This is a genomic window from Burkholderia sp. S-53, assembly GCF_025560745.1.
In the GTDB taxonomy this organism is placed as follows: domain Bacteria; phylum Pseudomonadota; class Gammaproteobacteria; order Burkholderiales; family Burkholderiaceae; genus Burkholderia; species Burkholderia pyrrocinia.
In genome coordinates this window covers 1761962-1818782 of record NZ_CP090484.1, presented here as the reverse complement: position 1 = coordinate 1818782, position 56821 = coordinate 1761962, and the positions used below count along the sequence as shown (strand labels likewise).

Sequence of the window (56821 nt, the reverse complement as noted above, 5' to 3'; positions counted from 1 at the left end):
AAAATCCGCGCGGCCCGAGCCGGCCGCATCCCGGCCGAGCCGTAAAGAAGCAGAAGACGCCGTGCGCGTGCTGTTGCGCTGGGCAGGCGACGATCCCGCACGCGAAGGCCTGCTCGATACGCCCGCACGGGTCGTGCGCGCGTACGAACAGTTCTTCGCCGGTTATGCGGTGGAGCCGCGCGACATCCTCGCGCGCACGTTCAGCGAAGTCGACGGCTACGACGAGATGATCGTGCTGAAGGACATCCGCTTCGAGAGCTACTGCGAGCACCACATGGTGCCGATCATCGGCCGCGCGCACGTCGCGTATCTGCCGAACCATCGCGTGGTCGGCATCTCGAAGCTCGCGCGCCTCGTCGACGCGTTCGCGAAGCGCCTGCAGATCCAGGAAAAGATGACCGTACAGATCGCCGATACGCTGTTCGACGTGCTGCAGCCGAAAGGCGTCGGCGTGATCCTCGAAGCCGCGCACCAGTGCATCTCGACGCGCGGCGTGCACAAGCCGGGCGTCGAGATGGTCACGTCGCGCATGCTCGGCACGTTCCGCACCGATCCGTCGACGCGGCGCGAATTCCTGTCGATCGTCGCCAATCCTTCTTCAGTCAACCTGACGAATACGTAATGGAGTCGACGAAGCAAACGGCGCACGCGCCCGTCGTGCTCGTGACCGGCGCCGCGCGCCGGGCCGGGCGCGCGTTCGCCGAGTATTTCGCCGCGCACGGCTATCGCACCGCGGTGCACTACGACCGTTCGGCAGATGCCGCACAGGCAGCGGCCCGCGCGATCGCCGAACGCGGGCACGATTCGGTCGCGCTGCAGGCCGACCTGTCGGATGCCGCGCAGATCAACGCGTTGATCGACCAGGTGTATGCGCGCTTCGGGCGCCTCGACGTGCTCGTCAACAACGCGTCGGTGTTCTGGCAGGACCATTTCCCGAGCTTCGATCTCGCGGCGTTCGACCAGGCGTGGGCCGTCAACTGCCGCGCGCCGATCCTGCTCACGCGTGCGTTCTACGAACGGGCGCGCGCGGCCGGCACGCAGGGGGTCGTCGTGAACGTGGTCGACCAGAAGATCAAGGAAAACTTTCACCGCGACCATTTCAGCTACACGGTCGCGAAGGCCGCGCTCGGCAACCTCACGCAGATGCTCGCGCTGTCGTCCGCACCGGTGCTGCGCGTGAATGCGGTGTTCCCGGGGCTGATGCTGCCGAGCGACGACCAGACGCAGGCCGACTTCGAACACGCAAGCCGCGCATCGACGCCGCTCGCGCGCATCGCGGGCCCCGACGACGTCGCGAGCGCGATCCTGCTGCTGACGGGCAACGCATACAACGGCGTGGATTTCGTCGTCGATGCGGGGCAGAACCTGATCCGCGTCGACCAGGACGTGCTGTACAAGCACCGCTCGCCCGCCGGCAAGCACTGACGCACCTGCGGCCGCGCGCCGCGTTACGGCTTCTCGCCGCTACCGCCTTCGCGGGCCTTGCTCTGCGCGACGCTCGTGCCGGGCGGCACGCTGTGCGTGAGCCACACGTTGCCGCCGATCACCGAGCCGCGCCCGATCGTCACGCGGCCGAGAATCGTCGCACCCGCGTAGATCACCACGTCGTCCTCGACGATCGGGTGCCGTGCGTTGCCCTTGACCAGCGCGCCGTCGCCATCGGCAGGGAAACTCTTCGCGCCGAGCGTGACGGCCTGGTACAGGCGCACACGCTCACCGATGATCGCCGTCTCGCCGATCACGACACCGGTGCCGTGGTCGATGAAGAAGCTCGGGCCGATCCGCGCACCGGGGTGGATGTCGATACCGGTGGCCGAGTGCGCGATTTCATTGATGAAACGTGCGAGCAGCGGCACGCCGAGTTGGTGCAGCGCGTGTGCGAGCCGATGGTGCATCATCGCCAGCACGCCGGGATAGCACAGCAGGATCTCGGTGATGTGCTGCGCGGCCGGATCGCCCGCGTATGCGGCCTGGATGTCGCTGACGAGCAGCGCGCGGACTGCCGGCAACTGCCGGCCGAATTCGCGCGCGATCTCGAACGCGCGCTCGTCGAGCTCGGCGAACGGCGTGTCCGCATATTCGGGCAGGAACGGCAGCGCGCGGCGAATCTGTTCGGACAGGATGCGCAGCGTGCTCTCGAGCGTGTGGCCGACGTAGTAGTCGACGCTTTCGTCGGTGAGATCCGGCGCGCCGTAATGCGTCGGAAACATCGACGCGCGCAGGCCGGTCACGATCTTGCAGATCGCGTCGCGGGACGGCAGTTCGCGGATGCCGCGCGGATGGCGCGTGCGATGGAGTTCCTCGCGCGACTCGCGCAAGCCGGCAACGATTTCTTCGAGGCCCCACTGACGGACGGGTGATGTCGACATATGCCAATGCAGGCGGCCGCGCTCGATCGCACGGCCGCTAATAAAGTGACGGGTTCCGCAAGATTACCGCGTTTTTTGTCCGGAAGCGGCGCACCGGGGATCGGCCGGACGGCCGACGTGCCGAAGCGCCACGGCATCACATCGTGATGCTGCTCGCGTCGATCCAGCGCACGGCCCAGTCGCGCGCGTGCGCGATCGCGTCGCCTTCGTCGTTGAACTGGAGCTCGATCGGGAAAAAACGGTTCGCAACGAGTTCCCCGTCGCTCGATCGGGAGATCACGACGTAGGGTTTGAACGAACCGTCACTGGCGCGCGCGGGCGCGCAATTCAACAGATAACCGCGGTGCGTGAAGGCAGTAGTCGCTTGCATGAATCCGCCACCTCTAGTCCCTTGTTTGTTGTTCACTACCCGTCTTTAAGGGTGCTGCGGCGCCCGTCGCGGGCAGAGGCGGCGAAATTGCATCCCCCTGTCGCCGCTCCGCAGGAAAAGAATCATACTCTGTAGAAAACGCGTCTTCTAGCTGAAATAAATCATGACAAATCAGTGCGCGTCACACGACCGCGGCGATCGCCCGCGCGCCTTTTCCCGTCATGCCCGGAACGGGATTTGCTTCGATCCGGACCGCTTCGCCGTCAGGAGAGCCGCGATGGAATCATCCGGTCGAACAGGTCATTTGCATCCGCACAGCGTCGAGCTCGACAACGACGAAACCCACGACAGCACCGTCGACACCGACGGCAAGAACCGCGAGGCGTGGCTTCTCGCCGGCGGCGGGCCGATCTCGCCCGACCAGATCACGGGCAGCAACGCGTCGCTCGTCAATTCGATGCCCGAAGCCGGCGACGGCATCGCCGGTTTCGACAGCCGCCACGGCGGCAACCATCCGGCGTTCGCGCTGCGCGCGGGCTACGCGGTGATCGAGAAAGGCTTCGCCGCGCCGTCGCCCGCGAGCGATGCGCAGTTCGGTCCCGTCCACCGGATGTACGGCAGCGCGTACTGGCCCGGCCACGGACGGCGACCGGAACGCGTGATCGAACTGACGGCCGTGCCGAGGTAACCGGCACGACGTTTGAATCGATCGTTCGTTTGCGGACCGACGTCGGTCGAAGACCGATGCCGGCGGATTCGCGCACGCGACGGGTGCTCGAGCAAACGATTCCGCGCACCGGCATCGGCAATGTCATGCATGTCGCGCATCGCTCGAACGCACATGCGTTGATCGAAGTCATATCGAAACGGCGCGGTTGCGATTGAATGACGATGCGTGCAGTTCACCGGCGCGGCATGTCGCACCGTGTCGGTGCAGGATGCTCGCGCCGCGATACGTGCGCCGGTGCAACGCGCGATTCCGATGCCCGCGCATCCGTTCCCGGCGGCGATGCGGTTTTCACCATCATCACTCCGGAGCCGGCAGTCTCGAACCGCCCCACGACCACGCGAACGACGGATGCGACGCAGCCATGCGGCACGCGACACGCATCGCGCAGTGCGGCATGCATCGCGTGCATGACCGTGCGCCGCAGCGCCGAACGCGTCGCGGCCGCGCGGTGTGACGGGCACCGCACTGCAAAGTCCCCGCCATTGGTTTACTCTGCCTCGCAGCATTGCTCAGACTGATCGGCCATCCGGCCGACTTCGTTTCAACCCGCCCCTCGGAGACACTATGTACAAGCGTATTCTGGTAGCCGTCGACGGCAGCGACACGTCCCGCCACGCGTTCGATGCGGCACTGGCGCTCGCGAAAGCGCACGGCGCCGAGCTGCAACCGTTCTACGTCGTCGAGAACGCCGCGATCTACTACAACGTGCCCGGCTATGATCCGTCCGTGCTGCGCGATCAGCTCGTCGCGCAAGGCAACGAACTCGCGAAGGAATTCACGAAGCTGATGCAGGCAGCGGGCGTGACAGGCGAGACGCGGCTGACCGAAGCGACGTCGCTCGTCGATGTGTCGTCGTTGATCCTCGAAGGCGCGAAGGCGTTCGGCGCGGATCTGCTCGTGCTCGGCACGCACGGCCGCCGCGGGTTCCGCCGTCTCGTGCTCGGCAGCATCGCCGAACAATGCGTGCGGCACGCGACGCTGCCCGTGCTGCTGATTCCGGCCGCCGCCAACGTGGACGAACAAGCCGCGTGAACGGCAATCGGCATGCGCGGCCGGTCGCGACGTTTTGTCGCCCGACAGCGGCAACTTGCGGTGGGACAATGATTCCGTCGATTCAACGCCGGAGTAAACGATCATGCTGACGCCCGTCGCCACACGTCCCGCCGCCACGCCTCATGCCGGCAGCTGGGCTCCTCGCCAGGCCGCGCACTGCTCGTCATGCGCAATGCGGCACCTGTGCATGCCGCAGGGCCTGGCGCCCGAAGCGCTCAGCCGCCTCGAGTCGGTCATCTGCGCGGCGCGCCCCGTCAAGCGCGGCGAAGCGCTGTTCCGCGAAGGGGACGCATTCGACAACCTGTACGCGGTGCGCTCGGGTTCGCTGAAAACCGTCGCCACGCGCCACGACGGCCGCGAACAGGTCACGGGCCTGCATCTCGCGGGCGAAGCGCTCGGCCTCGACGGCATCTGCGACGACACGCATCCGCGCACCGCGGTCGCGCTCGAAGACAGCTCCGTCTGTGTGATTCCGTACAGCGCGCTCAAGACGCTGTGCTCGGAAGCCGGCTCGATGCAGTTGCGCATGCACAAGCTGATGAGCGAGCAGATCGTGCGCGAAACGTCGCAAACGATGCTGCTCGGTTCGCTGAATGCCGAAGAACGTGTCGCCGCGTTCCTGCTCGACGTGTCGTCGCGCTACCTGAAGCGCGGTTACTCGCCGTCGGAATTCAACCTGCGAATGACGCGCGAGGACATCGGCAGCTACCTCGGCATGACGCTCGAAACGGTCAGCCGCACGCTGTCCAAATTCCAGAAGCGCGGCCTGATCGAAATGCAGGGCCGCCACGTGCAGATCGTCGATTTCGACGGCCTGCATCACGTCTGATCCCGCGCGGCGCACGCATCTCGCGCGCCGCCCGCATGACGTTACCGATCAATCGAGAAACAGCGCGGCGCGCGCCTTCAGCGCCGCGCTGAAATCGTCGAGCCAGCCGATCGACAGGCGCCAGCTCTGCCAGTAAAGATCGATGTCGACGGTACGCCCGCGCGACATGTCGACCAGTTCGCCCGCTGCCAGCTGGCGGTCGACCATCCGGTCCGGGCACATCCCCCATCCCAATCCCGTTTCGCAGGCGCGCAGGTAACCCGCGACGTGCGGTATCCAGTGCTGCGGCGGATCGAGATCCGCGCGCGTCACGCGCCGGATGAAACGCGCCTGCAGCCCGTCCTTTGGATTGAACATCACGCACGGCGCGCGACGCAGCGCATCGCGCGTAATGCCCGCGCCGAAGTAACGTTCGTAAAATGCCGGCGAGCACACCGCGCGATAGCGAATACGCCCGAGCCGCTCCGACCGGCATCCCTGGATCGGCTCGGCCTGCGCGGTCACGGCGCCCTGCACGCTGCCGTCGCGGATGCGCGCGGCCGTGTAGTCCTGGTCGTCGATCACGAGGTCGAGCAACGTTTCGCGCTCCGTGCAGAACGGCCCGACCGCGTCGATGAACCACGTCGCGACGCTGTCGTCGTTGACGGCCACGCGCAACATCGGCCATGCGCTCGCGATCTGGCCCGGCAACGCCGGCATCCGGCCGCCCAGCTCGGCCTCGAGCAGTTGCACGCGCTCGGTATGCCGGCACAGCAGCGCGCCCGACGTCGTCGCGACGCACGGCTGCCCGCGCTTGACGAGCACGCTGCCGACGCGCTCCTCCAGCAGTTTCACGCGCTGCGACACGGCCGACGGCGTGACGTTCAGCTCCTTGGCCGCGCGCTCGAACGAGCCGTACCGGATCACCGCCGCGAGCGCATCGAGCAGGGCGTAGTCGAGCATTAGATTTCCTTAATCCGCATTAGGTGAATTAGCTTCTCTTATTCTCATGCCGACCGCAGACTAGCGCTACCCGATTCATCCGTCTACTGCTTCCTCTGCTGTCACCCATCATGAACTGGCTCGCTTTTTCCCACGGCGCCGCACTGTGCGCGTCGCTCATCGTCACCATCGGCGCGCAGAACGCGTTCGTGCTCCGGCAAGGCATCATGCGCGCGCATGTCGGCAAGATCGTGCTGCTGTGCGCGCTGTCCGACATGATCCTGATCGGCGCGGGCGTCGGCGGCGCATCGGTGCTCGTCGAGCGTTATCCGACTTTCGTCCATGCGGTGCTGTACGTCGGCCTCGCGTATCTCGCTTGGTTCGGCATCAACGCGCTGCGCCGCGCGCTCAAGCCGGGCCACGCAACGCTCGACGTGCGCGGCGACGCGGTCGCGCCGCCGCCGCAGAGCGGGCTCGCGATCGTGCTGATGACGCTCGCGTTCACGTGGCTCAACCCGCACGTGTATCTCGACACGTTCCTGCTGATCGGCACGGCCGGCGCGCGCGAGCCGGAAGGCGCGCGGCTCGCGTTCGCGATCGGCGCGATGACGGTCAGCGTCGTGTGGTTCCTCGGGCTCGGCTACGGTGCGCGATTGCTCGCGCCGTGGTTCCGCAAGGCCGTCGCGTGGCGCGTGCTGGACGGCGCGATCGGCAGCATGGTGCTGTTTCTCGCGGCGGTGCAGTTGCGCTGACCGACTCGCCATCGCACGGGCGGCTGCGTGCCGCCCGTCTGCCGATCCGCTCCGGCGCAACGTCGGTGCATCTTTCCGTCCCGCCCGATTCCGGCGACACGCCGTCCCGCTTCCCGTCGCGCATCGCCGCCGCAATAAATCAGCTCCGGATCGAACGCAGCGGTACGATCGGGCTGTTTGACAGACGATGCGTCCGTCATCTGTCGCAAGCCGTCCATCATCGCGTCGGCGCGCCGACTGCACGAATCCGATCGATCGGCGAGAATGTCCGGTGTCCTGCGACAACGGCGGAACCGCACCGCGCACCCCGTCGTCTCGTCGCGCTCGACCTGACCCATCGCGCAGTTCAATCCCGTCCCACCGATATCGGAGCAGAACATGGCACTACGCACCCTCGGCACGTCCAGCATCCAGGTTTCGCCGCTCGCCTTCGGCGGCAACGTCTTCGGCTGGACCGTCGACGAGAACGCATCGTTTGCGCTGCTCGACGCGCTCGCCGACACCGGCATCAACTTTATCGACACGGCCGACGTCTATTCGGCCTGGGCGCCCGGCAACAGCGGCGGCGAATCGGAAACGATCATCGGCAAGTGGCTCAAGCGTTCCGGCAAGCGCGAGCAGGTCGTGATCGCGACCAAGGTCGGCCTGCTCTCGGCACGCGCCGGCCTGACGAAGGACAACATCCTGAAGGCCGCCGACGATTCGCTGCGCCGCCTGCAGACCGATTACATCGACCTGTATTTCTCGCACCGCGACCTCGCCGACACGGCCCCGCTCGAGGAAACGCTCGGCGCGTACCAGACGCTGATCGACGCGGGCAAGGTGCGCATCATCGGCGCATCGAACTACAGCGGCGCACGCCTGCGCGAAGCCGCCGACATCAGCAAGCGCGACGGCCTGCCCGCGTACCAGGTCATCCAGCCCGAATACAACCTGATCGACCGCGCCGACTACGAACGCGATCTCGAGCCGGTCGTGCGCGACCTGAAGCTCGGCGTCGTCAACTACTACGCGCTCGCGAGCGGCTTCCTGTCGGGCAAGTACCGCAGCGAGGCCGACCTGAAGAAGAGCGTGCGCGGCGACCGCGTCGCCGGCTATCTCGACGAACGCGGCCTGCGCATTCTCGCCGCGCTCGACGCCGTGTCGGCCAGGCACGGCACGCAGCCGGCCGCGATCGCGCTCGCATGGCAGATCGCTCGGCCGTCGATCACCGCGCCGATCGCGAGCGCGACGTCGCTCGCGCAACTCGAATTGCTCGGCGAAGCGATCCGCGTCCGGCTCGATCAGGACGACATCCGCCAGATCGACGAGGCCAGCGCGACCTGAAGTCGACGGCGGCAGGCCGGTGGGCGGAATCGCGCAGTCTCGCGGTTCCGCGATTGGCCTGCGTCATGTGCGTCCTGCTATCGCCGCAGTCGCGGATGCGGATGCGGATGCGGGAAAAATCGGGAATCTGCGCGAACGTCACCGACTTGCAGCGGGCCGGCCACGCGAGCGTCGAATTCCGCGACCACAAGATGGGATACGACAAGGACGTTTCGCTCGGGCTGCCGTCGTCTTCGGCGCAGCAAGCCTGCGGCACCTGTCGGCAGCGCGTAGCGATACGCGCGTCACCTAGCCGAGAATCGCGCTCGCGTCTTGACCCACACGGCCGCTTCCGTTGACTCAACCGGACATCGTTCGCACGTCCGGCCGCAGCGCCCCGCTGCAAGCGCGTCGCGCGCCGGCCCCGGGTCTTTCACGGATTGACCGCGGCATTCGACGTGCCCGAGACTGCGCCGCTCGGGCGGTCATTGGGAGAACGTCATGCCGGACACCAGCACGGAGATCGTCACGGTCTCGACGCGCGCCGTACGCGGCGCCGAGCGCGTCGATTTCTGGGTCGACCATGTCGCCCGCACGCTCGTGCGGATCGAATGCAGCGGCAAATCGTCCGAAGGCATCGACGCGTCGCTGCGCAAGCGCGATCTCGGACTGTTCGGCGCATGCGACATCGTCGCGAACCGGCATGCGGTGGTGCGCACGCCGCACAACATCCACGCGGACCAGCGCGACGCCGTGTTCATCTGCCTGATGCACGAAGGGCAAGGCTATACGTTCCAGGACGTCGACTGCATGCAGCACGCGCCGGGCGATATCGTCCTCTACGACACGTCGGTGCCGTACGGCCACGGCTTTCCCGCCGACATGGCGATGACCGTGCTCGACGTGCCGCGCGACGTGTTCGAAGCGCGTGTCGGGCCGTGGCGCTACCGCAGCCTCGTCAAGATCGATCGCGACGACGGCGTGACGTCGTGGGCCGTGCGACAGGTGTACGCGCTGCTCGCCGCGCCGCAGGAGCCGGCGCCCGACGCGCGCGAACGGCGCGCCGCCGCGATACTCGAACTCGTGCAGTCGATGCTGCGGCTGCGCGACGGCGATGCGTCGCCGACGAAGTCGACCGTCCACACGCTGTCGCGCGCGAAGACGTTCATCGACAGCCATCTCGCCGACGACGATCTCGACAGCCAGTCGGTGAGCCGCGCGATCAACCTGTCGCCGCGCCAGCTCGCACGCGTGTTCGAAATCGAAGGGATGCCTCTCACGCGTTACATCCTCGCGCGGCGGCTCGAACGCTGCCGCGCCGATCTGCGCGACCGGTCGCTGAAGCATCTGACGGTCAGCGAAATCGCGTTCCGCTGGGGCTTCAACAACAGCGCGCACTTCAGCCGCAGCTATCGCGCACGCTTCGGCGAGACGCCGAGCGACACGCGCGCGCCGCCCGACGCGCGATAAGCGGACACCGCAACACCCGCCACCCGCCGCCGTGTCCCTGCGAGGCAAGCACGGCGGCCATCCCGGTCAAATGGGGCCGCATAGCGGTCGCTAAGCTGGCTTCTTCCGCGGCGGCACACGTTCCGCCGCCCGACAGCAAGGAGAAGAAGCGGGATGGAGACGTACGACCATATCGTCGTCGGCGGCGGTTCGGCCGGCTGCACGGTCGCGCATCGGCTGGTGAAGGCCGGCAGGCGCGTGCTGCTGCTCGAGGACGGCCCGAAGGACGACAGCCTGTTCATCCGGATTCCGGCGACGTTCATCCGTGTGCTCGGCACGCAGCGCACGGTCACGTTCGAGAGCGAACCGCAGCCCGGTGCGGCGGGACGCAAGACCTACGTGCCGCAAGGCCGCACGCTCGGCGGCGGCAGCTCGGTCAACGCGATGCTGTACGTGCGCGGTACGCGCGACGACTACGACGACTGGGCCGCGCTCGGCTGCACCGGTTGGGGCTGGGACGACGTGCTGCCCGTGTTCAAGCGCGCCGAATCGCACCTGCGGCTCTCCGAGCCGTTCCACGGCACCGACGGGCCGTTGAAGGTCGGCGACACGCGCTTCCGGCATCCGCTGAGCCTCGCGTTCGTGAAGGCCGCGCAGGAAGCCGGGATCGCGTACAACGACGATTTCAACGGCGCCGCGCAGCACGGCGTCGGCTTCTATCACACGACGATCTTCGACGGGCAGCGCGGCAGCACCGCCGCCACCTATCTCGCCGACGCGATCCGAGATCCGAACCTGCGCGTGCTGACCGGCTGCCGCGTGACGCGCATCCGGTTCGACGGCCGCCGCGCGACCGGCGTCGAATGGCAAACCGAAAGCGGCACGACGGGTTCGGCCGCCGCGCGCGCCGACGTCGTGCTCGCGGCCGGCGCGCTGAGCACGCCGAAACTGCTGATGCTGTCGGGCATCGGGCCCGGCGCGCACCTGCACGCGCACGGCATCGACGTGCTGCACGACAGCCCCGACGTCGGCGCGAACTACCAGGATCACCTCGAAGTATCGATCTACGGCCATAGCCACGCGCCGGTCAGCCTGCTCGGCGAGGATCGCGGGCTGAAGGCGCTGCGGCACGGGCTGCAGTGGATGCTGTGCCGCACGGGCCTGCTGACGTCGAACGTCGTCGAATCCGGCGCGTTCGTCGATACGACGGGCAGCGGCCGGCCGGATATCCAGTTCCACGTGCTGCCGACGCTCGTCGGCGACGTCGATCGCGCGCCGCTGCCCGGCCACGGCCTGTCGATCAACCCGTGCCTGCTCAGGCCGCGCTCGCGCGGCTCCGTGCAACTGCGCGGCAACGATCCGGCCGCGCCGATCCGGTTCGACAGCGGCGCGCTGTCCGACCCGGCCGACGTCGACTGCCTCGTGCGCGGTGTCGCGCTCGCCCGGCAGATCATCCGCGCGCCGTCGCTCGCGCGCATCGTTCGCGAAGCCGAGACGCTGACCGAGGCGGCACTCGCCGACTACGTGCAGCGCCGCGCGAAAACCGTCTATCACCCGGCCGGCACCTGCCGCATGGGCCACGACGAGAACGCGGTCGTCACGCCGCGTCTCGCGGTGCAAGGCATCGACGGATTGCGGATCTGCGATGCGTCGGTGATGCCGCGCATCGTGTCCGGCAACACGAACGCGCCGACGATCATGATCGCGGAGCGTTGCGCCGAATTCATGCTGGCGGACTGACGCGGCGCGCGTGCGCTGTACCGCACTGCACTGCACTGCACTGAAAACAAAAACGGCGCGTAACACACGCGCCGCCGCTACGCCCGCTGCCCGGATCAGGACTCCGCCGCGCGTGCCGCATCGCGCAGCGCCATCGGCGACGCGCCGTAGCGCTCGCGAATCGCGCGGCTGAAGTGCGCCTGGCTCGAGAACCCCCAGCGAAACGCGATCTCGCCGACGCTCGTCTTGCGCAGCCGCGCATCGGTCAGCTCGCGATGCGCGTGCGACAGCCGTTCCGACCAGATGTGCTGCGTGATCGACTCGCCTTCGGCCGCAAACAGCCGGCCGAGATGGCGCAGCGACAGCCCGACCGCGTCGGCCACGGCCTGCGGCCCGAGCTCCGGCTCGCCGAGATGCGTCGCGATGTACTGCTTCGCGGTCAGCAGGTACGACAGCGACGCGCGCGATGCGCCCACGCCGTTCACTTCCGCGTCGATGAGTTCCGCGATCAGCGTGCGCGTGTGCTCGGCGAATCGCGCGGCATCGCGCTCGACCGGATCCTTCATGAACCGTTCGACGCTGGCGCGCAGCGTCGCGCCGAGCATCGCGCCCGCGCCCGGCTTCGGCGCGATCCGCAGCGGCAGCGCCGCCAGTTCCGCATCGAGCCGGTCGTCGAACGTCGTGATCGGGATATCGATCAGCAACTGCCGCATCGGCGTCAGGAATCCGAACAGATAAGGCACGCGCGTGTCGTAGACGACGACATCGCCGGCTTCCGCGAGCAGGCACCGGTCGCGCTGGATGAAATACGCGCGCCCGCTCAGGATCTGGCACGCGAACAGCGATTCCTTCGGCAACTGGCGCACCAAAGCGGGGCTGCGCTCGATCACGTGATCCTGGCCGCTGATGTCGGCGAGGCCGAGGCCCGGCAGCGCGATGTCGGTCTTCTCGACTTCGAGCCCGGCCGGCGACAGCGACGAGCAGCGCAGGCCAACCAGCGTCGCGGCATTGAACGCATCCCAGTACGCCATCCGGTCGCGCACCGGCACGTCGGCCGTCGAGCCTCGCGTGCGTGAAAAAACGGTCGAATTCGTCACGTCGCCTCCTGCTGGCGCCCGTCGTACGGGGCGGCATGCATCGCGGAATTGGGGGATGGATCGTTTAAACGTCGTGCGGTGCGATGTCCGGCCCGATCAAGCAATTCGTCCAGCCCAGTCAAGAGCGGCGCGCACCGGCTGGCTAAAGTCGAGCCCACGACACCCACACACAAGGAGACAAGCCGTGGTCGACCAAGCCGTAGCCGAATTCTGGCAAAACATCCCGCCGATTGCCAATCCGTTCAAGCCCGATGCGCTGCCCGAAGCCTACATCGCGAACGCGGCCACCGACGACGAGCGCCATTACGTTCCGTTCACCGAAACGGTTTCGTCGCGGCCGCTGTGGATCTCGCCGTCGCAGAACAAATGGTGCGACATCCTGATGGCGAAGGAAGCGGGGCTCGTGAACCGGCACTATCACCCGCACGAGGTGTTCGCGTACACGCTGTCCGGCAAATGGGGCTACCTGGAACACGAATGGACCGCGACGAAGGGCGATTTCGTGTACGAGACGCCAGGCGAAGGCCACACGCTCGTCGCGTTCGATCACCCCGAGCCGATGCGCGCGTTCTTCATCGTCAAGGGGCCGCTGATCTGGCTCGACGAAGAAGGCAACCCCGACGGCTATTTCGACGTGCATTCGTACATCGCGATGTGCAAGGCGCATTACGAGAAGGTCGGCCTCGGCGCGCAGGCGATCGAGAAGCTGTTCCGCTAAAGCGCGACGAGGCCCGCCATGACATCCCGCCCTTCCCCCAAGCTTGCATGGACGTACGAGAACAGGCTGCTGCTGATCCTGTTCATGACGTTCGGCTTCGTGTTCTTCGACCGCCTCGCGCTGTCGTTCCTGTTCCCGTTCATGTCCGCCGAACTGCACCTGACGAATGCGCAGCTCGGCATGGTGTCGTCCGCGCTCGCGCTCACGTGGGCGCTGTCCGGCGCCGCGACCGGCGCGTGGTCCGACGCGCGCGGCACGCGCAAGCCGCTGCTGATCGCGGCCGTGGTCGGCTTTTCCGTATGCTCGGCGCTGTCGGGGCTGGTCGGCGGCTTCGCGAGCCTGATCGCGTTCCGCGCGCTGATGGGTATCGCCGAAGGCCCCGTGCTGCCGCTGTCGCAGTCGCTGATGGTCGAGAGTTCGACGCCGAGCCGCCGCGGGCTGAACATGGGCCTGCTGCAGGGCTCGGCTGCCGGCCTGCTCGGCGCGATGATCGGCCCGCCGGTCGTGATCGGGATCGCGACCGCGTACGGCTGGCGCCACGCGTTCTTCGTATCGTGCATTCCCGGCTTCATGATCGCGTTCTGCATCTGGCGCTGGGTGCGCGAAATGCCGCCCGGCGGCGCGCGGCATGCGCAGGCCGACACCGTCGGCGCACCAGTGTCGGGCGGCGCGGCGATCAGCCGCTGGGCGCTGCTGAAGGAACGCAACATCCTGCTCTGCGTGCTGATCAGTTGCTTCTTCCTCACGTGGTTCATCGTGATCATCTCGTTCGCGCCGGTGTTCCTCGTCGACAGCCGCCACCTGTCGCCCGCCGACATGGGCGTCGTGATGACCTGCCTCGGCGCCGCGTGGGTGTTCTGGGGCTTCGCGGTGCCCGCGATCTCCGACCGGATCGGCCGCAAGCCGACGATGATCGTGTTCGCGCTGATCGCCGCCGCGTGCCCCGTTGCGATGATTCACGCGAATTCGCTGGGGGCGCTCTGCGCGCTCGTGCTCGCGACCTACACGGGCCTCGGCTGCTTCACGCTGTTCATGGCGACGATCCCGGCCGAAACGGTGCCGCCCCGCTCGATCGCCAGCGCGCTCGGGCTGATCATGGGCGCCGGCGAGCTGATCGGCGGCTTCGTCGCGCCGACCGTCGCCGGCTTCGCGGCCGACAAGTACGGCCTGCAGTTCGCGATGTGGACGTCGGCAACCGGCGCGATCCTCGCGTGCGTGCTGTCGTTCGGCCTCGTCGAAACCGCGCCCGCCGTGCTGCGCAAGCGCGCGCTCGCCGGAGCCGCCGCGAACCGTCTCGATACGCAGAACCTCGGAGGACGCTGACATGCGTGCACTTCAATGGCATGGCCCGCGCGACGTCCGTCTCGTGGAAATCGACACGCCGCGCGTCGGGCCGGGCGAGGTGCGCATCGCGGTCGCCTATTGCGGCATCTGCGGCAGCGACCTGCACGAATACGCGGACGGCCCGCACGCGATCCCGGTCGACACGCCGCATGCGCTGTCCGGGCGCACCGCGCCGCTGACGCTCGGCCACGAGTTCTGCGGCACCGTCGTCGAAGTCGGCGAAGGCGTGACGACGCTGAACCCGGGCGACTGCGTCGCCGTCGAGCCCGAATATCGCTGCCACCAATGCGCGTACTGCCGCTCGGGTTCGTACAACCTGTGCGTGTCGATGGGCTTTGCGGGCCTGATGGGCGACGGCGGGATGGCCGACTTCGCGGTCGTGCCGGCCTACATGCTGTATCGGCTGCCCGACGGCGTGAGTCTCGAACAGGCCGCCGTGATGGAACCCGCCGCCGTCGCGCTGCATGCGCTGCGCCGCGCCGAACTCCGGCTCGGCGACACCTGCGCGGTATTCGGGCTCGGGCCGATCGGCCTGTTGCTGATCCAGCTCGCGAAGCTGCAGGGCGCGACGACCATCGTGGCGGTCGACGTGTCGCCCGAGCGCCTCGCGGCCGCCGCGCGCTTCGGCGCGACGCACACGTTCAACGCGCGCACGCTCGATGCGCCCGTACTGCGCGACGCGATCCGCGAGGCGTCGGGCGGGCTCGGCGTCGACGCGAGCTTCGAGGCGGCCGGTTTGCCCGCCACGTTCGAAGCGGCGATGCAGGCGCTGCGCAAGGGTGGCCGCCTCGTGATGGTCGGCCTGATGCCACATGCGGGCTTCGATGCGTTCCGCGCGGTCAACGACGAACTGACCTTCACGGCAAGTGTCGGCTACCGGCATGCATACGAAGACCTGCTGCGCATCGTCGCGTCGGGCGCGCTCGACCTCACGTCGATCGTCACGCGCACCGTGTCGCTCGAGGACGCCGTCGCCGACGGCTTCGACGCGCTGCTCACCGATCGCACGCAGATCAAGATCCTGGTTGCCCCCGCGCAGCGGTCCGCCCGCCGCGCACACACCGTCGGGAGCGTCGAACATGAGTCACCGGTGGGCGTTTGAAGGCAAGACCGTCGTCGTGACGGGCGGCACGTCGGGCATCGGTGCGAGCACGGCCTGGCGCTTCGCGGAAGCGGGCGCGTCGGTCGTCGCGCTCGGGCTCGACGTCGCCGGCCCGCATGCACCGGTGCATCCGCGCATCCGGTGCATGGAGCTGAACGTGACCGACAGCGATGCACTGACGCGCACGATCGCCGCGTTGCCGCGGCTCGACGTGCTCGTCAACGGCGTCGGCATCAGCCGGCACGCGGACGAATACCGGATGGACCAGTTCGAGCTCGTGCTGAACGTGAACCTGACGTCGGTGATGCGCGCGTCCGACGCCGCGTTGCCGGCGCTGTCGGCGCACGGCGGCAGCATCGTCAACGTTGCATCGATGTACACGTACTTCGGCAGCAAGGACCGCCCCGCGTACAGCGCGAGCAAGGGCGGCATCGCACAGCTCACGCGCTCGCTCGCGCAGGCGTGGGCCGATCGCGGCATCCGCGTGAACGCGGTCGCGCCCGGCTGGATCGACACGCCGCTCAGCAGCGGGCTGATGGCCGACGCGCACGCGTCGCGGCAGATCCTCGATCGCACCCCGCTCGGGCGCTGGGGCACCGCCGACGAGGTCGCGAACGTGATCCTGTTCCTGTGCTCGCCCGGCGCGTCGTTCGTGACCGGTGCGGTCGTGCCGGTGGACGGCGGGTATTCGACGGTCTAGCGCCCGGCGCACGGTGTGTCGGCGGGCAGGCAGTCGCTCCCGATGCGCCGTGCGCGACCCGGTCCCGTTCGGTTGCACCGGATTCGGGATCGTTCCGGTTCACGTTTGTTCATATCAATCAGTAGTCCAATCAAAAATATCCGACCCGATCGGAAACATGTGAGGAGCACATCGGAGATGATGAAAAAGACCCTTCTGGCACTCGCGGCCTGCGCGATCCCTGCTGCGGCGTTCGCGCAAAGCAGCGTGACGATGTTCGGGCTGATGGACGCCGGCCTCAGTTACGTCAGCAACGAAGGCGGCCACGGGAACGCGAAATTCGACGACAACATCTTCTTTCCGAACCTGCTCGGCTTCGAAGGCAAGGAGGATCTCGGCGCGGGCACGCGCGCGATCTTCCGGCTCGTGAACCAGTATTCGCTCGGCAACGGTTCGATCATCGGCGGCGGGTTGTTCGCGCGGCAGGCCTACGTCGGGCTGGAACACGACCGCTACGGCAAGCTCACGCTCGGCAACCAGTACGAGTTCATGGTCGATGCGCTCGCCGCCAGCGGCAACGAGATCGCGCAGGATCTCGTCGGCCTGTACGGTTTCCGCAACGGGCCGTTCGACAAGCTCGCGCTGCCGAACAACCCGACCGGCGCGTTCGACTGGGATCGCGTCGCGGGCAGCAATCGCGTCGCGAACGCCGTCAAGTACACGAGCCCGTCGCTGGCGGGCCTGACCTTCGGCGCGCTGTACGGCTTCGGCAACGTTGCGGGTTCGGTCGGCGCGAACAACACGGTCAGCGTCGGCGCGAGCTACGACAACGGCCCGTTCGGCGCGGGCGCTGCCTATACGAACCAGAAATACGGCGCGTCGGCGGGGCTGCCGCCGACCAGCGTGCGTAACTGGGGCGCGGGTGTGCACTACACACTTGGCACGGTCACGGGGAAGGCACTCTTCACCACCGTGCGCAACGCGCAGAACGGTGCGGGCGCGTGGTCGGCGGAAGCGGGCGCGGCGTGGCATCCGTCGCCTGCGTGGGTGGTCGGCGCGTCGTACACGTACATGAAGGGCAACGACGCGCTCGACAACGCACATGCGCATCAGGTCCTGGCGGCCGTCCAGTACTGGCTGTCGAAGCGCACGATGGTGTACGTGGCGGGCGTGCATCAGCGCGCGGGCCACGGCAGCAACGCGCAGATCAACGGCGTGATGGATGCAAACGGCGCGGCGAGCGGCGCGCTGCAGTCGATCGCGCGGATCGGGTTCAGTACGCGGTTCTAGGTTCCAGCCCCCGGTGAATCCTGTCGGCGATCCGCGACCGGATCGCCTGACGACGAAGGCGCGGCGCCGGCACGGCCTGCCGCCTTCGTCGTCGCACGCGTACCGGTCGCCCGCCCGCGTATCGGATCGGAACGCGCTCGGGCAACCGCAGCTAACGCAACGAATCCATTGTGTCCAGGTCATGCATGGCAGTGTCATGACACTGCGACGGCGCGACACCGAAGCGCCGACCAAACAAGCGCGCGCACTGTAACGACGTGTAATCGACTCGCGGATCAATCCCTCGTACGCTGTCCATACTCTTCCGCCCGGCCGATTTCTCCGCAGGCGCCGCTTCGCAGGATGGGAGAGATGCTGACGCCACGGGCGTCATCGCTCAGCAGCGCATTCTTCGACGACAAAACGTGAAAGGAACTGCCATGTCTCATAGCTTGTATAGCGTCAAATTGATCGAAGTCCTGATTGCGTTCGATGTCGAGGAGATCCTGAAAAAGAACAACAACACGCTCGGCACGGAGCCGAATCAGGCGACCTCGCTCGGGAACGCCCCCGATTCCGTCTACATGATCACGCCGCTGGCGAATGCGGCGTATGGCTATGGCCAGGGCTCGCTGCAGGGTGTGAACCAGGGCGAGGCCGGCAGCGGCTTGCTGATCAAGGCCAACATCGGCGACCAGATTTACTGGCGCACCGTGTCGCTGACGGACACGGAAATCTACAAGTGCTTCCTGTATGGCTTGAGAGCAGTCAGCGACAACCATCTGGGCGATATTTCGTACCACACCGAGAACGTCAACGAGCCTTACCCGGAACAGGGCTGGCCCGACAACGCCGGTGTGAAAACGGAGCAGCGCGCGGACTACTGGGTGCAAGCCACCGTACTCCGTCCCGGCCAAGAGACCTATGCGTTCGTCGTCGCCGTTTACGACCGGCGCGCGCAACTGAAGGGCTACGTCACCTGGGATGCTTACCTCACCATCAACAACGGGTGATCTCGAACCGGCGCCTCGACAAGACCGCGACCTGATCGGCGCGAGGCGCCTCGCAGCACCTGGCGGGCGGAATCGGCCCGCCCGCCGCTTGCCGCTGGCGAATCCATCCCGCCGCCATGCAAGGACAATCAGTCAAGTCACAGAAACAGCAGCGCCGGATTCAGTTCCGGTTCGCCGCACGGCTGCGCGCGCCATCCCAGTTCCACCGGAACCGAATAAAGCCGTCGCGCGCCAAAACGCGGCCAGAAATGGCACAGCCCCGGCGCGATGACCTGCACCACGGACAAGCCGATGTCGGGCCGCGTCTTGTCGACGACGAGCACGTCCATGCCGGCCGCCGCGATGCGCCCGACGCAATGCGCAAGCGCCGTGGGCAACGATGCAGCGTCGATCGGCTGCCAGGTCGCGCGCGTCGTGCAGCGCACGCCGTTCGCCGGATACAGGAAACCGGTTGCCAAAAGTTTGTCGCGATCCCACGGGTGCGGAGCATCCGCTGCGATATCGAGCAACTGGTTGACTTCGGTCAGCGCCCGCTGCACTGCGATTCGACCGTCCGGATGGCAGCCGAAGCCGATCGAGAACCGCCCGTCTTGCGGATTTTCCGCCAGCGCGGCCACGGTCGGCACGCCGAGATCGGTGGTGATGTCGAGCGCCCACAAACGCCATCCGAAGGTCGCGTATTCGCGCACGAGCGCATCGAAATACGGATCGTCGAAACTCGCGAGATCGATGCCGGGACGCGGGATCCGGTTGTACCACCAGATCGCAACCGCATCGCGTTCGATCAATTCGAGCATGCCCTGCAAAATCGCCTCGTCGACGCTCGATCCCGCCGCGCAGCCGTTGGGATTGTGCACGCATGCGGCATGAGCCTGCGCGCTGTCGGGCGTTTCCGCATAGCAGTAGCTCAGCGGTACCAGATGGCGCCTGCCGGTCACGAGCGACCAGGCTGGCGTCCAGTCGATGACGTCGTGCGCCGTGAAACGCGGCGGCACCTGCTTTCGAACATCGTGGGTCAACGCGTTGATCGCATCGCGCGCGTCGAATTGCCGTTCGCTGAACTGCTGAAGATCGTTCACGTGAATCGGTACGGCGTCGCATGCCGGATCGGCGAGCAGGCTTTCGATGCTTCCGGTCAGCGTCGCCTCGTCGCCTTGATACACGCTGCTGTATCGTTCGAGCGCCTCGCATAGCGCGCTCGCACGGGCTTGATCGTCGGTGCGGCCCTTGCCGGAACAGATCCTGTCGAACCGGTTGCTGGCCGGGACGGCAGCCGGGCACACGAGAAAACCCGACGCATAGACCTTGCGCAGGCCCGCATGTCGCTTCGGCATCGGGTGCAGATACGCGATCGCGCCGCTGACCGGCGATATCAGATGCGCATAACGCTCGAACACCTGTTGCGGCTCGGCGGTACGGTAGCCGCCGTCGGCGCGCGCCAACGGCGCATGATCGGCGAGACGCGGCGCCCGCGCCGCCTGCTCGCGCATCCACGCGGGATTGCCGCAGCACGGGCATTGCGGACGCCTCGTCACGCGGTGCCGCTCGGCGGTCGACGTGTCGATGCGCTGCACCACGATATGCGTTTGCAGCCGTTCCGACGCCGTGCGGTTGACCGCGATCTGCTCGACCGTCGCCGCCACCAGCGCCGCCGCGGCGGCGGCCCCGGCGCGCGAGGCGGCCGGCGGCAGACGCGTCGCGTCGCTGCCGTGATGGCGTGCAAGCAGCGCCTCGACCGGCCGGTTGATGCGAATCCAGTAGCGCACGCATTCGATGCACGGCGCGTCGGCCAACGCGCCGCCGCCAGCCAGCAACGGTCCGATCAGCGTCTGCACGCCACTGGCCGCCACGACGAGCAATGCCCCGCCGCGCGCCGCCGTGCGGGCCGCGCATGCGGCGAGATCGTCGCGGTCGTGCGTATCGGTGATCGCGACGGTCAATTCGGCATCCGGCACGACTTCGATGCCGGCCGTGTCGAACGCGCGCCTGAGCGCGGCATCGTCGGCGCCGAACGCCTCGACCGCAACACGCAGTTGAACGACGTGCGCACAAGCCGCGTCGCCGTCGAGTCCGGCGCGCTCGAAGAAGCCGCGCGCCGCATCGTCGTCGTGCGGCGAGTCGGCACGCAGGTACCCGCGCTGCACCAGGTGATCGAGCCGCGCGAGCACGTCCCATTCTCCGAACGTACCGGCGAGCGATGCCACGATCTCGGCGATCGTCATCCGCGCCCGCAAGCAGGCGGCGATCTGCACGAAGAGCGCGCCGGACAGCATCGCGCGCTTGAATTCATCGACGACGAACAGCGTTTCGGGCCCTGCATCGAGCACGAGCAAATGCGGTTTGAAGCGCAACACGCGCGAAAAGTCATCAAGCATCGTCTGGTTCCGTGCAGCGGGTAAGCAAACATCGCGGTCGCGCCGCGCGACTGTGCGCGGCTCGACCGCGCCGGGTCAGCAGCAGGTAAACAGGTAAGTCGACCCGGCGTCGCAGTACGCCGCGAGTGCAACGGCTTCTTCGTCCCGGCTCAACGGCTTTTCCGGTATGCCGACCGTCATCACGTTGCGCGGCAGGTTCCAGCTCCCGCCGTCCTTCCCGTTGTCCCTCCAGCCATGATCGCCGTCCGGTGGTTCGACGACCTCGATATCGATGATCCACGGACACTGGTAACCGAAGTATTTCGCGAGCGTGTCCAGCGGCTTCTTCAGCAGCTCGTCCTTGAAGTCCGGGTTTCGCCATGAAAGCGCGATCGCACGCAGATAGACCTTCTGAAACTCCAGCATCGATTCGAGCGTCGGATTAGCGTTTTCCTTTGCCATGTCGGTTTCCCTGAAGTCATTCCATGATGGTGATGTGGTTCGCGTTGTAGGCGGCCAGCGCCTGCGCGAAGTGCTTCTCGTTCGCCGGCGCGGGCGGCAGAAACAACGTGAGCTTGTTTTTCTGGCCGGCCGTCCAGTCGCCGTTGACGCCCGGCGTCCAGGCCGACGACTTGGTGTGGACCTTCAGGTCGAGATCGAACGGAAAGTGATAGTCGAAATGCTTGCGCAACGCTTGGACCGGATCGGCCTCGAGTTCGTCGAGAAACGCTTTGGAATGCCACGCGAGCGCTATCGCCCGGATGACGGTTGCCCGGTATTCGAGAAACTGTTCGTACGTCGGTAATCGAAGATCCTTGCTCATCTGTATGTTCTCCTGATTGACGAATGGAACGACTTACGGCAACGACTGCAACATCGCTCCGGCGAGCCTGGCAATGCGGCCCATGCCCGCCGTTGTTGCAACTTCGCATGCGCGCCGGCACGCGGCCAGCGCGGCCACGCCGCCGCATCGCGGGTCGGCCTGGCGCAGGTACTCGCACTTCTTCAGCAGCAGCTGTGCTTCGTAATACCGTTCTCCGGTCGACTCGCACCACGCGAGGCACTGCTCGATCTGCGCGAGCGCGGCGGGGTAGTCGCCGCGCTCGGCATCCAGCTCGGCAAGCAGCGACGCGTAGTAAGTCAGCCCGAGCAGGCCGCCCGACTGCCGCTGCGCATCGAGATGCGCGACGACGCCCGCGCGATCCCCGTGCGCCCACGCATGAATGATCGCGGCGTAGTGCCCGACCGCGCGCAGCCGATGCACTTCCGACAGACGGAGAATCGCCTCCGACAGCGTGCGGGCCGCGTCGCGATCGCCCGCCAGCTGGTGTGTGCGTGCGAGGTACATCATCGTGACGCCGAGCGTCGGCAAATGGTCGAGGCAGGTCGCGCAATACACCGCGTCGCGCGCCAACGCGAGCGCGGCCTGCGGATCGTCGTCCATGCACCAGCGCACGCTCGCGAGCGACGCCATCGTCCACGCGCGCGTATCGAGCCCCAGGAGGCGCCGATGGTCCGCGTCGCGCCGCACGTCGTAGCCGGCCAGCACCGCGTCGAACGCGGCGCGGGCGCGCGCATAATCGCCGTCGACCCACAGGCTCATGCCGCGCATCGCGTCCGCCGCGACCTGGACGCCGGCATCGCCGCGCTCGGTCGCGAGCGCGTCGAGCCGCATGCCGATCCCGCGTACGGTGGGGCGATCGCCGGCGACGTGGTAGTAGGTCGACAGCGTCCAAAGCGCGCTGATCTCGAGTTCCGGGTCGTCGAGCGTCTGCATCTGCCGCAACAGTTGCTCCGCATGCTCGCGCACCTGCGGATCCGCCCAGCCGAACCGTGCCATCGTCGCGTGCGTCAGCGTGGCGCGGAGGCGCGCGCTGTCGTGCTCGCGTTGCGCGTAGTCGGCATTGCCGAGCCAGTCGAACACGGACTGCCCGTAGCGGATCGCATCGTCGTACCGGGACCGTTCGAGTGCGCGGCGCGCCGCGTCGATGCCGTGGGCGATCGCGTCGGCAAAGGCACCCGCGCGCGCGAAGTGCCCGGCGACGCCGAACGCATGCGCACCGGCGCCTCGGTCGACTTCCGCAAGCAGCGCGCGGCCGACGCGCGCGTGGTTGCCGCGCCGCACGGCGGCCGGCATCGATTCATAGGCCGCATCGCGAATCAACGCGTGGCGGAACAAATAAAACACGCGATCGCGCCGATGTTGCGCGTACACGATCCGCTCTTCGAGCAACAACTGCAGATGTGCGTCGAGCGTGGTCCGATCATGCGGCGATGCGGCGGCGAGCAGTCGCGCATCCACCTCGAGCCCGATGGTCGCGGCGAGCTGCGCGGTGTCGCGCGCGTCGTCGATCCGGTCGAACGCGAGTCCGAGCATGCCGCCCAGGCTGAGCGGTAGCGGGTAAGGGTCCGTGTCCCGCAGCCCCGCGAGCGCGCCGTCCGCGCCGCTCATCGTCAGCTCGCGCGCGACGGCCTCGATGAACAGCGGGATGCCCGCCGTGCGTTGGGCGAACCGGTCGAGCCAGGCCGGATCGAGCATGCCCTGGCCCAGACACGCCGACATCAGGCGCTGCGCGTCGTCGCGCGGCAAGCGGCGCAGCACCATGCGTTCGGTCGCGCCGCGCCAGCGCCCGAGCTTGTCGGGGCGCGACGTAAGCACGACGCCGACGGCCGCTGCGCGCGGCGAGCGCTGCAGGTACGCAAGGAAGTCCTCGGTCGAGCGGTCGATCCACTGGACGTCCTCGACCACGAGCAGTACCGGAGCGCCGTTGCCGAGCGACACGATCAGTTGCTCGAGGACGTCGAACAGCGCGTGCAGTTCGCGCTCGCTCGACCACAGAAACCCCTTCGCATCGCAGGGTAGCCCCAGCCAGGTCGCGAGTGCGACACGGGCCGCCGCGTGATCGCATTCGAGCGGCGCGATCATGGCGTCGATCGCCGCGAGCGCGAAACCGGCCGGGCTGTCGGCGTCGATATGCCAATGCGCGCCGATGAATCGCAGGATCGGAAACAGCGCATGATTCTCCCGCTCGGGCAGGCACCCGCAATGCGCGAACGCGTGGCCCTGGATCCGGACGGCCTCGCACAACTCGTGCACGAGGCGCGACTTGCCGATTCCCGCGTCGCCGACGACGAGCCTTGGCACGCCGCGCGGCGCAGGCTCGCCGCGCATCACGCGACGATGTCGTGCGCGCGTCTCCTGCCATGCGCGCAACAGCGCGTCGAGTTCGCGCGCGCGGCCGACCAGCGGCGCCCGCATGCCGGCGTCGAGCGAATCGAACGGCGTATCGGCGCGACGCTCGCCGAGCAATTCATGGACCGGCTGCGGCACGAGGCCCGCACGCGCCAGCCGCAACGAGGTCGGCCGATAGTCGGCATGCCGTTCGAGCGCGAGCCGCGCATCGTCACTGATCAGGATCTGCCCGGGCCCGGCAAGCCGCAGCAGCCGCGCCGCCGTGGCGGGCGTCGATACGCCCGACATGCGCGACGCACGGGTGAGACCTTGCCCGACGTGAATCGCGGCGGCCACTTCGACGCGCCAGCTTTCGTCACCGGCGTGACCGCCGGCCGTCGCCGGCAGCCGTGCGCGCTCGGCCAGCCGCACCATGTCGAGCGCGGCGCGCGCCGCGCGCCGCGCCGGCCGGTCGATGTCGCCTCGCAGGCCGAAATGGAACAGCAGCGTGTCGCCGAGCCGTCCGTCGACCTGCGCGCCATAACCGACGGCGATGTCGGCGCACTTCGTCAGCCATTGCTCCTCGTAGCCTTCGAGCAAGTCGCCGTGATCGGTTCCGGCGTGGCGTCGCCGGCCTGCTCCGGTAATCGTCACGCAACAGCACAGCGTGGTGATCTGCCGGTACTCGCCAGCCGTTGCGATCGTCTCGCTGCCTGGGGCGAACGGGCGCGGACGCGTCTGCCCGCTTGCGCGGCTGGCATCGAACTGGCCGACGAGCGCGGCGAAGTTGAGCGCGCGAAACGGCTCCGCGAGTTCGTCGGCCGACGCGGCGCGCTGTTCCGGATTCTTGCTCAGTGCGCGCCGCAATACCGAGCCGAGCGGATGCGACGCGATCGACGGAGGGAGCGCGACATCCACCGGGCTGAGCTGCTGATAGAGAATGTCGGCCACGCTCGCACCGCGCATGACGACATCGCCCGTCAGGCATTCGATCACGACCAGTCCCCACGCATACAGATCGCTCCTGGGCGTCGGCGGCTCGTTGCGCAATTGCTCGGGCGCGCAATAGGGCGGCGAGCCGAGCACCTCGGTCGCCAGCGTCGAGGTCTGGCGCGCGATGTCTTCCGTGCCGGGCAACAACGCGCCGATGCCGAAATCGAGGAGCTTCGCGTGCGGCCCGTCATCGGCCATCGTGATCACGATGTTCTGCGGCTTCAGGTCCCGATGCACGATGCCCCGCCGATGCGCGGCCGCGAGCCCGTCGAGCACCTCCGTCATCAACCGGCCCGTGTCGACGGCCGACAGCGGCCCCTCCGCCGCGAGCCTGTCGCGCAAGGTCCGGCCCTGCACCAGCTCGAATACGGCGAACAGCCGGCCGTCGGGTGCTTCCCCCTTGTCGAGCAACGCCACGATGTTCGGGTGCCGCAGCGCCTCGCACAGGCTGGTCTCGCGCCGAAAGCGCGCGCGCTCCGTCGCGGTCCGCGCGGCGTCGTCCCGCATCAGCTTGATCGCGACGTCTTGTCCCGTTTCGCCGCAGGTCGCGCGAAACACCACGCCATTGCCGCCTTCGCCGAGCAGCGAGCCGAGCCGGTAATGCCGCTTGCCGGCAAGTTCGGCGAACGGCGCGGCGGGCTGCCGGGGTTCAGGTGATTCCGGCACGACGGGCGCGCGGGACGCGATCGGCAACACGGCCGGTTCGCCCGTGTTCACGAGTAATGGACGACCGGGTCCGGCGCCGGACGATGCACGCCGATGCGCGGCTGGACGCCCGGTACCGACTGGCATTCGAGATGCGCGCCGCGCATGACGCGGAACGGAAAATCGCCGAACCTGACGCTGCCGCGCCGGCGCTCGACGAGCTGGCTCGCGTCCAGCCCCGGCACAGCCGCGAACTGGCTCCGGGCGCGGTGAATCTGCACGTTGACATGGGACGTATCGATGCCGAGCATGCGCGCCAGCCGGTCGAGTTCGATCCAGCCTTGCGTGGCGGCGTCGTGGCCGGCCTGCATGTCGGCCGCGCGCGCCCGGGCGAGCGTGACGAGGCTGTAGTGATGGGCGCGCTCGCCGAGGTCGACCACGCCGCCGCGAACATGCAGCAGCATGCGCACGTGCTCTTCGTCCCGGCTGACGAAGAATTCGAGCAGTCGCGCCGGCGCGGCCGGATCGGCGGGCGCGGCGAGCATCATCGTCGAGCCGTTGCGCACGAGCGCAAGGCGCCACGTGACGTCGCCGGTCGATACTTCATCGCCGTCATGGAGCGCGCGCGGCGGCAACGTGTCGTCGCACAGCCATTCGCCGGCCGGCGACCGGACGATCGTGACCGGCTGCGCGGCGCGTGCGGCCAGGATCTGGCGCGGCGCGAGCACGACCGGATGCGCGGCGCCTCGTATCGGCCACAGCGTATCGGCCGGATCGTCGAGCGCATCGACGCGCCACGGCGCGCTGCCCGCCCTGCCGAACCGGATCACGTCGCCCAGTTGCAGCACCGCGTGCTCGCCGTCGCGCAACGGCACGCCCGATACCGACGTGCCGTTGCTGCTGTGATCGTGGAGCTCCCACTGCCCGCCGATCCAGCGGATATGGGCATGGACGCGGGACACCGACGCATCCCGGATGACCGTGTCGCAGCGCGCGGCATCGCGGCCGAACACGTGATACGCGCGGAGCAGGCACGCTTCGCCGGAGGAATCGTTCTTGAGTATCGCCATGGCTGCCCCGCGTCGGATTCGCCCGGATCGCTCGAGTGACGCATCGGCGCTACCGAGCGAGCGATTGGTTCAATGATCGCGAACAATGTCGACTGTTCGCCGCCTCGCTACCTGTTTTCTCGTCAGCTTCCTTTCGAATCGTTGCTCATTCGGCACGTGTTATTTCGGTTAATTGAATCATCGACCGCTTTGTTGTTTTAAAATCGAGCAACCTGTTGAAAATCCTGCCAAAGAAAATCATGCGTCGCAACCGGAATACGCAGCCCGGGATTTTATATTGCAATGCTTTACATTTTCGACGGATTTCCAGGGTGCAAATATAGGGTCGAAAATCTTGATCGGCGCTCAGGCCATTACCGACGTGCGTTACCTGGTTGAGATCACATTGAATGACGGGGCGGATTCAAGCACCTTTGCCGCCGCGGACATTTTGTTTGATAAACCGCGAAGAAATTAAATCATTTCGGTAATTTAAATAATTACCGCCAGCGTTCTTAAAATCAACATTGCTTCATTTATTCCGACAGGCTGCTGTGCCACGGCGAGTTTCTCGCAGTGTCATCGGCAGGCGAATACGGGGCGGCATGGCTGCGCCTCACGATCGATGGCGTCGAAAGAGGGCGAGCCGCGCGACTGCCCCGCCCGTATCCGTTCGAAACCCTGTTTGCAGCGAACCCTATGGGACCGCTGCTCCCGAATCAAGCCCCTTTCCGCATATCGCCCTGACACAAAACCAGCGAGATATTGCAGTTCGGTATCGGCGACGGAAACACGTGCCGCGTGGTTTTCTCCGGATAGAGCCTCCCATGGCGAGCGCGCGCCAGGATCTCCTCGGGGGTCACGATAAACCCGTCACGCGATGCGACTACCGTGACGTGCCGGTACTCGAGCCGCAACACCGGTACCTTGGCCAATCCGAGCGATCGTGCCGCTGCCAGACGATGATGACCATCCATTACTGCAAGGCTCTCACGCTCGAGAACGATCGGCACGCGCCACAGCCCGCTGCTTTTCATCGCGCTTGCGAGCTCCGCTGCATGTGTCGCGCTGTGTTCTTCGTTGGGCAGAATCGTCTCGGTCGAGATGAACTCGATCGGAAAAGTTGCCAGCTTCATGCCAGCACCTCCGGACGAAGGTCCGCATTCTGCGGCACCCCGACAAACCTGCGCTCGGGATGCGGATGGCTCAGGAAATCGTGGTGCGATATGTGCCACCCATAGGCACCCGCCAGTCTGAACACGATACGGTCACCCACACGCAAATGCGCTATCTCGACGTCACGCGCAAGCACGTCCTTCGGAGTACACAACTCGCCGCACAACGTGACGGCCACACATTCGAGCGACGGGCGTTCGAATTCGTACGGCCACGTTTCGTCAGGCACGATCGAGAACGGATGATTGTGCTGCCATGACACGGGTAGCCGGAAATGGTGCGTACCGCCGCGCAAGATCGCGAAATACTTCCCGTGGTTGCGCTTGAGGTCGACGACTTCGGTCACGTAGTAGCCACAGTCGGCGGCAATGAAGCGCCCGCACTCGAACACGATTCGGCACCGCGCATCGACGTCGGCCAGCAAGGCGCCGAGCCCGCTGCAGAAGCGCCTCCAGTCGAACCCGTTCGGTGGATCGGCATAGTTCACGCCGATCCCGCCGCCAACGTTAAGCGTCTCCAGCGGAAGTCCGCATTCGCGATGCAACCGGCTCGCAAGCGACAGGTAATGGCGCATCAGCGCAAGATGCGATTCCGCATCCAGGTTGTTCGACAGAGCGTGTACGTGAAGACCGACCAGTTCCACGGCAGCGAGCGAGCGCGCGATCGCGATCACGTCCGGCAGTTCGTCCTCTTCAATGCCGAACTGAGTCGGCTGGCCACCCATTGTCAGCGTACCCTGCGGCCGCGCGTCGTCCGGATCGACCGTGAGCGAATTCGGATTCACGCGCAGCAGCACACGTGCACGTCGCCCCATGCGTGCCGCTACCGCGTCAAGCCGCCGCAATTGCAGTTGGCTCTCGACATGAAACAGCTCGACGTCACGTGCGAGTGCACCTTCGAGCTCGGCGTCGGTCTTGCCGGGACCGCCAAATACGATCCGGGCATGAGGGCCGACCTCCCTCGCACGAACCACCTCGCCGAGCGAGGCCACTTCGTAGCCTGCGACCACCCCGTCGAGCGCGCGCAGCACTTCCGCGTCACTGTTCGCCTTGATCGCGTAGAACAGTTCGCAGCCGGACGGAAGTTGCTCGACGAGTCCCGCCGTACGGGCACGCAGATGTTCGAGATCGTACAGATAGGCACAGACGGGCGACGTTGCGCCGGCGAGATAATGTTCGATCAATGTTCGGTTCATCGTGGATTTCCGTGAAAGTCCTGCAAACAGGCATTCCGTTGTGCTGCCATCGCTCGTCGTGCGATGCCGCGATCGTCCCCTGCGATCAAGAGGCGAACGCCCGAGCGATGCATCTCGGCAATTTCGTCGGCGTTGCGCGGGAGCGCGCAGAATGTCTTTCCGTGCTTGCGGGCAACGGTTTCGATTCGTGCAAGCGCGGCACGAACTTCCGCATGTCCGGTCTGCCACGGCAGACCGAAATCCTGCGACAAGTCCGCCGCGCCGCCCAGCACGGCATCGACACCGTCGACCGACGCAATGGCGTCGAGTGAATCGAGCCCTGAACGGTCCTCGATCATTGCGACCACCAGCGTGTCGGCCGCTGCGCGCAGGACCGCTTGCGCGAGATCGTCCCGACCGAAACCGCTGGCGGCAGTCGAGTTCAGGCCGCGATGTCCGAGCGGCGCATGACGGGCGGCACGTACCGCGACGCGCGCATCGTGCGCCGACTGCACGCGCGGAATGACCACACCTTGCGCGCCCGCATCGAGAACCTGCACGATTTGATGCGACGCGGCAACACGCACGAGCGGAGCGACACCACTCGCACGCGCAGCCAGCAGCATTGCGTTGAGCGTCGAGCCGTCGATCAGCGTGTGTTCAAGGTCGATCACGACGAAATCGAATCCTGCGGCAGCGATGAGCTCGACGCTCAGCGGCGCTGGCGTCGAACAGAACAGCCCGACCAGCGGCGGTCCATCGGAATCGCCGATCCGCGACTTCAGCGAACGCGGCGGTAGCGTGTTCGACGTCATGCGTACTCCGGCTGTGCGAGCGGATTCGCCGTCGCGCGTGTCCGCAGACGAATCTCCGGCAAGAAGCGGCGGCTGGCGAGCAGCTCGATCTCCATCTCCGGCGCAAAGCAGTCGAACAATGCGAAGCGTTCCGCGAGATCCGGACACTGAACCTGATACGCATGGATCGCGCGAGAGACGATCGCCCAGAATTCGGTCTCCTCCAGATTGAAATGGCAGGAGAAGAACCAGGCGATTTCCGCGAGATTGACGAAGAACAGCGCATCGCAGGTGAAATCGCGCAACTCGTCGGCGTCGTCGGTCTCGATGAACGAATTGGGATTGACTCGCGCGTGCTCGGCAGGCGGAGCGTTGAGTGTCGGCGGAGCCACCGACAGCCATTGCTTCGAGTACCGCACGCCGTCGTGGAAGTCCTTCAGTGCGACACGTGTCGGCATCCCGTCGGCGTGCAGCAGCACCATGTTCTGGGCATGCGACTCCAGCGCGGTGCCGTTACGCCACAACAGGTGCAGCACCGGCAGCCAGGCCCGCTCCACGAGCCGGCGAACCCATGTCCGCACACCATGCCGTGCGACCCAGTCCGCGATCAACGGCCGGCCGTCGGCATCGATGTGCGTGAGCGCGGTTACGGGCAATGCCGCTTCGTCCGCACGCAAGTACCGGTGAACGCTCTCCCGCCAGATACAGCCCAGTGCGCCGTACTGCCCCGCCACCGGAACCGGCGGCACATAGGCGACGCCGGCGATTTCCTTGAGAATCACCGGCCGCACGAGCGGTTCGGGCCAGTCCGTTCGCACCGCGAGATCGTCGAGCCAGTCGCTCATCGGCGCGGCATTGCAGACGGTGTGCGGCGCAAGCACCCGCGACGTCGACGTGTTGACGAGATTCATCGCGAGCTTGAGCGACGGTGCGTCGAGCCGGTTCACGTTGGCAAGCGTGCGGATCGACTGCTGCGGTCGATAGCGGCCGGCGAGCGGCCCGATCGGTACCAGCTCTCGCCGCGCGAACGCGCAGTGGCAGGCCGTTTCGGCAACCGCGCTCCATTGCCACGGATGCACCGGGAGCGGTACGTAGTCGTCTGGCTCCAGGCCCCGTTGCGCGAGTTGCACCTCGAATGCCGCCTGCTCTTCCGGCGACAGGAGATGACGGGGATCGCGTGCGACGACGTCGCGGCCGGCGCTCGATCGACAATGGTCCCGACGTACGGCGACGAGCATCGGGACCACACCCGGCGAACATTCCGGCGCGTAACGTTCGTTGTCGTCGAGCGTGAAGCCCATTCTCGACTTGTATCCAGGATGATACGGGTGCGCACCGATCAAGGCCGATTCGATCTCGTCGTAACTCGCCGTGCGCAGCGACTTCCCCGCCTGTGCGGCACGCGTCTGCGCGTCCTTGATGTGCGTGGAGGACAGTTCGGCGCCGAACTGCGCGAGGCGAACCGGGTCGGCTCCCAGTCGCGGCCCGAGTTCCGCAACGACACGCGCAACGTCGTCCGCTGCCGTCTCCACCCCACATTGGATCCTGCGAACGGGAGAGACGATCCGGATTCGGCCGAACGACACAGTGCGACGTGCGTTGCACCGATAGAACACTGCTTCGCCGGCCGCGTCCGTTGCCGGGATCGAAAGCATGTCGCCCGACCATGCAACATCGGGCAGCGCATCTTCGAACAGAAGCGCCTCCAGCAGTTGGCGCACGACGCGTTGCCCCGCGTCACGATAGGCAGCGCTCTCGAACAGCGCTTCGAATGTCGAGAATTTCATGCGCGTGCCTCCTCGGTCATCAGCGGATTGGGAATGTCGACCCATGCCGGCGCCTCGCCATGCCGTCCGAAGCAGCTCATCATGTTCGCCTTGGCAGGCAGCGTCGCTCGACCGCGGACATCGTCCAGCAACGCGACAACGGCCGGTTCCGCATCGCGCGACCAAACGCCTGCCGTCACGCGCCAGAGCATCGCTTCGTCGCCGTAGCCGGCGCGCGCCACGCTTGCGATCACATGGCCGACATGATTGACGAGCACGTAGTACAGGAAGCGATTCCATGCTTCTTCATCGCGGTAGAGCGCCGGACTGTCGTCAGAAAGCGGCAACGGATGGACACAACGGACCCGGCTGATGCTCGCCCCTTCCATGTCTCGTACGTAGCCCCGCACCGGCCAGCCGTCGCGAAATGCAACCATCGCGTTCTGAAGGTGGGCCTCGAGGCTGACGCCATAGCGTGCGAACAAGCGAAGCAGCGGCATCAACGTGACCTCCAGATAGCGCGTCCACCATGCGGCGATCCGCTCGTCGCCGGGCGCGTTCCCGAGTGCGTCGCGAAGCAGTAACGCGAGTGCCGATTCACCTTCGGCCGGCTCCTCGAGCACGGTCGCCAGCACCTGAGCGTCATCGCCGACGCCGTCCCGCATTCCGTCGCGATAAAGAACCGCCGTGCTTGCCCGCAACGCGGCGTCCCTCGTCTCCAGCGCTGTGCACGCGCCGTCGAGCAGAATCTCGAACGCCTCCGACGCGCGACTCTCGACAGGCAGCGTCGCGATGTAGCGACTCGCGTCCAGCGCACGAGCTACCTGCTCGGGCGGATTGTTTCGGACGAAATTGGTTATCCGGACATCGAGCGGCAATTTCAGGAATCGCCGCTGCACCGGCAGCCATACCGTCCGGACCGACGACGTGGGCCAGACGATTTCACCAAGAGGGCCGAGCGAGATCAGCTCGCGACGCGCGAGCAGTTCGCGGATCGCATCCTGTTGCAACAGGTATTCCGCTTGCCACGGATGACACGGCAACAGACGATATTCGCTGTCGCCCAGCAATGCGGCTGCCGCGTGCATCGCCTCTGGATCGATTGGCGGATGAGATTCGTTGATTGAACGCGTGTCGAGCCATTTGGTTGCGACTGCAAAGTAATGCAATCGAAACGAAGCGCCCAGTTCCGGCGCGAAGGCCTGCAAATCGACCTCGGCGAAACCTTCCGATGCCTTCGAAGTGACGTGAAATACGTGTCCGAAGCGGAGCGATTGTTCGGCACGTACGAATGACGACGCTTCACGGTTCGAATCCTGCGCGTGGTAATAGCGCACGCGCTCGACACTGTTGTGCATGAGCGAAGTGAAACGTCCGAGCCATTCGGGGCTTCCCGAAGGCAGGCGCTGTTCCAGCGATCGTGCGATGCGCGACGTCAGTGCATCGATACCGTCGAACGGAACATGACTGCCGTCGGAAAGATGCATGACCGCATGCCGCCCCACCCGATGAAACCCGATCGGGGAGAAGTAGTCGAGCGCGACGTACAGACTGGTTCCGTCGTCTGGAAACGTGACGGACGCAACCCCTGATCCTGCATCGCGCCAAGCCTGCACGACAGCACGCAGGCCGTCTGCGAGATCGCAATCCGCATCAGGCGAAACACGCGGATCGAAATGCCCGGTCTCCCGACAATAAGTGTTGAAGTATTGTTCGAGCAGACGTCGATCGAGCGAGGACAAACCACCGGCGGCAGCATTCGCTTGATCGACACGGCACAATGCGTGCGATGCCTGGGTGGCTTGCAGCGAGGCACTTCGCGCCAGCGGCGTTGATCGTGGAGAGGAAAACAGCATGGCTCTTACCTCGAATCGGAAACGGAGAAGGGACTGACTGTCGGCGCCGTGCACGCGACCGCCGCCGCCGCGACGAACATCGAGGCGGTCAGCCAAAGCGTTGCGGCCGGGCCGACAAACGGAAGAAAAAGAAGAACGGCAAGCGGCCCGAGCAACTGCCCAAGGACCATTGCACTCTTTGAGACGACGGTTACGCGGCTTCGCATCACGGGCGGCACCGTTCGGCAGCAGAGCAGCAATGCCGACTGGGCGAGCGCCGCGTAGCAGGCGCCCTGAGCAATACGCAACGCCCCGAGTTCCCACAAACGCGAAGCAAACGGCATCAGTGCGAGGACGATCGCGCACGCCAGCGCCGCTGCGATGAAATGACGGGCCGGGTCGCCACGGTCGTTGCGAGCACCCCACCACGGCCCGGCAACCAGCGTCGCGGCCCAGCCGAGTGCATGCACCACGCCGATCTTGCTTGCAAGGGATGAGGTGCCTCCCAGGCGCGCATCAACGAACAGGGCAAACACGTTGACGAGCGAGAATGCGCCGGCCTGCGTCAGCGCACCCGCAAGCAGCCAACGCAGCAGGACAGGATCGACAAACCATGCACGTCGGGCGTGTACCGTGCCTGCATCGTTCTCCGTCCCGCGCTCGCCAGGTTCGCGCAGTCCAAACATCAGCAGAAGCAGCGCAACGCCTGTGCAGATTGCGACCCCGAGCAGCAACGGCCGTACCGACCAGTGGTCCTGCAACACGCCGCCGAGCACCGGGCCTGCCAGCGCACCGGCTGCGACCGCGGACTCTTGCCAGCCAAGCGAGCGCCCCTGGGATTCGGGGTCGCTCACGCGCGCGATGAACGCCGTGATGATCACGCCAACGGTGCTCGCGCCTTGCAGCACGCGGCCCGCCACGAACATGAAGACGTCCCGCGAAACTGCCATCGTCGTCATGCTCGCGACGAACAGTGCAAGGGCGAGCAGCAGCGCACGCCGATACCCGAACCGCTCGCACCATCGCCCGGCATAAGGCGCGCAAAGTAGCGCGCCAACGCCGGGAGCCGCCAGCGCAATGCTGGTCCAGCGTGCTGCATCGATGCCGGAGCCGCCGCTCAGATCGTGCAGGTAGAACGGCATGATCGGCACCAGCACCATCAGTCCGAGCGTAATCACGCCCTGACAGACGACCAGCGTGGCGACGGCGACGTTCGAGCCGCGCATCATCGGCTCGTCACCGTTTGCGGCAGTCGAACGGCATGCAACGGATTGCGTACGGTACCGAGCCCACTGGGCATGCCGGTGCCGAGCGTCGCGCGCGCCGCAAGCGGGGCAAGCAACTGCTTGAACGGCCATTCCGGGGTATCGAACAACGCACGCGCGATGCGATCACGTGTCGATGTCGCGCCAAACACACGGTCGAGCGTCTCGCGCAGCACCCGATCGACGATCCCCCAACCCGTACCTTCGTCATCGCCGAGACGGTCGGCAAGTGCGGCGATGATCGCGTACAGGTTGACCTCGACCGCGAGCGTCTGGAAGTACGCGAGCAACGCGTCCGGCGTGTCCAGGATCAGCGTATTCGGCGTGCTTCGATCGATCGCATAGTCAGGCGTCTCGACACCGGCCTCGACCATGGTGGAAGGGCAAATCCGCAACGTATCGTGATCGCGCAGCACGATACCGCAGGGGCCGTCCGGACCGACGCGCAGCAGCACGTTCTGACCGTGCAGCTCCGGCATGACACCGTGAGCGAAGCACCTTAGCCCCAGTTCGATCAGAAGGTGAGCGATACGCTCGAACATCCGCCATGCATCGTCTCTCATCGCACCCACGGAGACATCGGCACCGTTCGCCCCGCACAAGACGGCGAACGCCGGCAGGCTCCCGTCGGTCGCCGATGCCGCGCATGCGGCCATCGGCAACAGCCAGCCAGCGCCGTCGGGATATCGCCGCAACATGCAGGCCAGTTCACCCAGCTCTTCGATCAGCGTTCGGTCGTTGCCGAGTGCCCACCACGCGCGCTCGTCGCACAATTCGAGATGTTCACCGAGCCAGGTGTCCCGCGCGCAAAGCGCACGCAGGCAGCGTTCGGCCAGCACCGCGTTGTGCAGATAACGTGGCGGCATGACGCGTGACGCACCGAGCGCCTGAACGCTCAGCGACAACTTCAGGTGCGTTCGCGCATCCGCTCCAATGCCGAGCGTGCGCAGCGACGCGGTTGGCCGAGCCGTGCCGACCCCGGTTCCGAGATCGATACACCGAGTGGCCAGTTGGGGATGCGCTCGCTGAAGGTGGTCCCATTGCCAGGGATGAACCGGCAGCCAGAGTGCCTCTGGATCGATTCCGAGCGAAGCGGCGCGATGCGCCAGCACCACGAACGCCTCCTTTTCCAGGACGGTGCGGGCGATCGGTTGAGCGCCGGCCGATGCAAGCGCGGCATCGTCGCCGTATCGCAATGCGTCAGGCAAAACAGCAACCCAGCGCAGCGCAACCTGACCGGCCTCAACCTCGTACGCGTCACCCGGGCCTCCAGGCCATAGCTTCGCGCGTGCAACCGGATGGAACGGTCGATCCCGCAGGCAGCAGATCGATTCCCATGTCATCAGGCTGTACGGATTGCGGTCGACGTCGGCCAACCAGCGCGCCTGTGCAGCAAACGTTTTCGCGATTTGCCGTTCGGCAAGGGCCAGCAGCTCGGCAAGCCGATCGCTGTAGGCGGGCCACCAATCGGCACGCTGCAACGCGTCGAGCGTCTGACCTACGCTCAGCGACTGCCGGCCGGATTCGCTCACCCTCTGCACGAACGCCCCCGCTCGCGCGACCCTCAGCGGTCGCATGCCGTGCAGCCGCACGCCATGCCATTGCAACGTCGCGCCACCGCCGAGCGGCACGGCCAGCCGGTCGGCAGTGGTGCCGCCCAGCCAGAAAGAGCGCGCGCGGAAGCCGTACAGATCCTCCAGCCACAGCGCATCGAGCAGGTCCTGTGCAAGCAACCGGTCGACGCTGCCGTCGTATGCGCCCGCAGCGCCCGGCGCCGACGGACGGTCGGCTACGATGTCGGCGTCGGTCATAGCAGCGGCAGCCGGGTGCCCACGCCTTGCTCGGTCGCGCGGCGATAGAAGTGGCGCGCGCAGACCATGTCGTCGAGCGCCATGCCCATCGGATTGAGCAGGATGATTTCGTCGTCGCGCTCCCGTCCCGGGCGCTCGCCGATGACGATTTCACCGAGTTCCGCATGCAAGCGCTCGCGGCTGAAACGTCCTTCGAGAACCAGCTGATTGATGATCTTTTTCTCGCGATTCGACTGATCCCAGTCGTCGACAATCACCTTGTCCGCCTTCTCGTACACCTCCTTGTGCACGTCCATGATGGATACATTGCAGACGAACGCGCCACGCTTGAGCCACGCGTATTCGAGATACGGCGTGTCGGTGACCGTGCAGGTCACGATCACGTCGGCCGCGCGCACCGCGAGCTCGGCGCTCGCCATCTCTTCGCACGCGACCTGCGGAAAGCGTGTCGTCAGTTCACGGCTGAAGTTGCGCATCGCATCGCTCGACAGATCGAACAGATGCACGCGACGGATCCCGGGGAATTGCTCGAGCAGCGTCTGCATCTGCATCTTCGCGATCGGCCCGCAACCGATGCAGGCGACGTCGGTGAAACCCTCGCGCGCGAGATGCCGCGTCGCCACCGCGCTGATCGCCGCAGTCCGCATTCCGCTGATCAGCCCCCCCTCCATGATCGCGACCGGATAGTTCGTGTCGGCGTCGTTCAGCACGATCACCGCGCTGGCCCGCTCGAGACCGAATCGGGACGGATTGTGCTGCCGGCTGCCGATCCACTTCAGCCCGGCGATCGGGTCCGTGCCGCCCACGTAGCACGGCATCGCGATGATGCGATCAGCGATGTGGTCGGCGCCCGGCCAGCGGAGATACGGCTTCAGCGGCTGAACGAAGGCACGCCGCGCATGCAGTGCGAGTCCGTCGGCAATCGCATCGACGTAAGGTTGCGAACGGTCGCCGCCGAGGGCGATCAGGTCCTGACGGCCAAGATAAAGCAGGCCGGAATCAGCAGATTGGGTCATGTCAGTTAACCTCTTCGAGAATGGTCGATGAAAGCGTCGATGTGTCCGGATGGACGTCGATGACGCGAGAAGCGGCCACACGGGCAAGCCACTCGTCGTCGTAAACACTGTCGAGATAGCGTTCCCCGCGATCGGGCAACAGCGTGACAATGCGCAGGGGCCGCGCCGAGCGCGCGAGCAAACGGTCGATCGCGACGACGACGGCGCCGGACGATCCGCCGGCGAAGATGCCTTCGCGGTCGAGCAGCCGACGGCATCCCATCGCCGCGTCGTAGTCGTCCACGTGCTCGACCTCGTCGATGTCGTCCAGGCACAGCAATTCGGGAACACGACTTGCGCCGATGCCCGGCAGTTCGCGCGGGCCCGGCTTCGCGCCGAACAACACGGAACCGACGGCATCGACGGCGACGACCTTCAGATCGGGCCACGCCTGCCTCAGACGGCGCGCGATGCCGAGCACGGTGCCCGACGTGCTGACACCGAGCACGAGCGCATCGGCAGGCTGCTCGAGCGTGCGGGCGATTTCGTCGCCTTCGCCGTGGAAATGACTCTCCCAGTTGCGCGGATTACCGTATTGATTGATCCATACGGCGCTTGCATCCTCGGCAAGCATTTCCTGCACGCGTGCAATGCGGGTTTCGAGATAGCCGCCCTGGCTGTCCTTGCGCGTGACTTGCTCGATGCCCGCGCCGTAGCAGCGCAGGATCTTCAGGTTGGTCTGCGAGATTTTCGGATCGACAATCGCAGTGAAGCGCAAGCCCTTCAACCGACACACCATCGCCAGCGCAATCGCCAGATTCCCGGACGAACTTTCGATCACGTGTGCGCCAGACGCGATCGTGCCGTCCGCAAGACCGCGCTCGACGATGTACCGGGCCGGACGGTCCTTGATGCTGCCCGCCGGATTCAGCATTTCCAGCTTGGCAAAGACTTCTGCCCCGCGTCCGGCGTACAGGCGGTCGAGCCGTACGAGCGGTGTGCTGCCGATGCAGTCGACGATGCTTTTGCCGATCATCACTCCCTCCTTATCGAGAACATTTCTAACAATGAATGAGATTGCGTCTCATTTCACTTCAAATGCGTACGGCGCCCGTTGGAACGCCGCACGCGCTTACCAGCGGTGGGTATAGCTAGCGGTCAGCACGGCACCTGCGGCGGGCAGGCGGCTCGTGTTGTTGCTGTTACGCATGAGCTGGCTGTAGAGCGGCAGGTAGTACCGATTCAGCAAGTTTTCGACGCCGACGGTCACGCGATCTTTCTTCGTGATCTGATAGCGCGAGATCAGGTCCACGGTCGTGTAGCTGCCAACGTCCATGCGCCCGAAGCTGATCTTGTCGTTGAGCCGGTAATCGCGCGCCGCATAGAACGTCGCCTGCAGTCGATTGCTCCAGCGCGGGTTCGGGCGATATTCGAGATAGCCGGTCAGCTTGAGCGGCGGAATGCGGTACCCGGTCATGTTCTGGAAATTCGCGCTGTTCTGCGGACGCTCACGACCCTGCATGTAGGTGATCGTGCCGCCCGCGCCCCACTTGTCGTCGTCGGACGTGTAGTCGACAGTCGCCTCGATGCCGGCGATGCGCTCGGCCGTGCGCGTAAGGATCAGGCCATTGTTGAAACTCTGTACGTCGCCAAGCTCGGACGTCGTGTAGAAGAGCGCGAGCGTGCCATCGGCGTGGTTGCCGAGACTGCCGCGCCAGCCGATCTCGTAGTTGTTGGTCTTCACGGGTTCGAGGCTCGACGAATGGATGTCGAAGCCGGCGGTGGCGTTACGCAGTTGCAGGCCGACGTCCGGCAACTGGAACCCTTGACTGAACGACGCGTAGACCTCCTGGCTCGGCACCGGTGCGTAGGCGATGCCCGCATTGAACAGCCATGCGCCGTAACCGGTCGACCCGCCGGGCACCGTGTACTTCTTCGCAAGCCGCAACTGCGAGAGCGGCACAAAGCTGTCGAAGCTCGCGCTCGCATGCTCATAGCGCACACCGGCTTCCGCCGACCATTTGTCGTTGAACTTGTGCTGCAGTTGCGCGAAGCCGCCGACGCTGGTCGTTGTGAGCGTCGGCAGGTATGTCAGCGTTCCGGTCTTGCGGTAGACAAGACCACCGCTGGCGTCGTAAGCGGCCGGCGAAAAAATGTCGTCCGGCATGTCGCTGCGTTCCTGGTTGAAGTCTGCGCCCCACTGAATCTTCGTGCGGCCGGCATGATCGAGCGGCGTCGTGATCGTCAGGCGACTGCCGAACACCTTCGAATCCTGCATGACCTGGTCGATGTTGTTGCCGCGCGTAGCAACCGCGCGCGCGTCGAACGGCGCGAAGCGCGTGTAGTAGTTCCGGTAGTAGAGCTGGGCTGCCACCTCGCTGCCGAGCACGTCCTTGTTGCTGTACTGCAGGTTGAGCTGCGTGTTGCGAATCCGATTCTGGTCGTCGAGCTGGAGCCCGTCTTTTGCGCGCGCAACGGCCGTGCCCGGCGGCAGTTTCGCAACCGACGGATCGCTTCCGTAGTGCGTGTCTTGCTTGGCGTCGTAGTGGCTCGCCGAGAACACGATGCGTTGATTCGCATCGATCCGGAATCCGAGCTTGCCTTCGACGTTGTAGACGTTCGAGTCGAACAGGTCACCTTGGCTGGGCTCCGGCGCAATACGATGGCCGCGCGCATCATATGAGCTGCCGATATGCTGCGCATCGACATTGAATTCGTATTCGACGGGGCCGTTGCTGCCCGCGAAAAACTGTTGCACCGTGCCGCCGAGGCCGCCGCTACCCAGATGCGACAGCGGCGACGTCATGGAGAACGTCGTCTCGGCACGCGGCTCGCCGCCCGGCTGGCGGGTCGTGATCGACACGATGCCGCCCGTCGCGCCCGCACCATAAACGGCGCTGCTGCCGCGCAGCACTTCGACTTTCTCGATGTTGTTCGGATCGACGTTCGCCAGATTGCGCGCCGAATCCCGATTCGTATTCAGCGGTACGCCGTCAACCAGCACCAGGATGTTCCGGCCGCGCAGGGTCTGGCCGTAGTCGGTGATCGTATGGCTCGAGTCGGCCATCCCGGGCACGGCCTTGCTCAACACTGTCGCCAGGTTGTTCGATCCGGCCTCGAGATCGCGCAATGCGTTACGACCGATCACGGTGATCTGCCGGGTCGGTCGCACGAGATCGCTGTGGGTTCGATCACCCGATACTTCAATGGCCGCGTGCTCCACTGGCTCTGCGGCACGATTCGCACCGGAATCGATTTTCGGCGACGCACTCTCTACCGTGAACGTGTTCTTTCCCGTTGCACGGGCATGCAGCCCCGAACCAGCCAACAACTGATCCAGTGCTGCCGACGCAGTCATCTTGCCTTTTACGGTCGGACTTGTTCGCTGCTCGGCGCTGGACGTCGAAAACAACAGTTGCGCATTGGATTGACGTGCAAATGCATTCAGTGCGCGGTCCAGACGCTGCGAGGGAATGTCGAACGACGACACTTCACCGCCCTGCCCCCAGGCAGTTGCCGACAGACAGCTGCTTGCAACCGCGACGCACACAATACGCCCCACACCGACTTCGCGCCCAGTAACCCCCATGCCACCGCTCCTCGTTTGAATCGTAATGAATCGATGATGCTCACGAGGGTTGCCGGACGGGCTGACTGCTTTGTTGACGTCCGGACAAAAATATTTTTTGGGATAACTAGCGGTGAGCGACGGTTACCGCGCCGTTCGCGGAGCGCTTTACCTTGAGCGGCAGTATGCCGGGCAGCATGTCCAGCAACGCGTCGACGTTGTCTGTATTGAATTGGCCGGAAAGCCGCAGGTTCGCGACACGGGGATCGAGGTCGACGGGCGCCGTCCGATAACGGCGAATTTCGACGATCGCCACACTCAAGGGCGTACCGTCGAAAACCAGTCGCCCATCGCGCCAACCCAGCGCATCGGCCGGGTCGAACCGCTCGGGCATGCCGATGCGGCCCGCTTCGACAATCACGGATTGATTGGGTTGAAGAGTCACCGGCGCATGCGCACCCACAGCGACGGCTACCGAGCCGGACTCAACGCCGATCCGCACGTCTCCAGTACCGCGACGGACTGCGAACGTCGTGCCGATGTCGTGAATCGTGACATCGCCCGCATGGGTGACGAGGGGCCGATACGGAGAATGCGCGACCTCGATCGATGCCTCGCCGCGCTCGATCGACAGACGCCGGGACCGAACATGCCATTCAATGCGGGCCGACGACCCCGTGTTCAGCGCAAGCCGACTGCCATCGGCAAGCGACCAGTCACGGTGCTCGCCCACTGCAGTCTGCAGCGTATCGATGCGGTAAGCCGGATCGACAAGCCAGATTGAAACGGCCGACACCACCGTCAGCATCGTGCCGCCGATGACTCGCCGGATGGTCCGCCGGCGCGCCGCTCGGCGCACGACCACATCAAGCGGATAACGCGCACGCAGCGCGTCCTTGAAGGTGTCGAGCGAGCTGTCTTGGAAAGGTTTCGAATCGTGGCTACGGGAAGGCTCAGGCAACATCGGCATTTGCCGTCTAGGTATGCAGAGTATTCTGCAGGATCGGTGTGAGGGCCATCATCGCGCGGGCCATATGTTTGGCGACCATATTACGTGATATTCGCAATTGCACCGCCACTTCTTCCTGCGACAAATCGTGCAGCTTGTGGAGGATGAACACCTCGCGGCAACGCTCGGGCAACGCATTGATGATCCGCTCGAGTTCCTGCACGGTCTGCTGGTAGCTCAGTGCCTGCTCCCCATCGATATCGTCCGACCGCATGTCGGGAACGACGATGCCGGCCGACTCCGTATGACTCGCGTGCACCTCGTCCCCTCTCCAACGGTCAATGGCCCGATGTATCGACAAATGACGCAAAAAGGCGAGCGGTGTATGGATCGGCTCGCCGGGTGGCCGCTGAAGAAGCTGAACCCCGACATCCTGGACGACGTCGCAGGCAAATGCGCGATCACCGAAGCGATGCCGGACGTGGTTGACGAGCTCCTCGTAGTGTTTGACGAATGCAGCGATCAACGGGGAGTGGGCGGAGTCGCGGTGCAAGCCTGTCACATTGTTACGGGATGAGCGAGCATCACGCCCAAAATGATAATAATTCTCATTATTGCCACCGATTACAAAACTGTCAACAACAGCGATGAATCGTTCCGGACGTGCTCGATCCGTTACTGCAATCACGCGTGGATCTTGCCAGCCAGCGCAGAAAGCGCGCATTTCCTGTTCGCCATCGTCGCTGGTGTCCATCGCGAGAAGCTTGCTCATGGTTGCCACGCAAACCACGCCGGCCATGCGTTGGCACATTGGGCCGGGGATGTGAAAGCAGACAGTGCCCGCGCTGCCCCAGCGCCCAGGTCGGCCGCGGCACGACGGTGGGAAGCATAGTCACCGGCCTGCAAGGACACGCCCCTCCATCCAACCCCCAATAAATCCCCTTGACGACCTATCTTTCGATATATATCTTTAGATATGTTTTACGATATATAGGACACGATCATGCGACACAACCCTTCCCGCGGCCATGCCCGATGCGACGGTCATGGTGCGCATGCCGGCCCTGACTGGTTCGCCGGTCTCTGGTACGCGATCGGCCGCCACCGCCGCGGCCACGATCCGTTCGGTGGCGGCCCGTTCGGCGGCCGCGGCGGGCGCGGCGGCTTTGGCGATTTCGGCGACGACGGCATGCCGCGCGGCCGCCAGTTCAGCTCCGACGATCTGCAGCTGCTGCTGCTCGCGCTGGTCGCCGAGCAGCCGAGCCACGGCTACGAGCTGATCAAGGCGCTCGACACGCGTTCGAACGGCTTCTACAGCCCGAGCCCGGGCATGGTGTATCCGGCGCTCACGTATCTCGAGGAAGTCGGCTTCGTCGCGTCGCAGGCGGAAGGCAATCGCAAGCGCTATGCGCTGACCGACGCAGGCCGCGCGCATCTCGACGCGCAGCGCGAACGCGTCGACACGCTGTTCGCGCGCCTCACGCACCTCGCGCGCAAGATGGAATTCATGCGCCGTGCGTTCGCCGGGGAATCGGCGGGCAACGACGCACAGGACGAATCGCAGGCGGGCTGGCTGCCGGAGTTCGTCGAAGCACGCGTCGCGCTCAAGCGGGCGCTGCTGCACAAGAGCGCAGCCGGCCCCGACGAACAGCGCCGCATCGCGGCAATCATGCGCCGCGCGACGGCCGAAATCGAAGGCGGCACCGGCGCGTAATCCGCGCCGCCCCGTCAAACCCAAGGAGTACGGATCGATGCAGAACACATCCGAGCGCACCGTCACCCGCGTGCGCCACACCCTCAAGTTCCGCCTGCTGCAGGTGCTGCGCGTGCATGCCGTGACGCCGCATCTGCTGCGCGTCACGCTCGGCGGCCCCGATCTCGCGGATTTCGAATCCGCGTCGTTCGACGATCACGTGAAGGTGTTTTTCCCGCCGCCCGGCGCCGAACGGCCCGCGATGCCAACGCTTGGCGCGAACGGCCCCGAGTTTCCGGAAGGCGAATCGAAGCCGGTCGCGCGCGACTTCACGCCGCGCCGCTTCGACCGCGCCGCATGCGAACTGGATCTGGAATTCGTGCTGAACCATCCGGGCCCCGCATCGCAGTGGGCTGCGCAGGCACGCGTCGGACAATGGCTGGGTATCGGCGGGCCGCGCGGTTCGTTCGTCGTCCCGACCGGTTTCGACTGGCATCTGCTGATCGGCGACGATACGGCGCTGCCGGCAATCGCACGGCGTCTCGAGGAACTGCCGGCCGGTGCGCGCGCGGCGGTCGTGCTGGAAGTCGCGGATCGTACCGCGCAGATCTCGTTCGATACGCGCGCAGACGTGCATGAAATCTGGCGCTTCCGCGCGGAAGCGGACGCGGCGGACGGCGACGCGCTGCTGAATGCGGTTCGCGACCTGCCGCTGCCGTCATCCGGCGACGGCTACGTGTGGGCGGCCGGCGAAGCGCTGTCGATGCGCGCGGTGCGTCAGCACCTGACCGGCGAGCGCGGCGTCGACAAGTCGCGCATCCGCGCGGCGGCCTACTGGAAGCGCGGCGCGGCGGCCGTGCACGAAACGCTGGAAGATTGACGCATACGGGCTTCCGGCGACGGGCATCCGGCATACGGGCTCCCGACGACGGGCCCCTGCATACGCGCTCCCGGCGACTGGCATCCGGCTCACGGATACCCGGCTTATGAGCACCCGGCCGGCGGCGGACGGGTGATGCGTCCGTGGCGCCGGCGCACCGACGAGCTTGGCATCGGCCTCGCGGCTGGTATATATGTATGTCTGCGACGCCGCTATCACGCGACAGCCGCCGCAGCCCGCCCAGGAGCGCCCGGTCATGACAAAAGAAAGCCACGCTTCGCCTTTCCTTCGCAACCTGAAGATCGCCGGCTATTGCGGCCTCGCCGCAGTCGTACTCGCGCTGTTCGTCGCGATGTGCGCGATCCTGAAGGAAAGCGCCCTCGACCGCGACGCCGCGCAGCACCCGGCCGATACGCCCGAACTGCACGATGCGGGCGGCGGCCCGTCCGCGTCGGCCGAACCGGCCCGCACGCCCGGCGCGCCCGGCTGACGGCGCCCCGCCCGGTTTCCTTCCGCTTACGGCGCGTGCCGGCGCCCCATCACGACCGCGTGCACCGAATCGCCGATCCGTTCGAGCAGCGCGGTCACGCGTTGCCCGTACAGATGCGCGGCCAGCGCGCCGGCCGTGCCGACCAGCACGCCGCCCGCCATGTCGAACGGCCAGTGCACGCCCGCATAGATACGCCCCCACGCAATCGCCACGGCCATCGCGGCCATCACGAACCCGGTGAGCCGGGTCGTGCTGCCGAGCATCAGGCCGGCCGCCATGCTCCACGCGAACGTCATGTGATCGCTCGGAAACGAGCTGTCCGGCGCGTGCGGAATCAGTTGCGTGCCGACGCCGGCCATGAATGGCCGCGGCGAGAACCAGAAATGTCCGAGCACCTGCGCGAGCGCGAGCGCCACGCATACGCCGACGCCGGCTTCGATCGCCTGGCGCCGCGTCGGGCGCGCGCCGAAGATCCAGGTCAGCAGCAGCATCGCGGGCAGCGCATAGACGAGCCAGTCGGCGGCGAAGATGGCAAGGCGGGCCACGCCCGGCTGCGGCGCATGCCCGGCGTTGATGGCGGAAAAAAGGGCGAGATTGAGGTTCTGCATGAATCCGGTTGCGTGGGACGTAAAGATTCGACCGGTTGCCCGGTCGGACAGGAACGATGCTAGGGCGCGCCAGCCGCGGCGAACGCACTTAGAGTTCGCACTGCAACACAAGTTCACGCAATTGTCACATTCTCGCGCGACCGTTCCCGTAAAGGCTCACCTGGCATCCCGCAAAGGCTCACCTTTTTCACATCGTGGCGTCATCGGCACGTGCGAACATCGGGCCGCCGGGCGCCATCCAGGCCGTTTGCGTTGTTCGTCTCAATATTTACGCCGTAACTCCATCGAAATCGGCAACAATTAATTCCAATTGCGGCATCGCACAACGACGGCGCACAGGCATACGATTACGAGCACTCATCCACGAAGCGATCAACAACAAGGAGTCCGCATGAAACCCAGCGATGTCCGATCGAAAGCGTTTGCGATGCCGTTGACCAGCCCTGCCTTCCCGATGGGCCCGTACCGTTTCGTCGACCGTGAGTTTCTGATCATCACGTATCGCACCGATCCGGACCGTCTCCGTGAAATTGTCCCCGAGCCGCTGCAGGTCACCGAGCCGCTCGTGCATTACGAATTCATTCGCATGGCCGATTCGACCGGCTTCGGCGACTACACCGAAAGCGGCCAGGTGATTCCCGTCGAATACAACGGCCAGCCGGGCGGCTACACGCTCGCGATGTATCTCGACGATCACCCGCCGATCGCCGGCGGCCGCGAGCTGTGGGGCTTCCCGAAGAAGCTCGCATCGCCCACGCTGCACGTGAACACCGATCACATCCTCGGCACGCTCGACTACGGCAAGGTGCGTGTCGCGACCGGCACGATGGGCTACAAGCACAAGGAGCTCGACATCGACGAGCAGACCAGGCGTCTCGCCGGGCCCAATTTCCTGCTGAAGATCATTCCGCACGTCGACGGCACCGCGCGCGTCTGCGAACTGGTGCGCTACTACCTGCAGGACATCAAGATGAAGGGCGCGTGGACGGGCCCCGCATCGCTCGAGCTGGCGCCGCACGCGCTCGCGCCGGTGGCCGACCTGCCGGTGCTCGAGATCGTCGAAGCCCGGCACCTCGTCGCAGATTTGACACTGGGCCTCGGCGAAGTCGTCTACGATTACCTGGCTCAGTAACACGTCCGCAGTCCTTTCTCCCTGTCAATCCTTTCACCACGGGAATTCGAAATGAGCAACCTGAATGGCAAGACCGCAGTCGTCACGGGCGCCGCGAGCGGCATCGGCAAGGAAATCGCGCTGGAGCTCGCGAAAGCGGGCGCGGCCGTCGCGATCGCCGACCTGAACCAGGACGGCGCAAATGCGGTCGCCGACGAGATCAACAAGGCAGGCGGCAAGGCGATCGGCGTCGCGATGGACGTGACGAACGAGGAAGCCGTGAACAGCGGCATCGACAAGGTTGCCGAAGCGTTCGGCTCGGTCGACATCCTCGTGTCGAACGCGGGCATCCAGATCGTCAACCCGATCGAGAACTACGCGTTCTCCGACTGGAAGAAGATGCAGGCGATCCACGTCGACGGCGCATTCCTGACGACGAAGGCCGCGCTCAAGCACATGTACAAGGACGATCGCGGCGGCGTCGTGATCTACATGGGTTCGGTGCATTCGCACGAAGCGTCGCCGCTGAAGTCGGCGTACGTGACGGCCAAGCACGGCCTGCTCGGCCTCGCACGCGTGCTCGCGAAGGAAGGCGCGAAGCACAACGTGCGTTCGCACGTCGTGTGTCCGGGCTTCGTGCGCACGCCGCTGGTGGACAAGCAGATTCCCGAGCAGGCGAAGGAACTCGGAATCAGCGAAGAGGAAGTGGTGAAGAAGGTGATGCTCGGCAACACGGTCGACGGCGTGTTCACGACGGTGCAGGACGTCGCGCAGACGGTGCTGTTCCTGTCGGCGTTCCCGAGCGCCGCGCTGACGGGCCAGTCGTTCGTGGTCAGCCACGGCTGGTTCATGCAATGAAGCCGCACGCCCGCACCGAAAAGCAGGCCGTCGATGAGACGGACCTGCACGAAGCCGGCGCGCCGACCGCTGCGCGGTCATTGCCGTACGAAACGATCGCGCTCGTCCTGCAGGGCGGCGGCGCGCTCGGCGCGTATCAGGCCGGCGTGTTCGAAGGGCTGCACGAGGCGGGCATTCCGCTCGACTGGATCGCGGGCATCTCGATCGGCGCGCTCAACACCGCGCTGATCGCCGGCAATGCACCCGAGCATCGCGTCGAGCGGCTGCGCGAGTTCTGGGAAACGATCTGCCAGCCGGCGTTCTTTCCGGCGATTCCGGCCGCGTTCGAATTCGCGCTGTTCAACAGCATCGACCAGATCCGCACGTTCTTCACCGCGTCGCAGGCTGCCAGCGCGATGATGCAGGGTCAGCAGGGCTTCTTCTCGCCGCGCTTCCCGCCGCCGCTGCCGGGCGTGTCCGACCATCCGGAAAAGATCAGCTGGTACGACACGTCGGCGCTGCGCACGACGCTGCTGAAGCTGTGCGACTTCGACCGGATCAATTCGGGCGAGACGCGCGTGTCGGTCGGCGCGGTCAACGTCGGCACCGGCAACTTCGTGTACTTCGACAACTCGCGCATCCGTCTCGCGCCCGAGCATTTCATGGCGTCCGGTGCGCTGCCGCCCGCGTTCCCGCCAGTCGAGATCGACGGCGAGTATTACTGGGACGGCGGTGTCGTGTCGAACACCCCGCTGATGGAAGTGCTCCGCGCCCGGCCGCGCCGCGACACGCTCGCGTTCCAGGTCGATCTGTGGAGCGCGCGCGGGCCGCTGCCGCGCACGATGGCCGACGTCGCCGAACGCACGAAGGACGTGCAGTATTCGAGCCGCACGCGTTTCGTCACCGACACGCTGCAACGCGAACAGCGTTACCGCAACGTGCTGCGCCACGTGCTCGACCAGGTGCCTGAAGCGCAGCGCAAGGCGGATCCGTGGTGCGTCGAGGCCGATGCGATGTCGTGCAGCAAGAAGTACAACATCCAGCACCTGATCTATCAGCAGAAGGCGTACGAGCATCACTACAAGGACTATCAGTTCGGTCTGTCGACGATGCGCGACCACTGGTCCGCGGGTCTCGACGACATCCGCAAGACGCTCGCAGTGAAGGACGGCCTCGCGCTGCCCAACAACGACGCGGGTTTCGTGACGCACGACATTCACCGCCGCCGGTAATGCGCTGCGCGACGGATCGGCGCGATGCATGCGCCGGTCCGTCCTCTTCTCCGATTCGACATGCCGATTTTCATTGCACTGTTCGCGCTCATCGCATTGGGATGGGGCGCGGTTCACCTGTTTCACGTCATCGCCGCGCAGTTCGGGCAGCCGGTCGCCATCGCGGCCGCCGTATTCGCCGCCGCGATCCTGATCGCGCTGGTCGCGTGGTGGATCAAGCGCCGCCGCGACATCGCTCCGAATACCCGGGAAGAAGGCTGGACCCACGTCGTGCATCGCGCGTGGGGCGAGTTGCGTGTGTCCGCGACGCAAGGGCTGCTGTGGCTGTCGCACGACGGCGCGGACGGTCGTTATACGCTGTCGCAGCTCGACGGCTGCCAGGCCGCGCCGATCGGCGGCCGCTGGCATCTCGTCGTGCGCGTGCGCGACGCGGCGCGCAGCGAATGGAAGCTGCCGATGACGGACAAGCGCGATGCGCAGCGCTGGGCGCGCGTGCTGACGCTGGCGAAGGACAACCGGCTGTAACAGGCGAACGGATCGGCGCGGTCGTCACGCAGGTTCAACGGTGATTTGCACGGCGTCGCGCCGCTCACGTTTCGACGTTGAACGCGCCGCCGGTCGCGCGCGCTTCATCTTCCCGTAAAAGCTCACCTTTGGCCGTTCTCAGGCCGTATCGTCACCCGCTGCGGCATTCAGGCCGGCCAGCGTCTCCACCAGAAAATCCACGCACACGCGCACTTTCGCCGACGCCGCGACGCGTTCCGGATAAACGGCCCAGATGTTCGCGGGCTGGATCGCATCCGGCAGCACGCGGCACAACGCGCCGCGTTCGATCAGCGGCCCGGCTTCCCAGATCGAGCGCAACACGACCCCGCGCCCGGCCAGCGCCCATTGCACGGCCACCTCGCCGTGGTTCGTCGACAGTGCGCCGCCGACCTTCACCGTGGCCGTTTCGCCGCGCACGTTCAGCCGCCAGACACCGAACGGGTGATCGCGCTCCTTGATCGCGAGACAGTCGTGCGACGCGAGATCCGCGAGCGAACGCGGCGTGCCGCGTCGTGCGAGATAGTCGGGCGACGCGCACAGCACGCGGTAGTTCGCGGCGAGGCGGCGCGCGATCAGGTGATCGGCGATCTCGTCGCCGATGCGCACGTCGAGGTCGTAGCCTTCGCCCGCGACGTCGACGAGCCGGTCGAACAGATCGAGCCGCACGTTCAGTTGCGGATAGCGTGCCGAGAAGTCGAGCAGCGCCGGCGCGACGACGTGCCGGCCGAAGCCGAAGCTGCTCGAAATGCGCAGCGTGCCGCGCGGCACCGTGCGCGTCGTCGACACGTCCTCGACGAGATGATCGACGTCGTCGAGAATCTTCTCGGCGCGCGCGAACACGCGTTCGCCGGCTTCCGTGACCGTCACGCGGCGCGTCGACCGGTGCAGCAGGCGCGTGCCGAGCTGCGCCTCGAGCAGCGCAATGCGCTTGCTGACATAGGCGGGCGACACCGCGAGCTGCTCGGCGGCCGCGCTGAAGCTCGTCAGGCGGACGACCAGGCTGAACACGCGCAGGTCGTCGAGGTTCGGTGATTTGTTCACGATTCGTGGAAAGTCGATTAACCTTTCACGGGATTTTAATCCGAATGGAAATAAATAGAATGACGTGACGGGCCACTGCATCCCCGGCAGCAGGCCGACCAGCCAAGGAGCTTTGCATGACCGACAGGACCTACAGAATTGCCGTGATCCCCGGCGACGGCATCGGCCGCGAAGTGATGCCCGAGGGCCTGCGCGCGCTCGACGCCGTGACCGCGCGCTTCGGCATCCGTTTCGACTTCGTACAGATCGACTGGGCGAGCTGCGACTACTACGCGCAGCACGGCACGATGATGCCGGACGACTGGAAGGCGCAACTGTCGGGCATGGACGCGATCCTGTTCGGCGCGGTCGGCTGGCCCGCGACGGTGCCCGATCACATTTCGCTGTGGGGTTCGCTGCTGAAATTCCGCCGCGAGTTCGACCAGTACATCAACCTGCGGCCCGCGCGCCTGTTCGACGGCGTGCCGTCGCCGCTCGCCGGCCGCAAGCCGGGCGACATCGATTTCATGATCGTGCGCGAGAACACCGAGGGCGAATATTCGTCGGTCGGCGGCACGATGTTCGAAGGCACCGATCGCGAAGTCGTGATGCAGCAGTCGATCTTCACGCGTCACGGCACCGAGCGCGTGCTGAAATTCGCATTCGAGCTCGCGCAGCGGCGCGCGAAGCGTCTCACCGTCGCGACGAAGAGCAACGGCATCGCGATCAGCATGCCGTGGTGGGACGCGCGCGCGGCCGAGATGGCCGAACGCTATCCCGAGATCGCCGTCGACAAGCAGCACATCGACATCCTGTGCGCGCGCTTCGTGCTGCAGCCGGACCGCTTCGACGTCGTCGTCGCATCGAACCTGTTCGGCGACATCCTGTCGGATCTCGGGCCGGCCTGTACGGGCACGATCGGCATCGCGCCGTCGGCGAACCTGAACCCGGACCGCACGTTTCCGTCGCTGTTCGAACCCGTGCACGGCTCCGCACCCGACATCGCGGGGCAGTACATCGCGAATCCGGTCGCGATGATCTGGTCGGCGGCAATGATGCTCGACTTCCTCGGCAACGGCGCCGGCCGCGAACGCGAAGCGCACGATGCGATCGTTGCCGCGATCGAGGACGTGCTGCGCGCCGGGCCGCATACGCGCGATCTCGGCGGCAATGCGGGGACGCAGGAAGTAGGCGAGGCGATCGCCGCACGGATTGCAGGCTGACGATCAGGCCCGGCGCGAGCGATCGCGCCGGGAAACCACTTCACGAATCAGGCGGCGGTGAGCAACACGCGATGCGGTTGCGCACCCGTGCGGATTCCGATGCGTTCACGATGAAGTCGAGCGGTGAGTAACGACACACCGCCATGCGCACTGCTTGCGCTGTCTCTCGTTGAAATCGATCCGATCGGTGAGTTGCACATCACGTTCGCGCACACCGGTCGCCAACAGATTGTCGAACCGGTTCGATCGGTGAGATGCATCGCGTGGTGAAGCACACCGTTGCGTGTCGACACGTACATCACGTGATATCGACGCGAGCGACATGTCCGCTTTACCCGGGGCGATGCCACGTCGTTCTGCGCGAAGCACACAGTCCGACGCGACATTTCACCTGGTCCCGAAAAACCTCACCTTCAGCGCATCGCCTCCCGAATTTCCTCACCTTCGGACTCAGGTGATACGTTCGCCGATCCGCTGGACAGGCGCGGCGAGAACGTCACAGGCCGAGATCGGACAGCCCCGGATGATCGTCGGGACGGCGGCCGAGCGGCCAGTGATAAAGACGATCTTCCTCGCGAATCGGCAGGTCGTTGATGCACGCGTGACGATGCGCCATCAGGCCGTTTTCGTCGAACTCCCAGTTTTCGTTGCCATACGAACGGAACCAGTTGCCTGCATCGTCATGCCATTCGTACGCAAAGCGCACCGCGATGCGATTGCCGCCGAACGCCCACAGCTCCTTGATCAGCCGGTAGTCGAGTTCGCGCGTCCATTTCCGCTGCAGCAGCCCGACGATCTCGTCGCGGCCGGTCACGAATTCCGCGCGATTGCGCCATTGGCTTTGCGGCGTATAGGCGAGCGACACGCGCTGCGGGTCGCGCGTATTCCACCCATCCTCGGCGGCGCGCACCTTCTGGCGCGCCGATTCGAGCGTAAAGGGCGGAACGGGCGGACGGACTTCGGGGGAAGCTGACATGGGTTGCTCCTGTTCAGGGTTCTGGCCGCGGACGCCCGCGGCCGGTTCGGATTCGCTGCACCGACTACCGCGAAACGGTGTCGAGCAGCAGTTCGGCTGTCGCGCGCGCATCTCGCGCGGCGTTTGCATCGCCACTGACGAGCGCCACGCCGATCGCGCCGTCGATCAGCACGAGCCACTGGCGCGCAATGCGCGCGAGCCCGCGGCGCTCGATTCCCGTTTCGTCGGCATACGCATCGAACCGCTCGCGCACGAATGCCAGTAGACGCGCCTTGTGCATACGCGCGACGACACGCACGGGATCGTCGGCGTCGGGAATCTCGCCCGACGTATTCAGGAACGCGCAGCCATGGAAGTCGGGCTGCCCGAACCAGTCGCGCAGCACGTCGAACATGCCGAGCAGCTGCGCGCGCGGCGCCTTGCCGCGTGCCAGCGTGGCGTCGACGAACCAGCGCATCCAGCGCTCGTCACGCCGTTCAAGCGCGGCGACCACCAGTGCCTCCTTCGATTCGAACTGCGAATAAAAGCTCTTCCGTGCCGCGCCGGACCGCTTCACGATCGCATCGACACCCGTTGCGTGGATGCCGCCCGAATAGATCAGCGCTTCGGCCGCGTCGAGCAGCCGGTCGCGAACGCCCGGTTCGCCGGAAGTGTCGTGTGGTGTGTTCATGCGTTTACGGTAGAACGATCGTTCTCCCTCGTCAACTCCCGTGTGAAAAAGCCATGTCGGCGGGAGGGCTGATTCGCGGTCTGACTGCACGGCCGCCGTGCAATGCAGCCCGCCGCGTTTACGACATTTTTTCTTGAAGTGGATACGCGACGCTCACTACACTTCGGTCACCCTGTCTGGGCGAAAGGACATCATGCAGCGACCGGAATCCGCGCGCCCCGCGCGCGCCTATGCGGCTTATGCCAAGCGGCTCGACGGCCGCGTCGTCGTGCGGCGCTTCGATCCGCGCAGCGATTCGTACGACATGCTGACCGCGCTGCTGCATCGCGCCTTCGCGCCGCTCGGCGCGCTGGGCTTCAATTGCCCGTGCGTCGACCAGCCGGCATCGGCGACACGCGCACGCGTGCTCACCGGCGAGTGCTTCGTCGCACTCGGCAACGCGCACCTGGTCGCGACGATGACGATGCAATCGCACGATCCCGATTCGCGCTGCGATCCGTATCGCAGCCGGCGTGTCGCGACACTCGGCCAACTGGCCGTCGATCCGGTCTGGCAGGGACGCGGCATCGGCCGCTCGCTGCTCGCGTTCGCGCAACGGCGGGCGGCCGCGCGCGGCGCGACGCACCTCGCCCTCGACGCGCCGTACGCGGCAGTCCGGCTCATCGATTTTTATCGTCGTGAAGGATTTCAACCGGTCGACGTGATGCGCTTCCCGGGACACAACTACGACAGCGCGATCCTGTGCAAATCCGTCGGCGTCGCGGACGACCGCATGCGTGCCTGCGACACGGCGCAGATCGACGTTGCACGGCAAGCCGGTGCGGCGCCATGAAACACGATGGCGATGACGATCGCGCGCAGCTCGCCGTCAGGCAGGCACGCGTGCGTGCGGCGCTGCGGCTGCGTGGCGTGCTGAAGCTGACGATCGTCACGATCGCGGTCGCGCATGCGCTGACGTTCGTATTCGACGGCCTCCTCGTCGCGGCCGGGTTCGCGCCGGAAGCCGCGACGTTGCTGCTGTTCCGCTTCGTGACCTGCGCGCTCGTCAGCTTCTGGCTGCAGGCCGATGCGTTACGCGCGTACCGGTACGCGGCGCAGCACGGGTTCGTCACGGTTTCCGGCACGCACGGCGATCTGATCGACGTGGCACCGCAGTGCCCGAAGCGCTGGCTGGTCGTGTTGAATCTTCAGTTGGAACCGCGATGGGTGAACGGTGAACAGATCAAGTAGCGGTCTGCGCACCGGTCGATGCGGATTGCGTGGCGTATGAGTGAGTCGTGACGAGGTTCACCGGCTCACGGATGACGTCCCGGTTCGGCACGGCATCGCATGCGGTGCGTAGCGAGCGATTGCTCGACAAGCGAAGCAGGCAAGCGTGCGGAAGAGGAAGAACAGGCGCCGAATGGCGTGATGGGGGGAAGCGAGGCGAGGGCTGACAGGTGATGCGAAGGTGCGATTGCAAGTCACCGATGTGCGATCGCGTCGCGATTCGGCATGCAAACACAGCTCCCGAATAATCTCACCTCAAGCCCGGATTCGCGCGTTCCGATCGCGACGACGCACGCGCAAACGAAAGCGGGGCAGGCGACCAACAAGCCGCGCTGCCCCTTCGGCACTCAGGCCGTCCAGTCGAGAATCACCTTGCCGCTTTCGCCGGACAGCATCGCAGCGAAGCCTTTCTCGTAATCATCGGCCGCAAAGCGATGCGTGATGATCGGCGACAGGTCGAGGCCGCTCTGCAGCATCGCGACCATCTTGTACCAGGTCTCGAACATCTCGCGGCCGTAGATGCCCTTGATCTCGAGCCCCTTGAAGATCACCTGGTTCCAGTCGATCGCCGTCTGCGCGGGCGGGATGCCGAGCAGCGCGACCTTGCCGCCGTGGTTCATCGCCTCGAGCATGCTCGTGAACGCGCTCGGCACGCCCGACATCTCGAGACCGACGTCGAAGCCTTCGGTCATGTGCAGGTCGGCCATCACGTCGCGCAGCGACTCGCGTGCGACGTTGACCGCACGCGTCGCGCCCATCTTGCGCGCGAGTTCCAGCCGGTAGTCGTTGATGTCGGTGATGACGACGTTGCGCGCGCCGACGTGCTTCGCAATCGCGACGGCCATGATGCCGATCGGGCCCGCACCGGTGATCAGCACGTCCTCGCCGACGAGGTTGAACGACAGCGCCGTGTGCGTCGCGTTGCCGAACGGATCGAAGATCGATGCGAGATCGTCGGAGATCTCGGGCGGGATCTTGAACGCGTTGAACGCCGGAATCGCCAGATACTCGGCAAACGCGCCTTCGCGGTTCACGCCGACGCCAACCGTGTTGCGGCACAGGTGCCGGCGCCCCGCGCGACAGTTGCGGCAGAAACCGCACGTGATGTGGCCTTCGCCGGACACGCGATCGCCGATCGCGAAACCGCGCACTTCCTGCCCCATCTCGACGATCTCGCCGACATATTCGTGACCGACGTGCATCGGCACGGGAATCGTCTTCTGCGCCCAGTCGTCCCACTTCCAGATATGGATGTCGGTGCCGCAGATCGCCGTGCGGCGGATCTTGATCAGCACGTCGTTGTGGCCGACTTCGGGACGCTTCACGCGCGTGAGCGTGAGGCCGGGGCCGCGTTCGAGCTTTGCCAGTGCTTTCATGGTCGTGCCTCCGTCAGACGATGCCGAGCGACTTGCCGACGCGCACGAACGCGGCGACCGTCTGGTCGATCTGTTCGGGCGTATGCGCGGCGCTCATCTGCGTGCGAATGCGCGCGCGACCGCGCGGCACGACGGGGAACGAGAAGCCGATCACGTAGACGCCTTCGCCGAGCAGCTTGTCGGCCATGTTCGTCGCGAGCTGCGCGTCGCCGAGCATCACCGGGATGATCGGATGCGCGCCGGGCACGAGCGTGAAGCCCGCTTCCGTCATCTGCTCGCGGAAACGCACGCCGTTCTCGCGCACGCGCTCGCGCAGCTTCGCGCCTTCGTCGCTGCCGAGCAGTTCCAGCACCTTCAGCGATGCCGCGGCAATGCTCGGCGTGAGCGTGTTCGAGAACAGATACGGGCGCGAGCGCTGGCGCAGCAGTTCGACGACCTCGCGGCGCGCGGCGACATAGCCGCCCGATGCACCGCCGAGCGCCTTGCCGAGCGTGCCCGTGATGATGTCGACGCGGCCTTCGACGCCGCAATGCTCGGGCGTGCCGCGACCGTTCGCGCCGATGAAGCCGACCGCGTGCGAATCGTCGACCATCACGAGCGCGCCGTAGCGATCGGCGAGATCGCA

The 56821-nt window shown here is 65.9% G+C and carries 52 protein-coding genes (2 of these 52 cut by a window edge); 25 read left to right on the top strand and 27 right to left on the bottom strand.

The window, feature by feature from the left end; all coding sequences use genetic code 11:
* Together folE and LXM88_RS30245 are read left to right on the top strand one after the other, a co-directional pair.
* On the top strand, nt 1-622 hold the 3' portion of the coding sequence (folE, locus tag LXM88_RS30250; RefSeq protein ID WP_262543063.1) for a GTP cyclohydrolase I FolE. 8 nt of this gene lie to the left of the window's left edge; 622 of the gene's 630 nt are visible here — the last part of the coding sequence; its start codon lies beyond the left edge, outside the window; its stop codon occupies nt 620-622.
* The gene (locus LXM88_RS30245) at nt 622-1425 is read left to right on the top strand and encodes an SDR family oxidoreductase (RefSeq protein ID WP_262543061.1); all 804 of its coding nucleotides are present in this window, start codon (nt 622-624) and stop codon (nt 1423-1425) included. Before folE ends, LXM88_RS30245 begins: the two co-directional genes overlap by 1 nt.
* Nucleotides 1426-1448: 23 nt before the next feature.
* On the opposite strand, the gene epsC is transcribed toward LXM88_RS30245, so the two are convergent.
* Nucleotides 1449-2369: a serine O-acetyltransferase EpsC gene (gene epsC, locus LXM88_RS30240; RefSeq protein ID WP_262543059.1), complete on the bottom strand. Its 921-nt coding sequence runs from the start codon at nt 2367-2369 to the stop codon at nt 1449-1451.
* Nucleotides 2370-2505: 136 nt separating this feature from the next.
* Nucleotides 2506-2739: a hypothetical protein gene (locus LXM88_RS30235; RefSeq protein WP_059238184.1), complete on the bottom strand. Its 234-nt coding sequence runs from the start codon at nt 2737-2739 to the stop codon at nt 2506-2508.
* 277 nt (nt 2740-3016) lie between these two features.
* Here LXM88_RS30235 and LXM88_RS30230 point away from each other — a divergent pair, with 277 nt between their 5' ends.
* The 3 genes from LXM88_RS30230 to fnr all read left to right on the top strand — a co-directional run bounded on the left by LXM88_RS30230 (nt 3017) and on the right by fnr (nt 5351).
* Entirely contained in the window at nt 3017-3427 is a 411-nt protein-coding gene (locus tag LXM88_RS30230; RefSeq protein WP_047902054.1) for a DUF3005 domain-containing protein, read from the top strand.
* Between the two features lie 606 nt (nt 3428-4033).
* Complete coding sequence (locus LXM88_RS30225) at nt 4034-4501, top strand: universal stress protein (protein WP_262543057.1); 468 nt, start codon at nt 4034-4036, stop codon at nt 4499-4501.
* A 103-nt stretch (nt 4502-4604) separates the two neighbouring features.
* Nucleotides 4605-5351: a fumarate/nitrate reduction transcriptional regulator Fnr gene (gene fnr, locus LXM88_RS30220; RefSeq protein ID WP_085038217.1), complete on the top strand. Its 747-nt coding sequence runs from the start codon at nt 4605-4607 to the stop codon at nt 5349-5351.
* A gap of 48 nt (nt 5352-5399) precedes the next feature.
* Here fnr and LXM88_RS30215 read toward each other — a convergent pair whose 3' ends face one another.
* Nucleotides 5400-6293, bottom strand: coding sequence for a LysR family transcriptional regulator ArgP (locus LXM88_RS30215; protein WP_105391326.1), 894 nt, complete (start codon nt 6291-6293; stop codon nt 5400-5402).
* A gap of 110 nt (nt 6294-6403) precedes the next feature.
* Here LXM88_RS30215 and LXM88_RS30210 point away from each other — a divergent pair, with 110 nt between their 5' ends.
* From LXM88_RS30210 to LXM88_RS30195, 4 genes are all read left to right on the top strand, one after another.
* Nucleotides 6404-7024 (top strand): LysE/ArgO family amino acid transporter, encoded by a 621-nt coding sequence (locus LXM88_RS30210; RefSeq protein WP_262543050.1) that lies wholly within the window; start codon nt 6404-6406, stop codon nt 7022-7024.
* A gap of 378 nt (nt 7025-7402) precedes the next feature.
* The gene (locus LXM88_RS30205) at nt 7403-8350 is read left to right on the top strand and encodes an aldo/keto reductase (RefSeq protein WP_262543047.1); all 948 of its coding nucleotides are present in this window, start codon (nt 7403-7405) and stop codon (nt 8348-8350) included.
* Between the two features lie 480 nt (nt 8351-8830).
* Nucleotides 8831-9799, top strand: a complete 969-nt coding sequence (locus LXM88_RS30200; protein ID WP_262543045.1) for a helix-turn-helix domain-containing protein — start codon at nt 8831-8833, stop codon at nt 9797-9799.
* Between the two features lie 153 nt (nt 9800-9952).
* Complete coding sequence (locus LXM88_RS30195) at nt 9953-11518, top strand: GMC family oxidoreductase (RefSeq protein WP_262543044.1); 1566 nt, start codon at nt 9953-9955, stop codon at nt 11516-11518.
* 95 nt (nt 11519-11613) lie between these two features.
* Here LXM88_RS30195 and LXM88_RS30190 read toward each other — a convergent pair whose 3' ends face one another.
* Entirely contained in the window at nt 11614-12594 is a 981-nt protein-coding gene (locus LXM88_RS30190; RefSeq protein ID WP_262543042.1) for a helix-turn-helix domain-containing protein, read from the bottom strand.
* Between the two features lie 184 nt (nt 12595-12778).
* Here LXM88_RS30190 and LXM88_RS30185 point away from each other — a divergent pair, with 184 nt between their 5' ends.
* The 6 genes from LXM88_RS30185 to LXM88_RS30160 all read left to right on the top strand — a co-directional run bounded on the left by LXM88_RS30185 (nt 12779) and on the right by LXM88_RS30160 (nt 18719).
* Nucleotides 12779-13312, top strand: coding sequence for a 2,4'-dihydroxyacetophenone dioxygenase family protein (locus LXM88_RS30185; protein ID WP_262543040.1), 534 nt, complete (start codon nt 12779-12781; stop codon nt 13310-13312).
* Nucleotides 13313-13330: 18 nt separating this feature from the next.
* Nucleotides 13331-14635 (top strand): MFS transporter, encoded by a 1305-nt coding sequence (locus LXM88_RS30180; protein WP_262543039.1) that lies wholly within the window; start codon nt 13331-13333, stop codon nt 14633-14635.
* Nucleotide 14636: 1 nt separating this feature from the next.
* On the top strand, nt 14637-15758 hold the full coding sequence (locus LXM88_RS30175; RefSeq protein ID WP_262543037.1) for a 2,3-butanediol dehydrogenase: 1122 nt from the start codon (nt 14637-14639) through the stop codon (nt 15756-15758).
* Nucleotides 15736-16458 carry an SDR family NAD(P)-dependent oxidoreductase gene (locus LXM88_RS30170; RefSeq protein WP_262543036.1) on the top strand — a complete coding sequence of 241 codons (723 nt, stop codon included), beginning with the start codon at nt 15736-15738 and terminating at the stop codon, nt 16456-16458. The genes LXM88_RS30175 and LXM88_RS30170 overlap by 23 nt, the downstream gene beginning before the upstream one ends.
* Before the next feature lie 177 nt (nt 16459-16635).
* Complete coding sequence (locus tag LXM88_RS30165) at nt 16636-17727, top strand: porin (RefSeq protein WP_262543035.1); 1092 nt, start codon at nt 16636-16638, stop codon at nt 17725-17727.
* 419 nt (nt 17728-18146) lie between these two features.
* Nucleotides 18147-18719 carry an inclusion body family protein gene (locus tag LXM88_RS30160; protein ID WP_262543033.1) on the top strand — a complete coding sequence of 191 codons (573 nt, stop codon included), beginning with the start codon at nt 18147-18149 and terminating at the stop codon, nt 18717-18719.
* A 137-nt stretch (nt 18720-18856) separates the two neighbouring features.
* Here LXM88_RS30160 and LXM88_RS30155 read toward each other — a convergent pair whose 3' ends face one another.
* From LXM88_RS30155 to LXM88_RS30075, 17 genes are all read right to left on the bottom strand, one after another.
* Nucleotides 18857-21094, bottom strand: a complete 2238-nt coding sequence (locus LXM88_RS30155; protein ID WP_262543031.1) for a TOMM precursor leader peptide-binding protein — start codon at nt 21092-21094, stop codon at nt 18857-18859.
* Nucleotides 21095-21169: 75 nt separating this feature from the next.
* Nucleotides 21170-21535 (bottom strand): BMA_0021/BMA_0022 family TOMM bacteriocin, encoded by a 366-nt coding sequence (locus LXM88_RS30150; protein ID WP_262543029.1) that lies wholly within the window; start codon nt 21533-21535, stop codon nt 21170-21172.
* 16 nt (nt 21536-21551) lie between these two features.
* Nucleotides 21552-21896: a BMA_0021/BMA_0022 family TOMM bacteriocin gene (locus LXM88_RS30145; RefSeq protein ID WP_262543027.1), complete on the bottom strand. Its 345-nt coding sequence runs from the start codon at nt 21894-21896 to the stop codon at nt 21552-21554.
* Between the two features lie 33 nt (nt 21897-21929).
* Complete coding sequence (locus tag LXM88_RS30140) at nt 21930-25955, bottom strand: TOMM system kinase/cyclase fusion protein (protein WP_262543026.1); 4026 nt, start codon at nt 25953-25955, stop codon at nt 21930-21932.
* Nucleotides 25952-26953 (bottom strand): FHA domain-containing protein, encoded by a 1002-nt coding sequence (locus LXM88_RS30135; RefSeq protein WP_262543024.1) that lies wholly within the window; start codon nt 26951-26953, stop codon nt 25952-25954. The genes LXM88_RS30140 and LXM88_RS30135 overlap by 4 nt, the downstream gene beginning before the upstream one ends.
* A gap of 698 nt (nt 26954-27651) precedes the next feature.
* The gene (locus LXM88_RS30130; RefSeq protein WP_262543022.1) at nt 27652-28068 is read right to left on the bottom strand and encodes a ParB N-terminal domain-containing protein; all 417 of its coding nucleotides are present in this window, start codon (nt 28066-28068) and stop codon (nt 27652-27654) included.
* Nucleotides 28065-29303, bottom strand: coding sequence for a type III PLP-dependent enzyme (locus LXM88_RS30125; RefSeq protein ID WP_262543020.1), 1239 nt, complete (start codon nt 29301-29303; stop codon nt 28065-28067). Before LXM88_RS30125 ends, LXM88_RS30130 begins: the two co-directional genes overlap by 4 nt.
* Nucleotides 29300-30097, bottom strand: a complete 798-nt coding sequence (locus LXM88_RS30120; RefSeq protein ID WP_262543019.1) for an HpcH/HpaI aldolase family protein — start codon at nt 30095-30097, stop codon at nt 29300-29302. Before LXM88_RS30120 ends, LXM88_RS30125 begins: the two co-directional genes overlap by 4 nt.
* Complete coding sequence (locus tag LXM88_RS30115) at nt 30094-31863, bottom strand: IucA/IucC family protein (protein WP_262546986.1); 1770 nt, start codon at nt 31861-31863, stop codon at nt 30094-30096. The genes LXM88_RS30120 and LXM88_RS30115 overlap by 4 nt, the downstream gene beginning before the upstream one ends.
* A complete protein-coding gene (locus tag LXM88_RS30110; RefSeq protein WP_262543017.1) occupies nt 31860-33698 on the bottom strand; it encodes an IucA/IucC family protein in 1839 nt (612 codons plus the stop codon). Before LXM88_RS30110 ends, LXM88_RS30115 begins: the two co-directional genes overlap by 4 nt.
* Nucleotides 33699-33703: 5 nt before the next feature.
* Nucleotides 33704-34903 carry an MFS transporter gene (locus tag LXM88_RS30105; RefSeq protein WP_262543015.1) on the bottom strand — a complete coding sequence of 400 codons (1200 nt, stop codon included), beginning with the start codon at nt 34901-34903 and terminating at the stop codon, nt 33704-33706.
* The gene (locus LXM88_RS30100) at nt 34903-36753 is read right to left on the bottom strand and encodes an IucA/IucC family protein (RefSeq protein WP_262543013.1); all 1851 of its coding nucleotides are present in this window, start codon (nt 36751-36753) and stop codon (nt 34903-34905) included. Before LXM88_RS30100 ends, LXM88_RS30105 begins: the two co-directional genes overlap by 1 nt.
* Nucleotides 36750-37769, bottom strand: coding sequence for a 2,3-diaminopropionate biosynthesis protein SbnB (sbnB, locus tag LXM88_RS30095; protein ID WP_262543011.1), 1020 nt, complete (start codon nt 37767-37769; stop codon nt 36750-36752). Before sbnB ends, LXM88_RS30100 begins: the two co-directional genes overlap by 4 nt.
* A 1-nt stretch (nt 37770) precedes the next feature.
* A complete protein-coding gene (sbnA, locus tag LXM88_RS30090; protein WP_262543010.1) occupies nt 37771-38784 on the bottom strand; it encodes a 2,3-diaminopropionate biosynthesis protein SbnA in 1014 nt (337 codons plus the stop codon).
* Between the two features lie 96 nt (nt 38785-38880).
* Nucleotides 38881-41337 carry a TonB-dependent siderophore receptor gene (locus LXM88_RS30085; protein WP_262543008.1) on the bottom strand — a complete coding sequence of 819 codons (2457 nt, stop codon included), beginning with the start codon at nt 41335-41337 and terminating at the stop codon, nt 38881-38883.
* A gap of 106 nt (nt 41338-41443) precedes the next feature.
* Nucleotides 41444-42280 carry a FecR family protein gene (locus tag LXM88_RS30080; protein WP_262543006.1) on the bottom strand — a complete coding sequence of 279 codons (837 nt, stop codon included), beginning with the start codon at nt 42278-42280 and terminating at the stop codon, nt 41444-41446.
* Nucleotides 42281-42293: 13 nt separating this feature from the next.
* Nucleotides 42294-43037 (bottom strand): RNA polymerase sigma factor, encoded by a 744-nt coding sequence (locus LXM88_RS30075; RefSeq protein ID WP_262543004.1) that lies wholly within the window; start codon nt 43035-43037, stop codon nt 42294-42296.
* A 231-nt stretch (nt 43038-43268) separates the two neighbouring features.
* Between LXM88_RS30075 and LXM88_RS30070 the strand changes: the two genes are divergently transcribed.
* The 3 genes from LXM88_RS30070 (at nt 43269) to LXM88_RS30060 (ending at nt 45328) form a co-directional block, all read left to right on the top strand.
* On the top strand, nt 43269-43979 hold the full coding sequence (locus LXM88_RS30070; RefSeq protein WP_262543002.1) for a PadR family transcriptional regulator: 711 nt from the start codon (nt 43269-43271) through the stop codon (nt 43977-43979).
* Nucleotides 43980-44016: 37 nt separating this feature from the next.
* Nucleotides 44017-44838, top strand: a complete 822-nt coding sequence (locus LXM88_RS30065) for a siderophore-interacting protein (RefSeq protein ID WP_262542998.1) — start codon at nt 44017-44019, stop codon at nt 44836-44838.
* Between the two features lie 256 nt (nt 44839-45094).
* Nucleotides 45095-45328: a hypothetical protein gene (locus tag LXM88_RS30060; RefSeq protein ID WP_262542997.1), complete on the top strand. Its 234-nt coding sequence runs from the start codon at nt 45095-45097 to the stop codon at nt 45326-45328.
* Between the two features lie 26 nt (nt 45329-45354).
* Here LXM88_RS30060 and LXM88_RS30055 read toward each other — a convergent pair whose 3' ends face one another.
* Nucleotides 45355-45936, bottom strand: coding sequence for an undecaprenyl-diphosphatase (locus LXM88_RS30055; protein ID WP_262542996.1), 582 nt, complete (start codon nt 45934-45936; stop codon nt 45355-45357).
* 391 nt (nt 45937-46327) lie between these two features.
* Here LXM88_RS30055 and LXM88_RS30050 point away from each other — a divergent pair, with 391 nt between their 5' ends.
* From LXM88_RS30050 to LXM88_RS30035, 4 genes are read left to right on the top strand one after another with little or no spacing between them, the layout of a single operon-like run.
* The gene (locus tag LXM88_RS30050; protein WP_262542994.1) at nt 46328-47068 is read left to right on the top strand and encodes an acetoacetate decarboxylase; all 741 of its coding nucleotides are present in this window, start codon (nt 46328-46330) and stop codon (nt 47066-47068) included.
* 51 nt (nt 47069-47119) lie between these two features.
* Nucleotides 47120-47905, top strand: a complete 786-nt coding sequence (locus LXM88_RS30045) for a 3-hydroxybutyrate dehydrogenase (protein ID WP_014900687.1) — start codon at nt 47120-47122, stop codon at nt 47903-47905.
* Nucleotides 47902-49116 (top strand): patatin-like phospholipase family protein, encoded by a 1215-nt coding sequence (locus tag LXM88_RS30040; protein ID WP_262542991.1) that lies wholly within the window; start codon nt 47902-47904, stop codon nt 49114-49116. Before LXM88_RS30045 ends, LXM88_RS30040 begins: the two co-directional genes overlap by 4 nt.
* A gap of 60 nt (nt 49117-49176) precedes the next feature.
* Complete coding sequence (locus LXM88_RS30035) at nt 49177-49641, top strand: hypothetical protein (RefSeq protein WP_262542990.1); 465 nt, start codon at nt 49177-49179, stop codon at nt 49639-49641.
* Between the two features lie 138 nt (nt 49642-49779).
* Here the strand turns inward: LXM88_RS30035 and LXM88_RS30030 are convergent, their stop codons facing one another.
* Nucleotides 49780-50703: a LysR substrate-binding domain-containing protein gene (locus LXM88_RS30030; protein ID WP_262542989.1), complete on the bottom strand. Its 924-nt coding sequence runs from the start codon at nt 50701-50703 to the stop codon at nt 49780-49782.
* 116 nt (nt 50704-50819) lie between these two features.
* Here LXM88_RS30030 and LXM88_RS30025 point away from each other — a divergent pair, with 116 nt between their 5' ends.
* Nucleotides 50820-51905 (top strand): tartrate dehydrogenase, encoded by a 1086-nt coding sequence (locus tag LXM88_RS30025; RefSeq protein WP_262542987.1) that lies wholly within the window; start codon nt 50820-50822, stop codon nt 51903-51905.
* 496 nt (nt 51906-52401) lie between these two features.
* Here the strand turns inward: LXM88_RS30025 and LXM88_RS30020 are convergent, their stop codons facing one another.
* Both LXM88_RS30020 and LXM88_RS30015 read right to left on the bottom strand, forming a co-directional pair.
* Nucleotides 52402-52881: a nuclear transport factor 2 family protein gene (locus tag LXM88_RS30020; protein ID WP_096475497.1), complete on the bottom strand. Its 480-nt coding sequence runs from the start codon at nt 52879-52881 to the stop codon at nt 52402-52404.
* A gap of 64 nt (nt 52882-52945) precedes the next feature.
* Nucleotides 52946-53551: a TetR/AcrR family transcriptional regulator gene (locus LXM88_RS30015; protein WP_262542984.1), complete on the bottom strand. Its 606-nt coding sequence runs from the start codon at nt 53549-53551 to the stop codon at nt 52946-52948.
* 193 nt (nt 53552-53744) lie between these two features.
* Between LXM88_RS30015 and LXM88_RS30010 the strand changes: the two genes are divergently transcribed.
* Nucleotides 53745-54383: a GNAT family N-acetyltransferase gene (locus LXM88_RS30010; RefSeq protein WP_262546985.1), complete on the top strand. Its 639-nt coding sequence runs from the start codon at nt 53745-53747 to the stop codon at nt 54381-54383.
* Nucleotides 54380-54781 (top strand): hypothetical protein, encoded by a 402-nt coding sequence (locus LXM88_RS30005; RefSeq protein WP_262542982.1) that lies wholly within the window; start codon nt 54380-54382, stop codon nt 54779-54781. Before LXM88_RS30010 ends, LXM88_RS30005 begins: the two co-directional genes overlap by 4 nt.
* Before the next feature lie 386 nt (nt 54782-55167).
* Here LXM88_RS30005 and tdh read toward each other — a convergent pair whose 3' ends face one another.
* Complete coding sequence (tdh, locus tag LXM88_RS30000) at nt 55168-56196, bottom strand: L-threonine 3-dehydrogenase (RefSeq protein WP_047902093.1); 1029 nt, start codon at nt 56194-56196, stop codon at nt 55168-55170.
* Nucleotides 56197-56209: 13 nt separating this feature from the next.
* Nucleotides 56210-56821, bottom strand: the 3' portion of a protein-coding gene (locus LXM88_RS29995) for a glycine C-acetyltransferase (protein WP_262542975.1). It continues 588 nt past the right edge of the window; the window shows 612 of its 1200 coding nt (coding positions 589-1200); its start codon lies off the right edge, out of view; the stop codon is at nt 56210-56212.

Excerpts from the sequence above, each read along its gene's own strand:
- LXM88_RS30245 (WP_262543061.1), top strand. The coding sequence starts at position 622 with ATGGAGTCGACGAAGCAAACGGCGCACGCGCCCGTCGTGCTCGTGACC.
- epsC (WP_262543059.1), bottom strand. The coding sequence starts at position 2,369 with ATGTCGACATCACCCGTCCGTCAGTGGGGCCTCGAAGAAATCGTTGCC.
- LXM88_RS30235 (WP_059238184.1), bottom strand. The coding sequence starts at position 2,739 with ATGCAAGCGACTACTGCCTTCACGCACCGCGGTTATCTGTTGAATTGC.
- LXM88_RS30230 (WP_047902054.1), top strand. The coding sequence starts at position 3,017 with ATGGAATCATCCGGTCGAACAGGTCATTTGCATCCGCACAGCGTCGAG.
- LXM88_RS30225 (WP_262543057.1), top strand. The coding sequence starts at position 4,034 with ATGTACAAGCGTATTCTGGTAGCCGTCGACGGCAGCGACACGTCCCGC.
- fnr (WP_085038217.1), top strand. The coding sequence starts at position 4,605 with ATGCTGACGCCCGTCGCCACACGTCCCGCCGCCACGCCTCATGCCGGC.
- LXM88_RS30215 (WP_105391326.1), bottom strand. The coding sequence starts at position 6,293 with ATGCTCGACTACGCCCTGCTCGATGCGCTCGCGGCGGTGATCCGGTAC.
- LXM88_RS30210 (WP_262543050.1), top strand. The coding sequence starts at position 6,404 with ATGAACTGGCTCGCTTTTTCCCACGGCGCCGCACTGTGCGCGTCGCTC.
- LXM88_RS30205 (WP_262543047.1), top strand. The coding sequence starts at position 7,403 with ATGGCACTACGCACCCTCGGCACGTCCAGCATCCAGGTTTCGCCGCTC.
- LXM88_RS30200 (WP_262543045.1), top strand. The coding sequence starts at position 8,831 with ATGCCGGACACCAGCACGGAGATCGTCACGGTCTCGACGCGCGCCGTA.
- LXM88_RS30195 (WP_262543044.1), top strand. The coding sequence starts at position 9,953 with ATGGAGACGTACGACCATATCGTCGTCGGCGGCGGTTCGGCCGGCTGC.
- LXM88_RS30180 (WP_262543039.1), top strand. The coding sequence starts at position 13,331 with ATGACATCCCGCCCTTCCCCCAAGCTTGCATGGACGTACGAGAACAGG.
- LXM88_RS30175 (WP_262543037.1), top strand. The coding sequence starts at position 14,637 with ATGCGTGCACTTCAATGGCATGGCCCGCGCGACGTCCGTCTCGTGGAA.
- LXM88_RS30170 (WP_262543036.1), top strand. The coding sequence starts at position 15,736 with ATGAGTCACCGGTGGGCGTTTGAAGGCAAGACCGTCGTCGTGACGGGC.
- LXM88_RS30165 (WP_262543035.1), top strand. The coding sequence starts at position 16,636 with ATGATGAAAAAGACCCTTCTGGCACTCGCGGCCTGCGCGATCCCTGCT.
- LXM88_RS30160 (WP_262543033.1), top strand. The coding sequence starts at position 18,147 with ATGTCTCATAGCTTGTATAGCGTCAAATTGATCGAAGTCCTGATTGCG.
- LXM88_RS30155 (WP_262543031.1), bottom strand. The coding sequence starts at position 21,094 with ATGCTTGATGACTTTTCGCGCGTGTTGCGCTTCAAACCGCATTTGCTC.
- LXM88_RS30150 (WP_262543029.1), bottom strand. The coding sequence starts at position 21,535 with ATGGCAAAGGAAAACGCTAATCCGACGCTCGAATCGATGCTGGAGTTT.
- LXM88_RS30145 (WP_262543027.1), bottom strand. The coding sequence starts at position 21,896 with ATGAGCAAGGATCTTCGATTACCGACGTACGAACAGTTTCTCGAATAC.
- LXM88_RS30135 (WP_262543024.1), bottom strand. The coding sequence starts at position 26,953 with ATGGCGATACTCAAGAACGATTCCTCCGGCGAAGCGTGCCTGCTCCGC.
- LXM88_RS30130 (WP_262543022.1), bottom strand. The coding sequence starts at position 28,068 with ATGAAGCTGGCAACTTTTCCGATCGAGTTCATCTCGACCGAGACGATT.
- LXM88_RS30125 (WP_262543020.1), bottom strand. The coding sequence starts at position 29,303 with ATGAACCGAACATTGATCGAACATTATCTCGCCGGCGCAACGTCGCCC.
- LXM88_RS30120 (WP_262543019.1), bottom strand. The coding sequence starts at position 30,097 with ATGACGTCGAACACGCTACCGCCGCGTTCGCTGAAGTCGCGGATCGGC.
- LXM88_RS30115 (WP_262546986.1), bottom strand. The coding sequence starts at position 31,863 with ATGAAATTCTCGACATTCGAAGCGCTGTTCGAGAGCGCTGCCTATCGT.
- LXM88_RS30110 (WP_262543017.1), bottom strand. The coding sequence starts at position 33,698 with ATGCTGTTTTCCTCTCCACGATCAACGCCGCTGGCGCGAAGTGCCTCG.
- LXM88_RS30105 (WP_262543015.1), bottom strand. The coding sequence starts at position 34,903 with ATGCGCGGCTCGAACGTCGCCGTCGCCACGCTGGTCGTCTGTCAGGGC.
- LXM88_RS30100 (WP_262543013.1), bottom strand. The coding sequence starts at position 36,753 with ATGACCGACGCCGACATCGTAGCCGACCGTCCGTCGGCGCCGGGCGCT.
- sbnB (WP_262543011.1), bottom strand. The coding sequence starts at position 37,769 with ATGACCCAATCTGCTGATTCCGGCCTGCTTTATCTTGGCCGTCAGGAC.
- sbnA (WP_262543010.1), bottom strand. The coding sequence starts at position 38,784 with ATGATCGGCAAAAGCATCGTCGACTGCATCGGCAGCACACCGCTCGTA.
- LXM88_RS30085 (WP_262543008.1), bottom strand. The coding sequence starts at position 41,337 with ATGGGGGTTACTGGGCGCGAAGTCGGTGTGGGGCGTATTGTGTGCGTC.
- LXM88_RS30080 (WP_262543006.1), bottom strand. The coding sequence starts at position 42,280 with ATGTTGCCTGAGCCTTCCCGTAGCCACGATTCGAAACCTTTCCAAGAC.
- LXM88_RS30075 (WP_262543004.1), bottom strand. The coding sequence starts at position 43,037 with ATGAGCAAGCTTCTCGCGATGGACACCAGCGACGATGGCGAACAGGAA.
- LXM88_RS30070 (WP_262543002.1), top strand. The coding sequence starts at position 43,269 with ATGCGACACAACCCTTCCCGCGGCCATGCCCGATGCGACGGTCATGGT.
- LXM88_RS30065 (WP_262542998.1), top strand. The coding sequence starts at position 44,017 with ATGCAGAACACATCCGAGCGCACCGTCACCCGCGTGCGCCACACCCTC.
- LXM88_RS30060 (WP_262542997.1), top strand. The coding sequence starts at position 45,095 with ATGACAAAAGAAAGCCACGCTTCGCCTTTCCTTCGCAACCTGAAGATC.
- LXM88_RS30055 (WP_262542996.1), bottom strand. The coding sequence starts at position 45,936 with ATGCAGAACCTCAATCTCGCCCTTTTTTCCGCCATCAACGCCGGGCAT.
- LXM88_RS30050 (WP_262542994.1), top strand. The coding sequence starts at position 46,328 with ATGAAACCCAGCGATGTCCGATCGAAAGCGTTTGCGATGCCGTTGACC.
- LXM88_RS30045 (WP_014900687.1), top strand. The coding sequence starts at position 47,120 with ATGAGCAACCTGAATGGCAAGACCGCAGTCGTCACGGGCGCCGCGAGC.
- LXM88_RS30040 (WP_262542991.1), top strand. The coding sequence starts at position 47,902 with ATGAAGCCGCACGCCCGCACCGAAAAGCAGGCCGTCGATGAGACGGAC.
- LXM88_RS30035 (WP_262542990.1), top strand. The coding sequence starts at position 49,177 with ATGCCGATTTTCATTGCACTGTTCGCGCTCATCGCATTGGGATGGGGC.
- LXM88_RS30025 (WP_262542987.1), top strand. The coding sequence starts at position 50,820 with ATGACCGACAGGACCTACAGAATTGCCGTGATCCCCGGCGACGGCATC.
- LXM88_RS30020 (WP_096475497.1), bottom strand. The coding sequence starts at position 52,881 with ATGTCAGCTTCCCCCGAAGTCCGTCCGCCCGTTCCGCCCTTTACGCTC.
- LXM88_RS30015 (WP_262542984.1), bottom strand. The coding sequence starts at position 53,551 with ATGAACACACCACACGACACTTCCGGCGAACCGGGCGTTCGCGACCGG.
- LXM88_RS30010 (WP_262546985.1), top strand. The coding sequence starts at position 53,745 with ATGCAGCGACCGGAATCCGCGCGCCCCGCGCGCGCCTATGCGGCTTAT.
- LXM88_RS30005 (WP_262542982.1), top strand. The coding sequence starts at position 54,380 with ATGAAACACGATGGCGATGACGATCGCGCGCAGCTCGCCGTCAGGCAG.
- tdh (WP_047902093.1), bottom strand. The coding sequence starts at position 56,196 with ATGAAAGCACTGGCAAAGCTCGAACGCGGCCCCGGCCTCACGCTCACG.